The 55,623-nt window shown below is 64.7% G+C and carries 57 protein-coding genes and 1 tRNA gene (2 of these 58 cut by a window edge); 22 read left to right on the top strand and 36 right to left on the bottom strand.

The window, feature by feature from the left end:
• Positions 1–1,662: the 5' portion of an NAD+ synthase gene (locus GL284_RS03075; RefSeq protein WP_341870313.1), read on the bottom strand. 9 nt of this gene lie to the left of the window's left edge; the window shows 1,662 of its 1,671 coding nt (coding positions 1–1,662); it begins with the start codon at positions 1,660–1,662; its stop codon lies beyond the left edge, outside the window.
• 129 nt (positions 1,663–1,791) lie between these two features.
• Here GL284_RS03075 and GL284_RS03080 point away from each other — a divergent pair, with 129 nt between their 5' ends.
• Entirely contained in the window at positions 1,792–3,246 is a 1,455-nt protein-coding gene (locus GL284_RS03080; protein ID WP_155043176.1) for a 2-isopropylmalate synthase, read from the top strand.
• 68 nt (positions 3,247–3,314) lie between these two features.
• Positions 3,315–3,761, top strand: coding sequence for a hypothetical protein (locus GL284_RS03085; protein WP_155043177.1), 447 nt, complete (start codon positions 3,315–3,317; stop codon positions 3,759–3,761).
• 192 nt (positions 3,762–3,953) lie between these two features.
• On the opposite strand, the gene GL284_RS03090 is transcribed toward GL284_RS03085, so the two are convergent.
• The 5 genes from GL284_RS03090 to GL284_RS03110 form a co-directional block, all read right to left on the bottom strand.
• Entirely contained in the window at positions 3,954–4,256 is a 303-nt protein-coding gene (locus GL284_RS03090; protein ID WP_230382954.1) for a DnaJ family domain-containing protein, read from the bottom strand.
• 11 nt (positions 4,257–4,267) lie between these two features.
• Entirely contained in the window at positions 4,268–4,882 is a 615-nt protein-coding gene (locus GL284_RS03095; protein ID WP_155043179.1) for a TetR/AcrR family transcriptional regulator, read from the bottom strand.
• Positions 4,883–5,006: 124 nt separating this feature from the next.
• Positions 5,007–5,864 carry a carbon-nitrogen hydrolase family protein gene (locus tag GL284_RS03100; protein WP_341870320.1) on the bottom strand — a complete coding sequence of 286 codons (858 nt, stop codon included), beginning with the start codon at positions 5,862–5,864 and terminating at the stop codon, positions 5,007–5,009.
• Positions 5,865–5,872: 8 nt separating this feature from the next.
• On the bottom strand, positions 5,873–6,454 hold the full coding sequence (locus GL284_RS03105; RefSeq protein ID WP_341870314.1) for a GNAT family N-acetyltransferase: 582 nt from the start codon (positions 6,452–6,454) through the stop codon (positions 5,873–5,875).
• Positions 6,451–6,852: a ketosteroid isomerase-related protein gene (locus GL284_RS03110; RefSeq protein ID WP_155043182.1), complete on the bottom strand. Its 402-nt coding sequence runs from the start codon at positions 6,850–6,852 to the stop codon at positions 6,451–6,453. The genes GL284_RS03105 and GL284_RS03110 overlap by 4 nt, the downstream gene beginning before the upstream one ends.
• Positions 6,853–6,999: 147 nt before the next feature.
• Between GL284_RS03110 and GL284_RS03115 the strand changes: the two genes are divergently transcribed.
• Positions 7,000–8,388, top strand: a complete 1,389-nt coding sequence (locus GL284_RS03115; RefSeq protein ID WP_155043183.1) for a phosphohexomutase domain-containing protein — start codon at positions 7,000–7,002, stop codon at positions 8,386–8,388.
• On the opposite strand, the gene GL284_RS03120 is transcribed toward GL284_RS03115, so the two are convergent.
• Positions 8,385–9,062: an ABC transporter ATP-binding protein gene (locus tag GL284_RS03120; RefSeq protein WP_155043184.1), complete on the bottom strand. Its 678-nt coding sequence runs from the start codon at positions 9,060–9,062 to the stop codon at positions 8,385–8,387. The two genes, GL284_RS03115 and GL284_RS03120, sit on opposite strands and share 4 nt — an antisense overlap.
• A gap of 3 nt (positions 9,063–9,065) precedes the next feature.
• Entirely contained in the window at positions 9,066–10,553 is a 1,488-nt protein-coding gene (locus GL284_RS03125) for a KpsE/RkpR family capsule polysaccharide export protein (protein WP_230382955.1), read from the bottom strand.
• 147 nt (positions 10,554–10,700) lie between these two features.
• On the opposite strand from GL284_RS03125, the gene GL284_RS03130 reads away from it, so the two are divergent.
• On the top strand, positions 10,701–11,453 hold the full coding sequence (locus GL284_RS03130; protein ID WP_155043185.1) for an ABC transporter permease: 753 nt from the start codon (positions 10,701–10,703) through the stop codon (positions 11,451–11,453).
• On the opposite strand, the gene GL284_RS03135 is transcribed toward GL284_RS03130, so the two are convergent.
• Positions 11,450–14,653 (bottom strand): calcium-binding protein, encoded by a 3,204-nt coding sequence (locus GL284_RS03135; RefSeq protein ID WP_341870315.1) that lies wholly within the window; start codon positions 14,651–14,653, stop codon positions 11,450–11,452. The genes GL284_RS03130 and GL284_RS03135 overlap by 4 nt on opposite strands.
• Positions 14,654–14,915: 262 nt before the next feature.
• Between GL284_RS03135 and rfbC the strand changes: the two genes are divergently transcribed.
• From rfbC to rfbA, 4 genes are read left to right on the top strand one after another with little or no spacing between them, the layout of a single operon-like run.
• Positions 14,916–15,497, top strand: coding sequence for a dTDP-4-dehydrorhamnose 3,5-epimerase (rfbC, locus tag GL284_RS03140; protein ID WP_155043186.1), 582 nt, complete (start codon positions 14,916–14,918; stop codon positions 15,495–15,497).
• Positions 15,494–16,531 (top strand): dTDP-glucose 4,6-dehydratase, encoded by a 1,038-nt coding sequence (gene rfbB, locus GL284_RS03145; protein WP_155043187.1) that lies wholly within the window; start codon positions 15,494–15,496, stop codon positions 16,529–16,531. The genes rfbC and rfbB overlap by 4 nt, the downstream gene beginning before the upstream one ends.
• The gene (gene rfbD, locus GL284_RS03150) at positions 16,528–17,379 is read left to right on the top strand and encodes a dTDP-4-dehydrorhamnose reductase (protein ID WP_155043188.1); all 852 of its coding nucleotides are present in this window, start codon (positions 16,528–16,530) and stop codon (positions 17,377–17,379) included. The genes rfbB and rfbD overlap by 4 nt, the downstream gene beginning before the upstream one ends.
• Positions 17,376–18,269, top strand: coding sequence for a glucose-1-phosphate thymidylyltransferase RfbA (gene rfbA / locus GL284_RS03155; RefSeq protein ID WP_155043189.1), 894 nt, complete (start codon positions 17,376–17,378; stop codon positions 18,267–18,269). The genes rfbD and rfbA overlap by 4 nt, the downstream gene beginning before the upstream one ends.
• 416 nt (positions 18,270–18,685) lie before the next feature.
• Here the strand turns inward: rfbA and GL284_RS03160 are convergent, their stop codons facing one another.
• The 11 genes from GL284_RS03160 to GL284_RS03210 form a co-directional block, all read right to left on the bottom strand.
• Complete coding sequence (locus tag GL284_RS03160) at positions 18,686–18,877, bottom strand: hypothetical protein (protein WP_155043190.1); 192 nt, start codon at positions 18,875–18,877, stop codon at positions 18,686–18,688.
• A 322-nt stretch (positions 18,878–19,199) separates the two neighbouring features.
• Positions 19,200–20,135, bottom strand: coding sequence for a glycosyltransferase family 2 protein (locus GL284_RS03165; RefSeq protein ID WP_155043191.1), 936 nt, complete (start codon positions 20,133–20,135; stop codon positions 19,200–19,202).
• A 61-nt stretch (positions 20,136–20,196) separates the two neighbouring features.
• Positions 20,197–20,739, bottom strand: coding sequence for a hypothetical protein (locus tag GL284_RS03170; protein WP_155043192.1), 543 nt, complete (start codon positions 20,737–20,739; stop codon positions 20,197–20,199).
• 15 nt (positions 20,740–20,754) lie between these two features.
• The gene (gene flgH, locus GL284_RS03175) at positions 20,755–21,489 is read right to left on the bottom strand and encodes a flagellar basal body L-ring protein FlgH (RefSeq protein ID WP_155043193.1); all 735 of its coding nucleotides are present in this window, start codon (positions 21,487–21,489) and stop codon (positions 20,755–20,757) included.
• Positions 21,490–21,498: 9 nt separating this feature from the next.
• A complete protein-coding gene (gene flgA / locus GL284_RS03180; protein WP_155043194.1) occupies positions 21,499–21,915 on the bottom strand; it encodes a flagellar basal body P-ring formation chaperone FlgA in 417 nt (138 codons plus the stop codon).
• Entirely contained in the window at positions 21,915–22,700 is a 786-nt protein-coding gene (flgG, locus tag GL284_RS03185; RefSeq protein ID WP_155043195.1) for a flagellar basal-body rod protein FlgG, read from the bottom strand. The genes flgA and flgG overlap by 1 nt, the downstream gene beginning before the upstream one ends.
• Before the next feature lie 10 nt (positions 22,701–22,710).
• Entirely contained in the window at positions 22,711–23,427 is a 717-nt protein-coding gene (locus GL284_RS03190; RefSeq protein ID WP_155043196.1) for a flagellar hook-basal body complex protein, read from the bottom strand.
• Positions 23,428–23,694 carry a flagellar biosynthetic protein FliQ gene (locus GL284_RS03195; protein ID WP_155043197.1) on the bottom strand — a complete coding sequence of 89 codons (267 nt, stop codon included), beginning with the start codon at positions 23,692–23,694 and terminating at the stop codon, positions 23,428–23,430.
• Positions 23,694–23,972, bottom strand: coding sequence for a flagellar hook-basal body complex protein FliE (gene fliE / locus GL284_RS03200; protein ID WP_155043198.1), 279 nt, complete (start codon positions 23,970–23,972; stop codon positions 23,694–23,696). Before fliE ends, GL284_RS03195 begins: the two co-directional genes overlap by 1 nt.
• Positions 23,973–23,988: 16 nt before the next feature.
• On the bottom strand, positions 23,989–24,381 hold the full coding sequence (gene flgC, locus GL284_RS03205) for a flagellar basal body rod protein FlgC (protein ID WP_155043199.1): 393 nt from the start codon (positions 24,379–24,381) through the stop codon (positions 23,989–23,991).
• Positions 24,382–24,393: 12 nt separating this feature from the next.
• Complete coding sequence (locus tag GL284_RS03210; RefSeq protein WP_155043200.1) at positions 24,394–24,780, bottom strand: FlgB family protein; 387 nt, start codon at positions 24,778–24,780, stop codon at positions 24,394–24,396.
• A gap of 106 nt (positions 24,781–24,886) precedes the next feature.
• Here GL284_RS03210 and GL284_RS03215 point away from each other — a divergent pair, with 106 nt between their 5' ends.
• Both GL284_RS03215 and GL284_RS03220 read left to right on the top strand, forming a co-directional pair.
• The gene (locus GL284_RS03215; RefSeq protein ID WP_155043284.1) at positions 24,887–26,197 is read left to right on the top strand and encodes a FliI/YscN family ATPase; all 1,311 of its coding nucleotides are present in this window, start codon (positions 24,887–24,889) and stop codon (positions 26,195–26,197) included.
• Positions 26,198–26,322: 125 nt separating this feature from the next.
• The gene (locus GL284_RS03220) at positions 26,323–27,054 is read left to right on the top strand and encodes a Crp/Fnr family transcriptional regulator (RefSeq protein WP_155043201.1); all 732 of its coding nucleotides are present in this window, start codon (positions 26,323–26,325) and stop codon (positions 27,052–27,054) included.
• Here GL284_RS03220 and GL284_RS03225 read toward each other — a convergent pair whose 3' ends face one another.
• The 3 genes from GL284_RS03225 to GL284_RS03235 all read right to left on the bottom strand — a co-directional run bounded on the left by GL284_RS03225 (position 27,055) and on the right by GL284_RS03235 (position 30,306).
• A complete protein-coding gene (locus tag GL284_RS03225; protein WP_155043202.1) occupies positions 27,055–27,894 on the bottom strand; it encodes an extensin-like domain-containing protein in 840 nt (279 codons plus the stop codon).
• Between the two features lies 1 nt (position 27,895).
• Positions 27,896–29,527, bottom strand: a complete 1,632-nt coding sequence (locus GL284_RS03230) for a L,D-transpeptidase family protein (RefSeq protein ID WP_230382956.1) — start codon at positions 29,525–29,527, stop codon at positions 27,896–27,898.
• 98 nt (positions 29,528–29,625) lie between these two features.
• Positions 29,626–30,306 (bottom strand): GntR family transcriptional regulator, encoded by a 681-nt coding sequence (locus GL284_RS03235; RefSeq protein ID WP_230382957.1) that lies wholly within the window; start codon positions 30,304–30,306, stop codon positions 29,626–29,628.
• A 288-nt stretch (positions 30,307–30,594) separates the two neighbouring features.
• Here GL284_RS03235 and GL284_RS03240 point away from each other — a divergent pair, with 288 nt between their 5' ends.
• The 6 genes from GL284_RS03240 to GL284_RS03265 all read left to right on the top strand — a co-directional run bounded on the left by GL284_RS03240 (position 30,595) and on the right by GL284_RS03265 (position 36,102).
• A complete protein-coding gene (locus GL284_RS03240; RefSeq protein WP_155043204.1) occupies positions 30,595–31,818 on the top strand; it encodes an MFS transporter in 1,224 nt (407 codons plus the stop codon).
• Positions 31,819–31,824: 6 nt separating this feature from the next.
• Positions 31,825–32,304, top strand: a complete 480-nt coding sequence (locus GL284_RS03245) for an ureidoglycolate lyase (RefSeq protein ID WP_155043205.1) — start codon at positions 31,825–31,827, stop codon at positions 32,302–32,304.
• Positions 32,301–32,933 (top strand): ribonuclease HII, encoded by a 633-nt coding sequence (locus GL284_RS03250; protein WP_155043206.1) that lies wholly within the window; start codon positions 32,301–32,303, stop codon positions 32,931–32,933. The genes GL284_RS03245 and GL284_RS03250 overlap by 4 nt, the downstream gene beginning before the upstream one ends.
• Positions 32,934–33,024: 91 nt before the next feature.
• A complete protein-coding gene (locus GL284_RS03255; RefSeq protein ID WP_196216731.1) occupies positions 33,025–34,155 on the top strand; it encodes a site-specific DNA-methyltransferase in 1,131 nt (376 codons plus the stop codon).
• A 124-nt stretch (positions 34,156–34,279) separates the two neighbouring features.
• Complete coding sequence (locus GL284_RS03260) at positions 34,280–35,329, top strand: GSCFA domain-containing protein (protein ID WP_155043207.1); 1,050 nt, start codon at positions 34,280–34,282, stop codon at positions 35,327–35,329.
• Positions 35,326–36,102: a hypothetical protein gene (locus GL284_RS03265; RefSeq protein WP_155043208.1), complete on the top strand. Its 777-nt coding sequence runs from the start codon at positions 35,326–35,328 to the stop codon at positions 36,100–36,102. Before GL284_RS03260 ends, GL284_RS03265 begins: the two co-directional genes overlap by 4 nt.
• Here GL284_RS03265 and GL284_RS03270 read toward each other — a convergent pair.
• Entirely contained in the window at positions 36,097–37,233 is a 1,137-nt protein-coding gene (locus tag GL284_RS03270; protein WP_155043209.1) for an alkane 1-monooxygenase, read from the bottom strand. The genes GL284_RS03265 and GL284_RS03270 overlap by 6 nt on opposite strands.
• Positions 37,234–37,240: 7 nt before the next feature.
• The gene (locus tag GL284_RS03275; protein WP_155043210.1) at positions 37,241–38,323 is read right to left on the bottom strand and encodes an A/G-specific adenine glycosylase; all 1,083 of its coding nucleotides are present in this window, start codon (positions 38,321–38,323) and stop codon (positions 37,241–37,243) included.
• 75 nt (positions 38,324–38,398) lie between these two features.
• Between GL284_RS03275 and GL284_RS03280 the strand changes: the two genes are divergently transcribed.
• Positions 38,399–38,971: a DUF721 domain-containing protein gene (locus GL284_RS03280; RefSeq protein WP_230382959.1), complete on the top strand. Its 573-nt coding sequence runs from the start codon at positions 38,399–38,401 to the stop codon at positions 38,969–38,971.
• A complete protein-coding gene (locus GL284_RS03285) occupies positions 38,968–39,642 on the top strand; it encodes a DsbA family protein (RefSeq protein WP_155043211.1) in 675 nt (224 codons plus the stop codon). Before GL284_RS03280 ends, GL284_RS03285 begins: the two co-directional genes overlap by 4 nt.
• Positions 39,643–39,675: 33 nt before the next feature.
• Here the strand turns inward: GL284_RS03285 and lpxK are convergent, their stop codons facing one another.
• The 10 genes from lpxK to GL284_RS03335 form a co-directional block, all read right to left on the bottom strand.
• The gene (gene lpxK, locus GL284_RS03290) at positions 39,676–40,662 is read right to left on the bottom strand and encodes a tetraacyldisaccharide 4'-kinase (RefSeq protein ID WP_155043212.1); all 987 of its coding nucleotides are present in this window, start codon (positions 40,660–40,662) and stop codon (positions 39,676–39,678) included.
• Positions 40,659–41,897, bottom strand: a complete 1,239-nt coding sequence (locus tag GL284_RS03295) for a glycosyltransferase N-terminal domain-containing protein (RefSeq protein WP_155043213.1) — start codon at positions 41,895–41,897, stop codon at positions 40,659–40,661. Before GL284_RS03295 ends, lpxK begins: the two co-directional genes overlap by 4 nt.
• A gap of 26 nt (positions 41,898–41,923) precedes the next feature.
• Positions 41,924–42,169: a DUF4170 domain-containing protein gene (locus GL284_RS03300; protein WP_155043214.1), complete on the bottom strand. Its 246-nt coding sequence runs from the start codon at positions 42,167–42,169 to the stop codon at positions 41,924–41,926.
• A gap of 419 nt (positions 42,170–42,588) precedes the next feature.
• Complete coding sequence (locus GL284_RS03305; protein ID WP_155043215.1) at positions 42,589–45,375, bottom strand: bifunctional aconitate hydratase 2/2-methylisocitrate dehydratase; 2,787 nt, start codon at positions 45,373–45,375, stop codon at positions 42,589–42,591.
• A gap of 201 nt (positions 45,376–45,576) precedes the next feature.
• Positions 45,577–45,661: transfer RNA gene (locus GL284_RS03310), tRNA-Leu, on the bottom strand.
• Positions 45,662–45,705: 44 nt separating this feature from the next.
• Complete coding sequence (rocF, locus tag GL284_RS03315) at positions 45,706–46,629, bottom strand: arginase (RefSeq protein ID WP_196216732.1); 924 nt, start codon at positions 46,627–46,629, stop codon at positions 45,706–45,708.
• Positions 46,630–46,662: 33 nt separating this feature from the next.
• Entirely contained in the window at positions 46,663–48,381 is a 1,719-nt protein-coding gene (gene metG, locus GL284_RS03320) for a methionine--tRNA ligase (protein ID WP_155043217.1), read from the bottom strand.
• Between the two features lie 104 nt (positions 48,382–48,485).
• Positions 48,486–49,034 (bottom strand): CHAP domain-containing protein, encoded by a 549-nt coding sequence (locus GL284_RS03325; RefSeq protein WP_155043218.1) that lies wholly within the window; start codon positions 49,032–49,034, stop codon positions 48,486–48,488.
• A gap of 841 nt (positions 49,035–49,875) precedes the next feature.
• Positions 49,876–50,295, bottom strand: coding sequence for an NUDIX hydrolase (locus tag GL284_RS03330; protein WP_155043219.1), 420 nt, complete (start codon positions 50,293–50,295; stop codon positions 49,876–49,878).
• Positions 50,296–50,307: 12 nt separating this feature from the next.
• Positions 50,308–50,928 carry a GcrA family cell cycle regulator gene (locus GL284_RS03335; protein WP_155043220.1) on the bottom strand — a complete coding sequence of 207 codons (621 nt, stop codon included), beginning with the start codon at positions 50,926–50,928 and terminating at the stop codon, positions 50,308–50,310.
• Between the two features lie 130 nt (positions 50,929–51,058).
• Between GL284_RS03335 and GL284_RS03340 the strand changes: the two genes are divergently transcribed.
• From GL284_RS03340 to argF, 4 genes are all read left to right on the top strand, one after another.
• Positions 51,059–51,874: an ABC transporter permease gene (locus tag GL284_RS03340; RefSeq protein WP_230382960.1), complete on the top strand. Its 816-nt coding sequence runs from the start codon at positions 51,059–51,061 to the stop codon at positions 51,872–51,874.
• 173 nt (positions 51,875–52,047) lie between these two features.
• Positions 52,048–53,217, top strand: a complete 1,170-nt coding sequence (locus tag GL284_RS03345) for an aspartate aminotransferase family protein (protein ID WP_155043221.1) — start codon at positions 52,048–52,050, stop codon at positions 53,215–53,217.
• Positions 53,210–53,686 (top strand): GNAT family N-acetyltransferase, encoded by a 477-nt coding sequence (locus GL284_RS03350; RefSeq protein WP_196216733.1) that lies wholly within the window; start codon positions 53,210–53,212, stop codon positions 53,684–53,686. Before GL284_RS03345 ends, GL284_RS03350 begins: the two co-directional genes overlap by 8 nt.
• A 99-nt stretch (positions 53,687–53,785) precedes the next feature.
• Positions 53,786–54,712 (top strand): ornithine carbamoyltransferase, encoded by a 927-nt coding sequence (gene argF, locus GL284_RS03355; RefSeq protein WP_155043223.1) that lies wholly within the window; start codon positions 53,786–53,788, stop codon positions 54,710–54,712.
• 399 nt (positions 54,713–55,111) lie between these two features.
• On the opposite strand, the gene GL284_RS03360 is transcribed toward argF, so the two are convergent.
• Positions 55,112–55,623, bottom strand: the 3' end of a protein-coding gene (locus GL284_RS03360) for an HlyD family type I secretion periplasmic adaptor subunit (protein ID WP_155043224.1). Its footprint extends 868 nt past the window's final position; the window shows 512 of its 1,380 coding nt (coding positions 869–1,380); the start codon falls outside the window, past its right edge — the gene reads right to left on this strand; its stop codon occupies positions 55,112–55,114.

Here is a 55,623-nt window from a genome sequence, read left to right on the forward strand (position 1 = left end):
GTCGCGCCAGCGGTTGACCAAAGGATAGCGCCGATCCAGCCAGAAGGCCTTCGTGGAAATACGCGGTCCGGGCGCGGCCTGATAGCGTTTCCATTCGCTGCCATACAGCAGCGTCTCGACCCGTTTGACGGTCTCGGCGTCAAAGCCCTGCGCGACCAGATCCTTCAGCGCCAGATCTTTTTCGACCAGGCCTTCAAGAATGGCGTCCAGCACCTCATAGGGGGGCAGGCTGTCTTCGTCCTTCTGGTCCGGACGCAACTCGGCCGAGGGCGGTTTCGAGATGATGCGCGGCGGGATCACCTCGCCGGGACGGCCCTGCATCCAGTCGCGGTGATGGGCGTTGCGCCAGCGGCAGGTCTGGAACACGCGGGTCTTGTACAGATCCTTGATCGGATTATAGCCGCCCGCCATGTCGCCATAGATCGTGGCATAGCCGACCGCGACCTCGGACTTGTTGCCGGTGGTCAGCAGCAACTCTCCGAACTTGTTGGAAATCGCCATCAGCATGACGCCGCGCAGGCGGGACTGGATGTTTTCTTCGGTCGTGTCGGGTTTGGTGCCGGCCATTAGATGCGCCAGCGCATCGCCCACCGCATCCCGCGCGCCCTCGATCTGCACGGTATCCAGCCGGGCGCCCAGCCGGGTGGCGCAATCGGCGGCGTCATCCAGACTGGTCTGCGAGGTGTATTCGCTAGGCAGCATGACGCAGCGCACGTTTTCCGGTCCGATGGCGTCGCTGGCGATGGTGGCGACCAGCGCGCTGTCGATGCCGCCCGACATGCCCAGCACCACCTTCTTAAAGCCGGATTTGCGCATATAGTCGCGCAGCCCCTCGGTCATCGCGCGGTAATCCTGTTCCCATTCGTCGGGCTGCGGGTCCATGCGGCCCGGCACTGCGCGCCAGCCATCCGCGGTGCGGATGAAATCCAGATGCTCGATGATCTCGTCGAACGGCGCCAGTTGCAGCACCTTGTCCGCGCCGCCCGTCGCGCCGGGGTTCAGAACGAAGGTCGCGCCGTCATATAGCTGGTCGTCCTGCCCGCCGACCGAGTTCAGATAGACCGCAGGCAACCCGGTCTCGACCACCCGTGCGACCAGATGGCCCATCCGCAGGTCCAGCTTGTTGCGGTGATAGGGGCTGCCATTCGGGATCAGCAGGATTTCCGCCCCGGTCTCGGCCAGCGTTTCGGACACTTCCGGCCACCATGCGTCTTCGCAGATCGGGCTGCCGATGCGGATGCCGTTGATCGAATAGGGGCCGCTGAGCGGGCCTTGATCGAACAGGCGCAATTCGTCGAAAAGCTGCTTGTGCGGCAGATCGTGTTTCAGCACGCGCGTGACGACCTTGCCGCCCTGCAGGATCCACCACGCATTGTAAAGCTTGCCTTGGGTGGCATAGGGCCCGCCGATGCCGATGGCGGGGCCGTCGGCGCATTCGGCGGCCAGCGTCTCGATCTGGGCCATGGCGTCTTCGGTGAAGGCGGCTTTCAGCACCAGATCCTGCGTCTGATAGCCGGTGATGAACATTTCGGGCAGCGCCAGCATATCGGCGCCAGCCTGCCGCGCCTGTTCCCAGGCCGCGCGGGCTTTCGCCGCATTGCCGGGCAGATCGCCGACCGTGGGGTTCAACTGTCCAAGGGTGATGCGGAATGTGTCAGCCACGTCATGCTCCTTCACGGTGTCGCCCCGTTGATAGGCGAGGCGGGCGGAAAGGGAAAGTCGGGCTTTGCGTGGCGCAGAGGCATCAGGTAAACCTCGGGCAAAACAGGCAGGTGACGAAGGGGCAGGGCGATGAAGGCAGCAGTGATGGCTTGCGCGATGGTTCTGGCCGGGGCCGGCATGGCCGGGGCCCAGGGCGTCGTCACCAAGCAATATGACGATGGCGGCGTCTATGAAGGCACGTTCCGCAACGGCAAGCAGCATGGGCGCGGCACCTATCGGCTGCCTTCGGGCTATGAATATACCGGCGATTGGGTCGAGGGGCAGATTCTGGGTCAGGGCATCGCCACCTTTCCCAACGGCTCGGTCTATGAAGGCGCGTTCACCGCAGGCAAGCCGCATGGCAAAGGCAAGATCACCTATGCCGATGGCGGCACCTATGAGGGCGACTGGAAAGACGGCCAGATCACCGGGCAGGGCGTGGCGCATTACGCCAATGGCTCGGCCTATACCGGCGGTTTTCTGAATGCGCTGCATGATGGGCAGGGCGTGCTGACGCAGGAAAATGGCTATCGCTACGAAGGCGCGTGGGTGCAGGGCGTCAAGGAAGGCCGGGGCAAGATCACCTATCCCGACGGCTCGGTCTATGATGGCGAGATGCAGGCCAATCAGCGCGCAGGCACCGGCAAGCTGACCATGGCGGACGGGCTGACCTATGAGGGCGGCTGGGCGGCCGGGCAGATGGCGGGGCAGGGCAAGCTGGTCCAGCCCTCGGGCGACAGCTATGAGGGGCGCTTTGCCAATGGCCGCCGCGAAGGCCGTGGGTTGGCGATCTATGCCAATGGCGACCGCTATGACGGCGATTTCCGCGCCGACCGCCGCGCCGGGCAAGGCACGTTCACCGGCACGGATGGCTATGTCTATGCGGGCGATTGGGTCGATGGCCGCATGGAGGGGCTGGGCCGCATCACCTATCCCGATGGCTCGGTCTATGAAGGCGCGCTGAAAAACGACATGCCCGAGGGCAAGGGCCTGATCACCTATCCCGATGGCTCGCGCTATGACGGTGATTGGCTGGCGGGCGTGATCGAAGGGCAGGGCGTGGCGAAATACGCCAATGGCATGACCTATGAGGGGGCCTTTCGCCGTGGCCGCAACGAAGGGCAGGGCCGCATGACCTATCCCGATGGCTATGTCTATAACGGCGCATGGCGCGACGGGCAGCGCCACGGGCAGGGGCAGGCGACCTATGCCGATGGCACGACCTATGACGGATCCTTCGTGGACGGCCTGCGCCATGGCCGGGGCCGCCTGATCGCGCCGGATGGTTTTCGCTATGAAGGCGGCTGGTCGGGCGGAGAGATCGACGGCGAGGGCGTCGCGACCTATGCCAATGGCGATGTCTATACCGGGCATTTCGTCGCCGGAAAGCGGCAGGGTGCGGGCGTCATGCGCTATGCGACCGGGCAGGCGGCCGAGGGCGAGTGGAACGACAACAGCCTGGCCTCGGACGCGACAAGCGCTGCCCCGCCCGAAGGCGCGATGCCCGCAGAGCCCGAGGATACGCCGCAGGCTCCGGCACCCTGACGATGGCGGGGGGCGTTGCCATTGGCGCAACATGGTCAGGACAGAGCCTTGGTCAGACGGGAAAGACCATGATGGTGTTCAGATACGCGCTGCTTTTCGTGCTGCCGGTCCTGCTTGCCGTGCTGCTGGAATACCTGACATTCCCGATGCAAGAGCATGTCCGGGCGCAAGCAAGCGACTGGATCAACCGTGCCGCGTCCCCCAATCCGGATGTTGCCGCCACCGCACGCGCCGAACTGCCCGGGCATGACATGCTTGGCGCAATATCCCGACTGGACTGGCTGTTTCTTGGCAGTGTCTTCTTAGGCGTCATTGCGGTGTCGTTCCTGATCCCGACGCGGCTTATCGCCAGCAAGGGCATCAACCTTTTGACCGCGATCGTCCTTGGGTTCGCCGCGGCCCGGTTCTTCGTCGGTTTTTACCGTTTGGCGTGGGCCGAGTTCGGCGGGGCGGTTCTTCTTGGCGCAATAGCAGCCGTGGGGTTGATGCTGCTCAGGCTCCGCAGATCAGGGTAACTGGCCTTGCCGCGAGGGAATTGCTCACACCTACATTGTGGGGGCGGTTGAGGGTCCTGCACGGCGACGAAACAGCCCGGTCCTTTAAGCCAACAACCCGGAATGCGGGGATTGTCTTGCGGGTCGTTCCGGCTTTCGGTCAGATTTCTGACCCAAACCAGCCTTTCAGCCGAGGGTGCGCCACCGGCAGCTCTAGCTGCCGTAGAAGCGGCGCCGGGCTTCCTGCTCGATATCCAGCCGCAACTGCAGGTCAATCAGCTTCTTCATCGCAGATTTCCGCGAGGCATCGTCGGGCGCGGCCTGCACAAGTCTTGTCTGCTCTTCCACCGCCTTGCGTAGCTGGATCTCTCGCGGCAGGGCGCCTGCCTCTGCCATGATCCGAAAACCGATCGCATCGGCGCTGCCGTCAGAATCCACGTCCAAGGGCTTGCCCGCACCTTTCAGATTGTCGAACTGCCCCTCGGCCTGAGCCTTCAATATCTGCCGCTCGGCCATGTCCGAGAATTTCATTGCGCACGCTCCTTGTCCGGTGAGATGAGAAAACCGCGTTCCAATTCGTCGAAGACCGGCCAGAACATCGCCAGCCCCGTGGGGCCACGCGATGCAAAGGCTGTCAGCGCCCCGGTCATTGCCAGCGCCGCCGCCAGCGGCTGCAGATCGGCGCGGAATACGCCCTGCGAACGGCCGATGGCCAGGATCTCGGCATAGCGCTGACACCAGCCCTGCGCGAAACCGTCGAGATGTGTTGCGATCTCGGGCTGGGAACCGGCCAGTTGCATCAGCTGAGCAAAGCAGGCGGCAAGCTCGGGGCGGTCCCGCAGGCTAAGAAAATAGGCCTCTGCCTCGGCCCGCAACTGCGCCCGCGCGGGCCGGGCCGGGTCTGCGGCGGGGGGCAGCAGCGCCAGAAAGGCGTCGCGCGTGGTGTCCGCCACCAGCACCACCAGCGCCGCCTTGTTCTGGACGTGGTAATGCAGGGTCGAGATATTGATCCCGACACGCGCGGCCACGTCACGCGTGCGCAACGCGGCATAACCGTTTTCAACGATCAGGGCGCGCGCGGCGTCCGCGATCATCGTGCGGCGGTCGTTCGTGCCAAGATAGGTTTTTTCTGGCTGATCCATGAATCAATCATATGATTGATTCGTCGAATTTGCAAGCGACAGCCTGGTTCTAGCCCAGCGGAACCCTGCCAACCAAGCCGACCCTCGGCCCCAGATCGGGGCAGTCTCGCCGCCCCCGGAACGCTTAAATCACCGCGCTGGCCGCGCTTTCGGGCCAATGGGCGAAGGGCAGGACGCGGCCGTCTTCACGGCTTTGGCGGATCTTGTCCAGATCGACCTTGGCCTTGACCCAGCCGCATTGGTCCATCTCGCCCTCGGCCAGAATGCCGCTGTCGGGCCAATGGCCGTCTGAGGGCGCATAGATCGCCGCGCGGCCGCGGTTTTCGTCGACGGCGGGGCTCCAGTCGCACAGGCCGACCGTGGGCGACTGCACGACGATGCACTGGCTTTCCAGCGCGCGCGCCATCGAGCCGATGCGCACGCGGTTGAAGCCCGCCACGGTGTCGGTGCAGGACGGCACAAGAATGATCTCGACCCCGGCCTCGGCCAGTTGGCGGCCCAGCAGGGGGAATTCGCTGTCATAGCATACCAGGATCCCCAGCCGACCGACGGGCGTGTCAAAGACGCGCAGGCCGGGCGCGCCGCGCACGTCCCATTCCTCACGCTCGAACCGGGTCATGATCTGCTTGTCCTGATGACCGATGCGGCCGTCGGGTCCGAACAGCACGGCGCGGTTCACCGGACGCTCGGAATCGCCGAAATGCGGCCCCGAGGCGGCAAGGATATGCACGCCATGCGCCGCCGCCAGATCGGCATGCAGAGTGTCGCGGGCGATTTCATGGCGCGCGACCTCGTGCAGAGAGGCTTCAAGGCTGCCGGCGATGTCGCGGCCGCCAAGCGAGGCAAGCTCCATCGCGCCATATTCGGGAAAGACCAGCAGGTCGCAATCCGCGGCCTTTTCGACCCAGCGGGTCAGCTTGGCGCGGTAGGCTTCAAAATCCTCGAACCAATTGAACTTGTAAGCGGCGGTGGCGATCTTGATTTCGCGTGTCACAGCGTTTTCATCCAGAATTGCAACGGTTTCTTCGTCGATTCCGGCGCGCCCACATCCTTCCAGTCGAAGGCCGCGATCACACCGGAAAGCGGCTCATAGCCTCTTTTGCGCCAGAAGTCATCCAATGGGCGGTAATCCGCCGGACGCATCGGATGATCCTTGGGACGCTGCACGCTGCAAAAGGCGCTGAACCGGCGGCCAAGGGCGCGGGCCTGCGCCTCGCGACCGTCAAAGAAGGCGTGCCCCAGACCCCGCCTGCGATATTCGGGCAGCAGGACCGATTCCGCGCAATAAAAGATTTCATCCAGCCTTTCCGGGCGGTTGGCGAAGGCTGCGGCAAAATCCGCGGCGTGATGCTCCATCGGGGCGCCGGTCGCGGCGCCGATCATGCGGTTGCCGTCAAAAGCCGCGACGACGACCGCGCCGGGCGACTGATAGGCGGTCAGGTAGTCGCGCTCATATCCCAGATCGCCATCGTAGAGATACGGCCAGTCGCGAAACACCGCGATGCGCAGCCGGGCCAGATCGTCCAGCACGGCCCCGACTGATTCGCCCGTCAGAACCCGCGTCCGGATCACGCCGAGACCTGACGCGTCCAATCCGCCAGATTGTAATAGGTCGTCACGCGGGCGATCTTGCCGTCGCGCAGGGTGAAGAACGTGCCTGCGGGCAGCACATAGGTCTGGCCCCGCGCTTCGGGCAGGCCCTCATCCGTGTTCAGATAAGTGCCGTTCACCACGAATTCCGCCGCCGCCCGGTCGCCCGCATCATTGGCGAAAACCACGATATCGCTCAGGAATTCCTTGTAATTCCGGGTCATCCCGGCATTGAATTCGCGAAACATCTCTTTGCCGCGACGGATCTGGCCTTCGTTGACATGGTGTTCAAAGTCGTCATGCAGATAGGTCAGCATCTCATCGGTGCGGCCCGCATTGAAAGCGGCGTAATAGGCTGAGATCAGGTCTTTGGTGTCCATCGCGATCCTCATGTGCTGTCGGGACGGGTTTAGCCTGCATGGCGGCGCGCGTCACCTGCACCCTTGGTTGCAGCCGCGATGCGGCATTCCCAAAGCGCGTGCGGTGCTGTAGCCAAGAAACACAGATTATCAAAGGAATCGAACCGGATGCTTCCTGCGACCCCCCCTCGTCAGATCGACTGCTTCAAGGCCTATGACGTGCGCGGCCGCCTTGGGATCGAACTGGATGTCGATGTCGCATGGCGCATCGGCCATGCCTTTGCGCAGACACGCGCGGCCCGGATGGTCGTTGTCGGACGCGACAGCCGCGAAAGCTCTCCGGCGCTGGCCGCGGCGCTGATCCGGGGCCTGACCGAAGGCGGCGCGGATGTGCGCGATCTGGGGCTGGCCGGCACCGAAGAGATGTATTTCGCCACTGCCCATTTCGGCGCGGATGGCGGGATCGAGGTGACGGCCTCGCACAATCCCATCGACTATAACGGCATGAAGCTTGTCGGCGCAGGGGCAGCACCTCTGGACCCTGACACGGAATTCGCCGAACTGGCCGCGCTGGCCCGCGTGGGTGGCTTCCAGCCGGTCGAGCGCATCGGCGGCGTCACGCCCTTTCCCGAAGCGCGCGGCGTCTATGCCAGCGCGCTGGCCGATTTTGTCGATGTTGGTGCATTGAAGCCGCTGACGGTGCTGGTCAATGCGGGCAATGGCACGGCGGGCCCGACCTTCGACGCCATCGCGGCCGAGCTGGAACGCCGTGGCGCGCCCCTGCGCTTCATCCGCATCAACCACGACCCGGATGCCAGCTTCCCGAACGGCATCCCGAACCCGCTGCTGCCGGAAAACCAGCCGATGACCTCGGAGGCGGTGCGTCAGCACGGCGCGGATCTGGGCGTCGCCTGGGATGGCGATTTCGACCGCTGCTTCTTTTTCGACGAAACCGGGCGCTTCATTCCGGGCGAATACATCGTCGGATTGCTGGCGACGGCCTTTCTGGAAAAATCGCCGGGCGAAAAGATCGTCCATGATCCGCGCGTGGTGATGAATACCCGCGCCATGATCGCCGAGGCGGGCGGGCAGGCCGTGCAGGCGCGCACCGGGCATGCCTTCCTGAAACGCGCCATGCGCGAAACGGGCGCGATCTATGGCGGTGAGATGTCGGCGCATCACTATTTCCGCGATTTCCATTATGCCGACAGCGGTATGATCCCGTGGCTGCTGGTGGTCGAGCTGATCTCGCGCAGCGGTCAGACGCTGGGCCAACTGCTGTCGGAACGCATCGCCGCCTATCCCTCCTCGGGCGAGATCAACTTCCGGCTGGAGGATCCCGATGCCTCGATCGCGCGGGTGCTGAACCTGTTCGGCCCGCAGGCGGTGTCACGCGACGACACCGACGGCATCAGCCTTGAATTCGACAATTGGCGCTTCAATCTGCGCCGGTCGAACACCGAACCCGTGGTGCGGCTGAATGTCGAATCGGTGGGGAATGCGGCGATGGTGCAGGCGCGCGCGGAACAGATCGGCAATCTGCTGACCGCGCCCTAATCGCCCACCACGTCCGGCGGCACGCGCAGGATCGCCTCGTGCAGGGCGATGGCTTCGTCCAGATTGTCAAAGACCGTCAGCTTGCCGCGATCCAGCACCGCGCCCATGTCGCACATCTGCCGGATCATCGGCATCGAGTGGCTGACGACGACCGCGCCCGAATTGCTCATGCGTTCGGAAAAGACGCGCTGGGATTTCTGCCGGAAATCGGCATCGCCGACGCTGGTCACCTCATCGACCAGATAGGTGTCGAAATGGATGCCCATGCTGGTGCCCATGGCCAGGCGCGACTTCATGCCCGACGAATAGCTGGATACCGGCTGATGATAATGCGCGCCAAGTTCGGCGAATTCGGCAACGTAATCAATCAACTCGTCGGTATCGACGCCATAGATGCGGGCGACGAAACGGACGTTCTGCGCCCCGGTCAGTTCGCCGTGAAAGCTGCCGGCAAAGCCCACGGGCCAAGAGATCGTGCCATCCGACACCACCCGCCCCGATGACGGCGAGACGGTGCCCGCGATCATCTTCAACAGCGTGGACTTGCCCGCGCCGTTGCGGCCCAGCAGCGCCACCGACGATCCGGTGGGAAAGACCGCGTTCACCCGGTCGGCCACCAGCATCGGCCGCCCCTTCAGGCGATAGATCTTGGTCAGGTTATCAAGCCGGATCATGGCTCAGGCGCGGTCACGGATGCTGTAATAGACCAGCACAAGGATCGACCAGCCGGTCAGCAGCAGGCCCGCCACCACGAACAGAAGCCAGGGCCGGTTCGGGGCCTGAGAGCTTTGCGCCACCTTGGGTTCGATATGCGCCGCCAGATAGCGCGACTTGCGCCGCGCCTCGGCCATCGCCGCCTCATAGGCGATCCGGGCCGAGCGATAGGCGCCTTCGGCGAATTCGCGGTCGACCATCAGCTTTTCATATTCGGCCATCAGCGCGGAATAGCTTTGGCCGGTCGGGCCTTCACCATCGGCGCTGAATTTCTGCCGCTCGCTGTCGATCAGGCGGCGCAGGGCGTCGATTTTCTGCTGCGACTGCGTGACGCGATGGTCGGTGGGCCGGGCGTTGTCCATCAGCAGGTCATGGGCCACCAGCGCCTCGGCCAGTTGGGCCTGAAGCCCGCTCATCACGCCCATCTGGCTGGTCAGATCGGCCTGCGGATCGACGATCTGCGTGCGCATCCGGAATTCGGTCATCTGCTGGCGCACCTGCGTCAGGTCGCTGCGGGTCTGTTCCAGCTCATCCCGCGCCAGACGTGTCGAATCGTCCCGCGCGATCGAGGACAGCTCATTGATCTTGTCCGAGCTTTGCTTGAACACCGCCGCCGCGATCTCTTGCGCGTCGGTTGCGGTAAAGGCGTTGACTTTCAGCGTGATAAGCCCGCTGGAGGTGTCATACAACACCTTGACCTGACGGTCCCAGTAATCGGTCATATCCTCGATATGGCTGTCGGGATCGAAGGCGAAGACGAAATCATGCGGCCAGTCGCGCGAAAAGCGCTGCCGCAGATCCAGCTGGGCGTCGATCTTTTCGACCATGTCCTGACTGCGGATATATTCATAAAGCACATCGGTATCCGAGGCGCCCGAACTGCCGCCCGCCAAGGGCGCAAGGCCGCCCAGCAGGTCGATGGCGGGGCTCATATCCTCGCGATGCACCGAAAAGCCGACGGTCGAGATGTATTGGTCGGCCGCGCGGTTCCACAGATACCATGCCCACAGGATGCTGGGCAGCACGACCAGCAGCAGGAAACTGGCCAGCAGCAGCCAATGGCGGCCGCGCGGATTGGCCACGGCGACGGTCGGGCGCACGGCCGCGCCGGGGCCGGGCGGCTGGGGCGGTGCAGGCAGGGGCGCATTCGGGCGCGTGGCAGGCGGCTGCGCGGGCTGGGCTGCCGGACGCGGCATGGGCTTGACCGGGATCGGCTGCGACTGCACGGGCTGCGTGACCTGCGATGCGGGCTGCGCCTGAAACGGCCGGACCACGGGTCGCGGCGTGCTTTGCATCGGCTGAATGCGCGGCTGCGACGGGAAGGGCCGGGTGTTCGCAGCCTTCGCCGCGCCGTCGCCCGATGACGGGGTTTCGGCAGGCGCCGGTTGCGCTGCGCCGGTCGGGCCGGATCGCCCGGTCGCCTGACCCGTCGGATCGATGGATTTGCTCAAAGCCGTGGCGCTTTCGCTGGTTTACCTTTTCGGCGCATTTGTTACATATTGCCGCTCGTCAAGACCAGCCTTTGCTTTCACATGTCCGAGATAACGCCCCAATCCCCGTTGCCGCAGCGGCCCCATACCAAGGGGCCACGCTTCCGCATGCCCCGCATTCTGGTGGCGCTGATGCTGCGCGAGATGGCCACGACCTATGGCCGTTCCGCAGGGGGCTATATCTGGGCGATTCTTGAGCCGGTGCTGGGCGTCGTGCTGTTGTCGGTGGTGTTCAGCATGGCGCTGACACGGCCCGGCCTGGGCAGCAACTTCCCGCTGTTCTATGCCACGGGATTTCTGCCCTTCACGATGTTTCTGGACCTGTCGTCCAAGGTGGCGCAATCCATCCGCTATTCCCGGCCATTTCTGGCCTATCCCAGCGTGACATATCTGGATGCGATGCTGGCGCGGGTGCTGCTTAACGCATTGACACATATCGTGGTCATGACCGTCGTCATCGGCGGGATCTTCTTTCTGTATCAACTGCCTCCGGTGGTTAATCTGGCCGAGATCTTCGAGGCGATCCTGATGATTATCGCCTTTGCCGTCGGGGTGGGGACGCTGAACTGTTACCTGTTCACGGCCTTTCCGGTCTGGGAACGGGCATGGGGCATCCTGACGCGGCCGCTGTTTCTGATGTCGGGGATCTTCTTTCTGTATGACATGATGCCGCCGATGGCGCAGAACGTGCTTTGGTATAACCCGGTGCTGCACTGCATTTCGCAGCTTCGGCGCGGGGTTTACCCGACCTATCAGGCCAATTTCATCGAACCGGCCTTCGTCTTTGGCACGGCGGTGGTCGTGCTGCTGTTCGGGCTGCTGTTGCTGTCGCGCAACGCCCGCGATCTGTTAGAGCGTTAAAGCAGCAGATCGCCTGCGGTGATCGCCAGAATCGACCCCAGCGAAACGGCCAGATCGGTCACACCGTCGCCATTCAGGTCGATTTCCAGCATCCGCCCGGTTTCTGCCGTCCAATAGCTGCGGAGCTGCGGCGCGCCCGAGAATGCGTCCTGTCCGATGAAGCTTAAGCCCAATCCCCGGAAGTCCATCAGATCCTGCCCGCCCTGAAAATCGACGATGGTATCGGTGCTGCGGTCGAAATCGTCGGGGTTGGTAAAGACGAACACATCCCAGCCCGCGCCGCCCTGCAGCCGGTCGCTGCCGCTGCCGCCCTGCAGCGTGTCATTGCCGCCACCGCCGATCAGCGTGTCATTGCCCGCACCGCCCGACAGGATGTTATTGCCGTAAAGATCGGTCAGCAGATCGTTGCCAGCGTCTCCGAACAGGGTGTCGCTGCCGGTGCCGCCATCCAGTGTATCGCCGCCGTCGCCGCCATAGATCAGGTCGTCACCCTCGCCGCCGACCAGCAGATCGAAGCCGCCGCCGCCCCATAGCGTGTCCTTGCCCGCCCCGCCCTCCAGCGTGTCGTTGCCACCATTGCCCGACAGCAGGTCATCGCCTTCACTGCCCCGCAGCAGATCGTCGCCGTCGCCGCCCATCAGCGTGTCATTGCCCAGGCCGCCGATCATGAAATCGTTGCCCGCCTCGCCCATCAGAACATCGTCGCCATCATGGCCTTCCATCCGGTCGTTGCCCGCGCCGCCCCAGATCGTGTCGTTGCCCGCCTGACCGACCAGAGTGTCGTTGCCGTCGCCCCCGGACAGCAGATCGTCGCCATCCTGCCCATACAGCGCGTCATTGCCCGCCTGACCCCAAAGCGTGTCATTGCCCGCGCCACCCGACAATTGATCGTGGCCCGCGCCGCCATCCAGCATGTCATTGCCATCTTCGCCCATCAGCACGTCGTCGCCATCGCCGCCGGACAGCGTGTCATGTCCGTCGCCGCCCAGCAGGCGGTCATTGCCCGCCTCTCCGTTCAGCACGTCATTGCCCGCGCCGCCGATCAGCGTGTCATGGCCCGGCCCGCCGATCAGCAGGTCATTGCCCGCGCCGCCGCCCAGCCAGTCATTGCCGCCATGGCCCGCCAGCGTGTCGTTGCCGTCATCGCCCGACAGGTGGTCATTGCCGTCGCCGCCATAGATCAGGTCATCGCCCGCGTCGCCATAAACCAGATCGTCGCCCGCGCCCGCGTTGATCGTGTCATTGCCGGGCCCGCCCCAGATGCGGTCATTGCCCCCGGCCGAGTTGATGTTGTCATCGCCATCCTGCCCGAAGATCGTGTCATGCCCCGGCCCGGTGATGATGCGGTCATTGCCGAAGCCCGCCCAGATCGCGTTGTTGCCCAACTGATCGACGATGAAGTCATCGCCGCGTTCGCCATAGATGCGGTCGTCCCCGGCCTCGCCCTGAATCGTGTCGGTGCCGTCGCCGCCATACAGCGTGTCATTGCCGTTGCCGCCGCGGATCACGTCATTTCCCGCGCCGCCCCGGATCACGTCGTCGCCGTTATTGCCCGACAACTGGTCGTCGCCCGCATAGCCGTTCAGCCAGTCATTGCCGTCGCCGCCCTGCATCATGTCATTGCCGTCACCGCCCTGCATCAGGTCGTTGCCCGCCAGCCCATACATGTTCGAGCCATAGCGCCCGGCGGTCAGCGTGTCGTTGCGCGGCGTGCCCATGATATTGCTGCGCATGTCGGGCGGGTCGTAATGCGCGATCGGAAACAACGAGTTGTCAAAGAAATTCGCCTGCAGCCCCGATCCGTCGCGGGTCCGGATCCAGACCACTGAATTGCCGAAAAAGATCTTGATGCCGTCGCTTTGCGGGCTGAAGACCAGTTGCGACATGCTGCGGATCATGCCCAGCCCGGACAGGTCCAACCGGTCCTTGCCCGGCTCGAAATCGGTGATGACGATGCGGCCATTCACCTCGGCCGCGACGAACAGGTCGCTGCCCTCACCGCCCGTCATCGTGACCTGCGTGCTGCCCGCGATCAGGATGTCGTCGCCGTCGCCGCCGATCAGCGTGGTCGTCTGGCTGCCCGCACGCAGCATGTCCGCGCCAGATGTGCCGGTCACGCGACCGCTGCCCGTCACCGTCGTCTGCCCGATCTGTCCCGGTTCAAAGACGAATTGCGTCACGCCGCGTTCCGTGCGCGAGGCGACGAAGACCGCGATGCGCCCGTCGATCACCACCGCCGAGATCGACGACACATCCGCCATCGCGCGGTCATCTGCGTCGATCAGCGTGGCAAGGTGCAGAAGGTGGCCGTCGGGCATGATGGTAAAGACCGAGATCCCGTCATCCGCGCCGCCCGCAAAGATGAAGGCGCGCCCGTCCAGCATCACGGCATCCAGCGCCGAGGCGCCGCGGAACCTTGTGCCAAGCTCGTCGATGATGTGGTCCGCAGGCTCCAGCGTGCCACCATAGGTCACGCGCAGCGTCGTCAGCGACGAACTTTGGGCCGAGGCGACGACCAGATAGGTCACGCCCATCACCGTCACGGTGGCGATATGGCTGGGCGCGTTCAGCCCCAGCCCGCGATCGGCCCACAGCAGCCGCGCCGCGCCCAGGGTGCCGTCGCCATTCACCCCCTGAATCGCCAGATAATTCCCCTGCGCCGACGTGCTGAGCATGAAGGTCCGGTCGCCGATGGCCACGGTCTTCATGTCGTCGATCTGCGTTCCGGGGATCCCCAACCCCCAGGGCAGATCGGATTTCGCCACCGCGCTGATGCTGCCATCGGCATTGACGCGCCACGTCTCGAACGTGGGGCGGTTGTCGCGGGCGGAAAAGATGAACTCGCCCTGCGGGGTGGTGAAACTGCCCATCAGCTTCACGTCGCGTCCCAGCCCGCCCATGCCGCCAAAGGCCGCGGCGCTGTCCAGCCCGCCCGAGGCATCCAGCATCGCGCCGCTGCCGATCGAGTTCGACAGCCCCGTGCCAAAGATCGCCGTGCCGCCGCCCGCATTGACCAACGCCACCGCAGGCCGGTCCAGATAGCCCACCTGCGGCCCCCATGCGCGGGCCGATGTCATCTCGATGGGCTGATCGGCCGCAGCAATGCGGTAGCTGGCCATACCGCCGCCGATATGGGTCACGCTGTAAAGCGTATATCCGCCCGAGGTCTGCGTGGCGCGCAGGTCCGTGATATTGGTCACGAACGTCGCCTCGCTCCCCAGATATGTTGCGACGTGCCGATAGGTGACCATGGCTCCATTGCCCGAAGGGATCAGAATATGCCCGAAAGCTAGCCCTCGGCGGTTTAACAAAGCCTTTAATCCGGCCTGCTGTCCAAGCCGTTTCGCCAAGCATTTTAGTATCTTCTTTCACAGAATTTCGGGGCGTTCCGGCTGGTGACTTGTGCGAGGCTGGAACATCGTCCATACCCGAGCGGCATGTGGCGACAGGCGGAAAATACCGATGCAGATTGAAAAAACGACGCTTCCCGGAGTGTTGGTTCTGGTGCCCAAACGGCATGGCGATGCGCGCGGGTTCTTCTCGGAAAGCTGGAACCGCAAGACCCTGCTGGACGCGGGTCTGGATCTGCCTGAATTCGTTCAGGATAACCATTCCGTCTCGGCCAGCGTCGGCACCTTGCGCGGGCTGCATTTCCAGTCCCCGCCCCATGCGCAGGGCAAGCTGGTGCGCTGCGGTCGCGGCAGGCTTTTCGATGTCGCCGTCGATATCCGCAAGGGCAGCCCGACCTATGGCCAATGGGTCGGCGAAGAACTGTCCTTTGAAAACGGTCGTCAGCTGTGGATCCCGGCCGGTTTTCTGCATGGCTTCGTCACGCGCGAAGCGGATACGGAAATTTGCTACAAATGCACCGATCATTACGCGCCCGATTGCGATGGCGCGGTCGCATGGAACAGCATCGGCATCGACTGGGGCATGACGGATCAGCCGCTTCTGTCCGCCAAGGACAGCATCGCTCCGGCGCTGGCGGATTTTGACAGCCCGTTTGTTTACGAAGGCCCTTTTGCATATGAGGCGCGCGCATGAAGATTCTTGTGACCGGAGGGGCGGGGTTCATCGGATCCGCCGTGGTTCGGCTGGCGGTGCGCCGCGGACATGAGGTGGTCAGCCTTGACGCGCTGACCTATGCCGCCAATCTGGAAAACGTGGCGTCGGTGTCGAACAGCCCGCTTTACGCCTTTGAGCAGGCCGATCTGCGCGACCGTGCCGCGCTGGACCGGGTGCTGGCCACGCACAAGCCCGATGCGATCATGCATCTGGCCGCCGAAAGCCATGTCGACAGATCCATCGACGGGCCGGGCGATTTCATCGAGACGAACATCACCGGCACCTATAACCTGCTGGAGGCCGCGCGCGCCTATTGGACCGCTGAGGGCCGCCCCGAAGGCTTCCGCCTTCACCACATCTCGACCGATGAGGTCTTCGGCTCGCTCGGGGAAACCGGGCAGTTCACCGAAGACACCCCCTATGATCCCCGCAGCCCCTATTCCGCCTCGAAGGCGGCATCGGACCATCTGGTGCGCGCCTGGCACGAAACCTATGGCCTGCCGGTGGTGCTGACCAATTGTTCCAACAATTACGGGCCGTTCCACTTCCCCGAAAAGCTGGTGCCGGTCGTCATCCTGAACGCGCTGCATGGCCGTCCCATCCCAGTCTATGGCGATGGCGGCAATGTCCGCGACTGGCTGTATGTCGAAGATCATGCCGATGCCCTGCTGCTGGTGCTGGAAAAGGGCGAACTGGGCCGCAGCTACAATATCGGCGGCGAGAATGAGGCGAAAAACATCGATCTGGTGCGCACGATCTGCGCGCATATGGACCGCCTGCGCCCCGAAAACGCGCCGCATGACAAGCTGATCACCTTCGTCACCGACCGGCCCGGCCATGACCGCCGTTACGCCATCGACCCGACCCGTATCCGCGAGGAACTGGGCTGGCGTCCCTCGGTCACGGTCGAGGAGGGGCTGGCGCGCACCGTCGAATGGTATCTGGACAATCAGGACTGGTGGCAGCCGCTGCTGGCCCGGCAGGGCGTGGGTCAGCGGCTGGGCACGGCATGAGCGGACTTCTGGTCTTTGGGCGCACGGGGCAGGTGGCGACCGAACTGGCGCGGCAGGCCCCCGATGCGGTGTTTCTGGGCCGCGATCAGGCCGATCTGTCCGACCCTGCCGCCTGTGCCGCAGCCATCCGTGACGCCGCCCCCGATGCGGTCATCAACGCCGCCGCCTATACCGCCGTCGACCGCGCGGAATCCGAGCCGGATCTGGCCCGCGCCGTCAATACCGATGCGCCCGTTGCCATGGCGCGGGCCTGCGCCGAGCTGGGGATCCCGTTTGTGCAGATCTCGACCGATTATGTCTTTGACGGCTCGGGCGACCGGCCTTGGGTCGAAAGCGACGCCACCGGCCCGCTGGGGGTCTATGGCGCGACGAAACTGGCAGCCGAGCAGGGGATCGCAGCAGCAGGCGGCACATGGGCGGTCCTGCGCACCTCATGGGTGTTTTCGGCGCATGGTGCGAATTTCGTCAAGACCATGATGCGGCTGGGTGGCCAGCGCGACACGCTGAACGTGGTCGCCGATCAGCATGGCGGACCGACCCCGGCTGCCGACATCGCCGCCGCTTGCCTGACCATGACCGCCGCGTTGCGCGATGGGTCGGCCAAGGGCGGCGTCTATCATTTCGCGGGCGCGCCCGACACGACATGGGCGGGCTTTGCGCGGCAGATCATGGCGCAGGCGGACCTTGCCTGTCAGGTCGGCGACATCGCCACCAGCGACTATCCCACTCCGGCGAAACGGCCGGGCAATTCGCGGCTTGATTGCACGGCCATCGCCCGCGATTTTGGTATCAGCCGCCCGGATTGGCGCGCGGCCCTGACGGATGTAGTGACGGAGCTTCAGACATGACCGAAGGCAAGACCACGGCAAGCGGGCGCAAGGGCATCATTCTGGCGGGCGGCTCCGGCACGCGGCTTTATCCGATCACCATGGGCGTGTCGAAGCAGCTTCTGCCGATCTATGACAAGCCGATGATCTATTACCCGATTTCGGTGCTGATGCTGGCCGGGATCCGCGAGATCGCGATCATCACCACGCCCGAGGATCAGGAACAGTTCCGCCGCCTGCTGGACGATGGCAGCCAGTGGGGCCTGCGCTTTGAATATATCGTGCAGCCGTCGCCTGACGGGCTGGCGCAGGCCTATATTCTGGCTGAGGAGTTTCTGGCCGGCGCGCCCTCGGCCATGGTGCTGGGCGACAACATCTTTTTCGGCCACGGCCTGCCCCTGCTGCTTGGGGCGGCGGATGCCAAGGCGCAAGGCGGCACGGTCTTTGGCTACCGCGTTGCCGACCCCGAACGCTATGGCGTCGTGGCCTTCGATGCCGAGGGGCAGGTCAGTTCGATCATCGAAAAGCCGCCGGTGCCGCCGTCGGATTACGCGGTGACGGGGCTGTATTTCCTTGATGGCACGGCCCCCCAGCGGGCGCGCAGCGTCCAGCCCTCGGACCGGGGCGAGCTTGAGATCACCACGCTGCTGGAAACCTATCTGCATGACGGCAGCCTGTCGGTCGAGCGCATGGGCCGCGGCTTTGCGTGGCTGGATACCGGCACCCATGCCAGCCTGCTGGACGCGGGCAATTTCGTGCGCACGCTTGAGCAGCGGCAGGGCCTGCAGACCGGCTGCCCCGATGAGATCGCGTTCGATCAAGGCTGGATCGACGCGGCGCAACTGGCCGAGCGCGCGAAGAAATTCGCCAAGAACGACTATGGCCGCTATCTGATGCGCCTGCTGGGCTGACGCGTCCGGGGCGGTCCGTGGCGTTGGCGCGCTAAGTTTTCTGTGCTGGCGGCGCGGGTGGAAGCGGCGGCTACGCGGTTTCTAAGAAAGGCGCGCGCTGGTCGGGTTGCGGCATTTGTGTGGCTGCCATGGGGTGCGTTGTCCGGCAGTGAGTTGCTTGACGGAGCTTCGCTTGGCGATCGACAGGACGCGTCGGTTTTGCACAGATCGTTAAGGATCGGCGCGACCCCGCAGGCTGTTGGTGGATCTGGCGCTGTGGCTCGCTTGGCCCGTCGTGCCGCTGAAACGCCCGGACGCGATGCGTTTTTTTAATCTTGCGCCGCCATGGGCGACGGATTTGTCGTGCCTGTCGTGCCTGTCGTGCCTGTCGTGCCTGTCGTGCCTGTCGTGCCTGTCGTGCCTAGCTAACACGCCCGTCAGGTCGACCGCCGCAACCGCCCAGCCAGCGCCGCCGCGCCGACCGCAAGCGTGCCACTGCGCGTCTGTCGGTAAAGCCCCATCCGCAGCATCAGCATCGCGGCGCGCAGGCCCGCCGCATCAAGCAAACCGCCGAACTGCCGCAAAAGCGGCTGATTTTCTGCGGTGAACAGATGCGAGACAGGCTCCAACGCCGCTTGGTTCTGCGCCAGCCAGCCCGCAACCTGCCCGTCGCAACGCCTGCTGAACAGCCGCGCGTCAGTTCGACCGCCGCAATCGCCCCGTCAGCGCCGCCGCGTTGACCGCAAGTGTGCGACTGCGCGTCTGTCGGTAAAGCCCCATCCGCAGCATCAGCATCGCGACGGGTGGACCCGAGGCATCCAGAAAACCGTCGAACTGCCGTAAAGGCAGATGAAATTCTGCGGCGAACAAATGCGAGATCGGCTTCTGCGCCGTTTGGTTCTGGGCCAGCCCGCAACCTGCCCGTCGCAACGCCTGCTGAACAGCCGCGCGTCAGTTCGACCGCCGCAATCGCCCGGCCAGCGCCGCCGCGTTGACCGCAAGTGTGCCGCTGCGCGTCTGTCGGTAAAGCCCCATCCGCAGCATCAGCATCGCGGCGCGTGGACCCGAGGCATCCAGAAAACAGCCGAACTGCCGCAAAAGCCGTTGATTTTCTGCGGTAAACAGATGCGAGACAGGCTCCAGCGCCGCTTGGTTCTGCGCCAGCCACCCCGCGAATTGCCCGTCGAACAGCATCCCGAACCGCGCGGCGCGCGCGCGCGTGGTATCGTTGCGCCCCATGACATTGGCAGAGTGCTGCCGATACAGCACGACCTGAGCCTTGTCGCGAAAGATGTCCGCACCTGCTCCGGCAAGCAGCTGATAGGTCCACCAGTCATGCGAAACGATCTTTGCCTGCGTCGCGGCAACGATTCCGCGCTGCAACAGCCGCAAGGCTGCGGCGTTCGCGACCGTGGTATTGCCTGGCAGGCAGGCCTGTATCAGCGCATTGCGCAAGCCGAACGGTCCCGGAAAATGCGGCGCAGGCGCAAGCGGATGCAAGTCATGGTCGCAGATCGTGGTGCGCGCGGCATAGACCGCGGGTCCCGTCCGTTGCGACAGATGTGCGACCGCGCGGGCCAGCTTGTCGGGCTGCCACAGATCGTCCTGATCGCAATAGGCAAACCAGCTGTCGCCCTCGACCTTTTCCAGCAGTTGCAGAAAATTCGCTGTCGCCCCCTGACAAGGACCGTCGGTCAGCCGGATGCGCCCATCGCCCAGCTGGTCCGCATAGCGCGCCACGATCTGCCGGGTCGCGTCGGTCGAGCCGTCATCGGATACGATCAACTGCCAGTCCGGGAAGCTTTGCCCCAGAATGCTGTCCAGTTGTGTCGGCAGGTAATCCGCACCATTGCGGGTCGCCATGATGATGGTGATCAGGGGGCGCAAGGCACGTCCTTTATGCAGCAGGTCGATCCTGACCTATCGCAATCCGGTGCCCCTGCGCCAGTTATTGCTCTTGCCGGGCGATATCCTCGATCAGAACACGGTTGATATCCGGGCCGCTGGCGGTCCGGGCTGCGGCCAGCAAGGCCTTGCGCAGCCGGTCCTGACTGGGTTCTGCGGTGAAATTGCCGTCGAACGCGCCGGTATTGGCCTCGATCATCAGCCCGTTCAGCAGGGCATCACGCAGGCGATGCTCTTGCGCCTCGATGCGAGGGCGGGCGTCGCCCGGGATTTCCAGCGTCAGGGACAGCACCATGACCGCGTCCGTCCTGCCATTGCGCATCACCGGCACGAAGAACTGGTTTGGGAACTTGAACCAGTCCTGGGCCGCGGCCTCGCCCTCGGGCTTGGCTGGCTCATGCGCGGGGGCTTCGTCTTCGGCTTTCGCGTCATGCGCGGCCTCGGGCTTTTCGGCCTCGGCATGGCCGTCGGCCTTTTCGTGGCCATCGGTCTTGGCGTCGGCCTTGCCGCTGCCCAGCATATCGCCGCCGACAGCGCCGCCCAGAAAGGCCAGCAGGGGCAGCACAAGCATCAGGATCTTCTTCATCTTGGGCGTCCCCTGTCAGTAGGGCAAAAGAATATCGGCCACCTGCTGGCCATAGCGCGGCTGCTGCACATCGCTGATCTGGCCCCGCCCGCCATAGGCGATCCGGGCACCCGCGATGCGGTCATAGGCGATTTCGTTGCGTCGCCCGATATCCGAGGGGCGGACAAAGCCGCTGACGGTCAGCACGCGGATCTCATAGTTCACGCGCACCTCTTGCGAGCCTTCGATGCGCAGGACGCCGTTCGGTAGCCGCTCGATCACGGTCGCCGCGACCCTCAGGGTGATCTTGTCCTTGCGACTGATATTGCCGCTGCCCTTGAAGGTCGACGATCCCTTGGCTTCGGCCAGTTCGTCCATGCTGGCGCCTTCGGGCAGGATCTCATCGATACGCTGCGACAGACCTGCCATCGCCGGGATGCTGACCTTGTCCGAAGAACTGCGGCTGCGCCCCGAGCTGTTCTGGATCGAGGCCTGATCGTTGATCTCGATCACCACGGTCAGGATGTCGCCCCGGTTCGAGGCGCGGCGATCCGCAACCAGCGAATTCTGCGACACCGACCACAGCGATGCGGCGCTGTCCGGCCGCGCCGGCAGTTCGGGAATGACCGGCGCGGTCATTGCCTCATATTCGGCGCTAGTGGCGGCCTCGGTCATCTGAGGCGTGCGTCCGACCTGACTGACGCGCCCGCAGGCCGAGACGCCGATTGCCAGAAGCCCGCAGGCCAGAAGAAGCTGCGCATTCTGTCGCATGTGATTTTCCTAGTTCTGCGCCACGATCACCGAGCCGTCGGGCGCAACGCGCCCCACGACCGTGACCCGTGAGCTGTTGTTGAGCACGCGCACCATCTCTCCGACACTGCCCGCCGCCATGGCGCGGCCCTCGGCTTCGATGCGCAGGGCGCCGCGTTCAAAGATGATGGTGACGATCTGGTTGCGATCGACCAGCTTGGGCGATGCGACATGGCGCGGCTGCACCGGGCGGCCTTCGGCGACCATGACCTGCAATTGCTGGCCCACAACCTGATCCAGATCGCCGATGCCGCCTTGCTGACCGGGGTCCATGCGGACATCTTGCGGCAGGATCACCATGCCGGCGCTGAGCGTTCGGGTGGCCACGACGGAATCGGCCTGCGCAGGCGGGGCAGACAGGGCAAGAAGCGCCAGAACGACCCGCATCAGCGCACCTGCACCGTGGCACCCAGCATCTGGTCGGCGGCGGTGATGACCTTCGAATTCAGCTCATAACCGCGCTGCGCCTTGATAAGCTCGGTGATCTCGCGCACGGGGTCGACGGCGCTTTCCTCCAGATAGCCTGCGCGCAAGGTGCCCAGGCCCTCCTCGCCGGGGGCGGCGACAAGCGGCAGACCCGAGGCGGTGGTTTCCAGAAACAGATTGCCGCCGGTCGCCTCAAGGCCCTTTTCGTTGACGAAATTCGCCAGCGTGATCTGGCCAAGGTTTTCGGGTTCGACCTGATCGGCGAAAAACGCCATCACCTCGCCCGCGGGGCTGATCGCGATGCTGCGGGCCTCTTGCGGGATGGTGATGTCGGGAACCAGCGGATAGCCCTCGGAGGTAACGATCTGCCCCTCGGCCGAGCGTTTCAGGCTGCCGTCGCGCGTGTAAGCCGAGTTTCCGGCGGGCATCTGGACCTCCAGATAGCCGTTTCCTTCGATCGCGATGTCCAGATCGCCTCCGGTCTGCACCGGGCTGCCCTGGCCCAGCATGACGGTAACGGCGGCGGGGCGTACCCCAAGGCCAAGCTGCACACCCGCCGGCACCATCGCGCCGTTGGTGGCGGTCAGCGTGCCGGGGCGTGTGGCCTGCTGATATTGCAGGTCGGCAAATTCGGCGCGGCGCGGGTTGTATCCCGTGGTCGACATGTTCGCGAGGTTGTTCGAGATGACCTCGACGCGCATCTGCTGTGCGCTCATGCCGGTGGCGGCGATCTGAAGGGCTTTCATGCGTGATCCTTTATCGCGTGAGCGAGGTTATGGCCTGCCGGATGCGCTGGTCTTCCTGATCCAGAAAGGACTGGCCCAGTTCATAGGCGCGCTGGACCTCGATCATGCGGGCGATCTCGGTCACGGGATTGACGTTGGATTCCTCGACGAAGCCCTGGCGGACGCGGGCATCTTCCAAGGGCTCGATGCCGTCGCCGGCTTCAAAAAGCGTGCCAGCGACATGGCGCAGATCCGACGGGTCGGGATTGGCGAACACCCCGACGCGGCCCAGCGGCTGACCGTCTGCCGAGACCGTGCCGTCGGGGCCGATGCCGATGCTGCCGCTGCCGGGGGGCACCACGATCGGAGCCTGCCCGTCGTCCAGCACCTGATAGCCGTCCGGGTTGATCAGTTCGCCCTCGGCATTGGTCATGAAGGCCCCGGCGCGGGTCAGGCGGTTGCCCTGCGGGGTCTGCACCATGAAGAAGCCGTCGCCCTCGATCGCCAGATCATAGGTGCCGTTGGTCTGGGTGATGCCGCCCGGTTCCAGATCGACCATGCGCCCGCGGATATTGGCCATGGCCAGCGTGTCGCCGTGATTGCCCAAGGGCACCATGTATTCGGAAAAGATCACGCCTTCCCGGCGAAACCCGGTGGTGTTCGCGTTCGCCATATTGTTGGCGATGGCACGCATTTCGTTCATCAGACCGGATTGCCGCGTCAGCGAGGCATAGATCGCGTTATCCATCTATTGCCCCACGATCTGCGGAATGATCTGGTCGGTGAAGAAGCCGGCCAGCGTCGCGGTCATGAAGCTCATGCTGACCCAGAACACGACCAGCATCACCCCGATCTTCGGCACGAAGGTCAGCGTCATCTCTTGAACCGAGGTCAGCGCCTGAAACAGGCCGATGACCACGCCGATGACCAGCGCCACGGCCAGCAGCGGGGCCGACATGCGTACGGCGATCCACAGCGCCTGTCGCGTCAGGTCAAAGATCAGGTTCTGATCCATCAGACCGGCATCCGCAGGATTTCCTGATACGCCTCGACCACCTTGTCGCGAATGGCGACGGCGGTTTCCAGCGCGACCTCGGCCTGAGCGATGCTTTGCACAAGCTGATGCGTGTCGGTGGCGCCGGTCATGGCGCCGGTGGCCTGAATGTCCACCTGCTCCATTACGCGGGCAAAATCGGTCGCGGCGCGGCTGGCGCCTGCGGGCAGGCCCTCGGCGGGTGCGACCGCAGGGCGGGCGCGGTCATAGGCGGTGGCGGCAAGGGTCGGGCTAATCATCGGGGTTCTCCCTGTTTTAGCGGCGGATCAGGTCAAGCAGCGCGCTGCCCATCTGCCGGGATTGTTCAAAGACGCGCAGGTTGGCCTCATAGCTGCGGCCTGCCTCGCGGGCATCGGCGACCTCGACCACCAGGTCGACGTTCGAGCCGTCGTAATAGCCACTGTCATCGGCCATCGGGTTAGACGGCTCATAGATGCGGGGCAGTTCACGGCGGTCCAGCCGGGTCGGACTGGCCTCGACCCCGCCATTGGCGCGGCCGAAATCCACCTGCTCCTCGAACGAGACAAGCTTGCGGCGATAGCCGGGCGTGTCGACATTGGCGATGTTTTCGGACACATGTCGCAGCCTGTTGGCCTGCGCCCGCATCCCCGAGGCGGAGATTTCAACGGCTGAAAGCTGATCGGTCATGGTGCTGCCCCCTTATGCCCGACGGCCAAGACTGGTGCGGATCATCGACAGCGATGAGCGTGTGACCGCCAGCGACAGATCGAATTCGCGCTTGGCCTGCGCGATCCGGATCATCTCATCCTCAAGCGAAACGGTGTTGCCATTGGGCGCGGGTTCGCTGGCCAGATCCTTGGGACGGCCTGCGCCGCCCCAGCTGACGCCCGTGACATGGCTGGGCCGCGTCGCGCGCATCTCGACCGCGACGCCCGAGCGGTAGGTTTCGGAAAATCGTGCAAGATCGCGGGCCCGGAAGCCGGGCGTGTCGGCGTTCGCCACATTCTGCGCGATCAGCTTTTGCCGTTCAGTGGCATGGGCAGTCATCGAACTGGCCATGCGCAGCGTTTCGATCCGGTCAAACATCCAGGCTTCTCCTGACTTCGATAAACCCGGTCTTAACTCCAATAGGTTTAGAAACCCTTCACAGCGCCCGTTTGCGGCGAAAAAATCGGAGAGGCAGATGGACAGGATGCAGGCCACCGCCCAAAGGATCAGGCATATGGGCATGTCGCGATATTTCGGCAGCGTGCAGGCGATTCAGGCGGGGACGATCCGGCTGGCCGGGTTGGGACACCATGCCTCGGTCGGGGATCGCGTCTCATTTTCAATGCCTTATGGCGCGTCTTTGGCGGGTGAAGTCGTCTCGCTGGAGGCGGGCTTTGTGCATGTCTTGCCCGAAGGTCCGCCCGAAGGCATGTCGCAGGGCACCGAGGCCGAGCTGCTTTTCGCGCCCCGTCTGGCGCCCGCCGATTCGTGGATCGGCCGAATCATCGACCCGCTGGGGCAGCCGCTGGATGGCCGCCCCTTGGCCGCCGGTCCGCGCGCGCGTGCCTTTCGCAGCCCGCCACCGCCCGCCGCAAGCCGCAACCGGCTGGGCGCGCGGCTGGATACCGGGCTTGCCGTCTTCGACACGCTGCTGCCTTTGGTGCGCGGTCAGCGGATGGGGCTGTTCGCGGGCTCGGGCGTGGGCAAATCCACGCTGCTGTCGATGCTGGCAAAAGGCGTTTCGGCAGATGTCGTCGTGATCGGCCTGATCGGCGAACGTGGCCGCGAATTGCGCGAATTCGTCGAAGAAACCCTGGGTGACGAAGGGCTTGCGCGCGCCGTCGTGATCGCCGCCACCTCGGATCAGTCGCCTCTGATGCGGCGTCGCTGCGCGTGGGCTGCCATGACCGTGGCCGAGCATTTCCGCGATCAGGGCAAGCATGTGCTGTTTTTGGCCGATTCGATCACCCGCTTTGCCGAAGCCCATCGCGAAATCGCGCTGTCCGCAGGTGAGGCCGCAAGCTATCGCGGGTTTCCGCCCTCGACCTCGCAATTGATCATGTCGCTGGCGGAAAGGTCGGGGCCGGGTCCGCAGGGCTCGGGCGATATCACCGCGATTTTCAGCGTGCTGGTCGCCGGGTCCGATATGGAGGAGCCGGTCGCCGACATCCTCCGCGGCACGCTGGACGGCCATGTCGTGCTGGACCGCGCCATTGCCGAACGCGGTCGCTTCCCGGCTGTCGATGTGCTGCGGTCGGTGTCGCGGTCGCTGCCACATGCCGCAAGCCTGTCGGAAAACGCGCTGATCGCCCGCGCCCGCGCCATGCTGGGCATCTATGCCGAATCGGAACTGATGGTGCGGGCGGGCCTTTATGCGGCGGGGACCGATCCCAAGCTGGATGAGGCGGTGCGGATCAATCCGGCGCTGGATGCGTTCTTTTCACGAAAAAGCGATGATGCCCGCCAGTCATTTCAGTTCCTTGCCGAGGCGCTGGCCGGGCAGGGGGGCAGGTGAGTTTTCAGAAAGGTCTTTTCATTTCAGGGAAATATGCCAGATTGATGAATGTTAAAACGGCATCGTGGGACATTGCACACGGCAAGACGAGTTGACAATCTCCTGCGGTCGAGCCGGGGAGCAATATGGCCATAACCGAGTATTTTGTCCGCTATTTGCAGCGCCGGGATCAACTCAGCGAACGCGACATCTCGCGGCTGCGGGCGATTCCGACCACGCATGTCGCGTTCCAACCCGGCGAGGTCATCGTCCCCGAAGGCCGGATGGCGTCGCGCAGCTGCATGATGCTGCGGGGCATGGCGGCGCGGCAGCATCATCTGGCCGACCGTCCGGGCGACCGGGTGATCACCGCGCTGCATGTGCCGGGCGATTTCGTCGATCTGCACGGTTTCGTGCTGGCCGGGCTGGAACATGAAGTCGTCTCGATGGGCGCCTCCGAGGTCGAGTTTGTCGAGCATGACGAACTGCGCGAGATTACCGAGAATTTTCCGCATCTGACCCGCCTGCTGTGGATGTCCACCGTGATCGACGCGGCGATCCACCGGCAATGGCTGGTCGCGGCGGCCTCATTGCGGTCCAGCGGGCATTTGGCGCATCTGCTGTGCGAGGTGTATACGCGGCTGATGACCGTGGGGGCGGCGCAGGACTATACCTTCACCATGCCGCTGCTGCAAAAAGAGCTGGCCGATATTCTGGGCTATACCCCCATCCACATCAACCGCGCGGTCCGCGATCTGCGCGACGGGCGGCTGATCCGCTGGACCGGGCAAGAGGTCAGGATTCTGGATTGGGCCGGGCTGGTGCGGATCGCGCGATTCGATCCGCATTATCTGGAGCTGGACAAGGTGCGGCGCTGATCACTGGCACAGCCGCCAGCCGCTGTCGCGCGCCTTGATGTCCAGATGCAGGTGGTCGTCATGCGCGGCATTCGCGCCGGGGCCCAGCACCGTGGTGAAATGCAGACAGGCCGCGCCGCGGATCGCGGCCTGAACCGCCTCGGCCATATCGCCCTTGCCGTCGCGCGGTTCGATGACAAACTGGCTGCCATCGCTGAAGGTCAGGGCCGAGACATCGAACGCATTGCCAAAGGCGTGTTCCGACAGGTTTTCGCCCTTGTCGCCCACCGTCACGCGGCATTGATAGGTGGACCCCGGCTGGATGCCCGAAAGCCGCGGCTGGCCCGGCAGCATCGAAAGCGCGGGCCGCACGGAATCGCGCAGCCAATGCGCCAGATGCCACGCCGTTTCGCACCGCATCAAGGCACCGCCGTTGATCTGCACTCCGGGCAGCGGGGCGCGCAGCATGATCGGACGGTCGATGCCGCAATCGCGGTGCTCGGGATCGGTCAGCGGCGCTTCGACGATGTAATCGGCACCCATGAGGCTGAGATCCAGCAGGCAGGCGGAAAAGGTGAAGTCATCCTCGCGCAGGGCCTGATGGATCGGGGGCGCCAGCGGCTGCTGCGGCGCGGGTTCGGCCGGATCGGTCGGCGAATAGCCCAGCGGAGGCGTCGTCGACAGGCCGGGCGGTGGCGCGGGCAAAGCCGCTGCGGCAGGCGGTTCCTGCGGCGCGGCTGCCTGTTCGGGCCGCAGATCCGGGCGTTCGGGCTGCATCGGGCGGGGGGCGGGTGGACCCGCGTCCTGCGCAGAGGCTGCGCCTGCACATGCCATCAGAAACAGAAACCCGATCAGCCGCATCCTATTGTCCTGACGCAGTTGGGGCGGGTGGCAGCGGTTGCGATGTCACCGGCATGTCCGAGGGATATTCAGGCTCATCCGCCGCCGGTGCTGCGGTTGCCGCCTGCGGTTCCTGCGCCTGTTGCGCGATCATCTCATCGGCAAGCGCCTCGGCCCGGGCCAGTGCCTCGCTCAGCGTTTCACCTTCCGGCGCCGGGCCGGGGGTAGGCAGGGTTTCGGCGGTCGGTGCGGGGGCCGCATCCGGCATCGGAGCCTGTGCCGCTGCCGCATCGGTCGCCGGAACCGCAGCAAGATCGGGGGTGACGGCGATTGCGGCGGCGCTGGTGGCCGCGCCGGCCTCGGCGGGCAGGGTTTCGACCGCCGCGCGGGCCAGCACCCCGGCCGAGCGGATCGGCGGGCGGCCCGAGGATATCACGTCCTGTGCCAGCACCTGCGCCGCCACGGGGGCGGCCTGATGCTGCGTGACATCCGCGATGCTGACGCCGGGGTCCAGAAACTCGACCGTGGTGACCTTGGCCTTGACCATATGCGCCAGTTCATAGGCGTCCCAATTCGTCAGGCGCACGCAGCCATGCGACTGGTTCACGAACAGGCGCGACGGGGTGGCCGTTCCGTGGATGCCGTAGGTCGGTTCGGACAGGTCGATCCAGACATTGCCGACAGGGCCGTTCGGGCCGGGGGGAACCACCAGAACGCGGTCGTTTTCGCCCTGCTTGAAATTCCGCTTGGGGTTATAGGTATAGGTCGGGTTCAGCGCCACCGCATTGACCACATGCGTCCCATGCGGCGAGGGCGTATCCGATGAGCCCACGGTCGCCGGGTAATCCGCGACCATATTGCCCCTTGCGTCATAGGCGGCGACGCGGCGGGTCTCTTTGTCCACGATGATGCGGGTGACGGTGGCGCGGATGGGTTTGGCGGGCTTCGTCACCACGATCGTCGTCCCCGGCGTGAACTCCAGTCCGGGGTTCAGCTTGGCCAGAAACTTGTCATCCATATGAAAGCGTTCGGCCAGCTTCTCCAGAATGCTGGTGTAACCCTGCGAGGTCATCGCTGCTTTCAGCGCGTAATCGGCGGGGATATTGTCCACCAGCCCCTGCGCGTCCTCCTCGGTGATGGTATAGGACATGGTCAGCGCCTCGGCCTCATAGCCATGCAGCAGATCCCAGACCACGAAATCCATCTGGCCGGTCATCGGCAGGCCCGCGCGGCGTTGGAACGCCTTGATGGCGCTTTCGCTCATGCCGCCGCGCCAGCCATCGACCACGCCCGGCGAGATGCCCGAGCGGTCCAGCAGGATCTGCACCTTGGCCGTCAGCGCCGACTGACCGGGCGGCAGATCGCCGCCCTGATAGGTCGCGGTCTCGATCTCGGCCGGAGAGATCGAGCCGGGCGCGCGGTTGGCCACGGGCTGATGCGGCAGGGTCGAAGGCGTGGTCCCTACAGCCGTCACCGCCGCTGCCGGATCGGCCGCCGCCTGCACGGGCAATGTCGCCGTCACCGCCGCCGCGCGGGCGGGCGGACGCGGTTGCGGGGCTGTCTGGGCCAGTGCCATGCCTGCAGGCAGGCCAAGCGCAGCCGATATCAACAGAAGGCGCGGAATCGCGCCGTCGAAAAATCTGCTCTGGGACATGCTCGTGGTCTTGCGTTGCTTATTATAAGTTTGTTCCAATTTTGCCCCGCGCGGGGCAGCAACGCAAGCGCAGGCAGAACAAATCGGCTTGAGAACGCCTACATCTCGCCTTCAAAGCGGTGGCTTGACGGGAAGTAACGGCGCGACAGCGACACCGGCATGTTGTTCAGCCATTCCAGCCGTTCAAGCTGCAGCACGGGTTCATCCGCCGCAATGCCCAAGGCCGCACCGATGAATTCCGCCTCGGCGCTGCACACGCCGATCGAGATGGTCGCGCGGTTCAGCGGCACATGACCCAGAAGCCATTCGCAGGCGCTGGTCTTGGCCAGCGTCTCGGCGTTCAGGCCGGGGGCGGCATAGGTGTTGGTCCAGCGTTCCTCGCAGCAATAGGGCGCGCCATCCGACAAGAACACACCGCGGTTGAACAGCAGCGTTTCCGAATTGCGCACCAGCATGTTGCGCGCCACATCCGCCGGCGGCGTGACCTCGGCGGATGACAGATAGCGGTAGCCATAGACGTGACCCGCCGCCTCCAGCTCGCGCCGCAGAAGCGAACGGACAAGCTGCACGCGCGGGTGATCGGCAACCCGCGTGCCGACCTTGCGGCGGCGTTCGATCACCCCGGTTTCGGCCAGCGCCTGCATGGCACGGTTGACGGTCGCGCGGGCGCAGCCCAGTTCGACTGCCAGATCGCATTCGGTGGGGATCAGTTCACCCTCGGGCCATGTGCCGTCCTGAATGCGGGACAGAACGATGTCCTGAACGGACTGCCACGTCATGCCCTTTCGCTTGGGCGCGATGCCGGACACATTGCTTGATGGCACGGAGGTCGGAGAAATAAGGGACATGAAACCTGAAATGGTCTGAAAAGAATGCTGAAAATCTGCTCGGGCGGGGAATGCAAGCGGACCGGGCACCAAAGGGCGCAAGCTCCGCAGCCGAACAGGCCATGGACATATTAAACCACTAAGTTCATTTTCTGCGACCTTCTGACGATGAAGGCAAGGACATTCCTGCGTTTATGCAGCAATCCGCCTGCCGAGTTGACAATCTGCCCGGTGGGGCAGATGGTCGCGGCCATTCTGCCAAGAGGTGTGCAAGTGTCGGATGCAACCGCATTCCGGGGGGGCAACCCTTCGACAACGGCATGGACTGTCCTGATCGCGATCAGCCTGTGCCACATGATCAATGATGTGATGCAATCCATGCTTGCGGCGATTTATCCGCTGCTGCAGCAGGAATTCTCGTTGTCATATTGGCAGATCGGTCTGATGACCTTCGCCTTTCAGGTGACGGCCTCGTTGCTGCAGCCGGTCGTCGGGGCGGTCACGGACAAAAACCCGATGCCGAAATCGCTGGCCTTTGGCATGGGGACGACGGTGGTGGGCGTCCTGATGCTGGCCTTGGCGCATGAATACTGGGTGCTGCTGATCGGAGCGATGCTGATCGGAATCGGCTCGGCGGTGTTTCACCCTGAAAGCTCGCGCGTGGCGCGGGTGGCATCGGGCGGGCGCTTCGGCACGGCGCAGTCGATCTTTCAGATGGGCGGGAATTTCGGCACCTCGCTTGGGCCGCTGCTGGCCGCCTTTATCGTCGTGCCGCTGGGGCGGCCCTCGATCGCGCTGTTTTCGGTGATGGCGATGGTCGGGTCGTGGATGCTGTGGCGCATCGGCGCATGGGCCGAGGGGCGGCGCAAATCGGGCGGTCCCAGCGCCAGCACCGCGCTGAAGCTGCCGCGCAACCGCGTCATCGCGGCCATCGTCATTCTGGCGCTGCTGACCTTCACCAAGAACATCTACACCGCCAGCATCTCAAGCTATTTCACCTTCTTCCTGATCGAGAAATTCGCCCTGACGACGCAGCAGGCGCAGCTGATGCTGTTTTTGTTCCTTGGCGGCATGGCGGGGGGCGTCATGCTGGGCGGGCTGCTTGGCGACAAGGTGGGGCCGCTGAAAGTGATCTGGTTCTCGATCCTTGGGATCCTGCCCTTTACGCTGGCGCTGCCCTATGCGGGGCTTGCGACGACGGGCGTGCTGGTGGTGGTGATCGGGCTGATCCTGGCCTCGGCCTTCCCGGCCATCGTGGTCTTTGCGCAAGAGCTGGTGCCGGGCCGGACCGGGCTGATCGCCGGCATCTTCTTCGGCTTTGCCTTCGGCATGGGCGGCATCGCCGCCGCCGTGCTGGGGGTCGTCGCCGATGCGAAGGGGATCGAATTCGTCTATCAGATCTGTTCCTATCTGCCGTTGATGGGGCTTTTGACGATTTTCCTGCCCCGCATGAACCGGGTCTGAGGGGACATGATGACGATCAAGGCAAGGCCGATCTCGGCCACGGAATTCGCGCCCTTTGGCGAGGTCCTGCAGCCGCGCGACGCGCCGACGAAGATGATCAATGCGGGCCGCTGCGAACGGCATCACGCGCTGGCCACCGTGCAGCGGTTCGACGGCGAGGCGATCATTTCGATCTTTCGGTCGCAACCGGTCAGCCTGCCCTATGACTGCGCGCTGCTTGAGCGGCATCCGCTGGGCTCGCAGGCCTTTGTGCCGCTGGGGCCGGATCCGTGGCTCTCGGTCGTGGCGCCTGATGCGGGCGGCAAGCCCGGCGCGCCGCTGGCCTTCATCGTGCCGGCGGGTGTCGGGGTGAACCTGCACGCGGGCGTCTGGCACGGCGTTCTGACGCCTCTGGACCGTGCCGCCGATTTCCTTGTCGTCGACCGCGAAGGTGGCGGCGTGAACCTTGAGGAAGTCACCATCGCCCCGGTGACGATCACCGCATGACCGGCCCCGATTACAGCTTCGAGGAGGCCGCGATCCTGTCCGGCGCCCGCTTTGTCGCAGGTGTGGATGAGGTGGGGCGCGGCCCGCTGGCCGGTCCCGTGACGGCGGCGGCGGTGATTATCGACCTGTCCTGTGTCCCGCAGGGGCTGAACGATTCAAAGAAGCTGACCGCCCTGCGCCGCACTGCGCTGGCCGATCAGATCATGGCCAGTTGCGACTGGGCCATAGGTCACGCCAGCGTCGAAGAGATCGACAGCCTGAACATCCTGCGCGCCTCGCATCTGGCGATGTGCCGCGCCATTGCCGGGCTGCGCCAGCGGCCCTGCCATGTGCTGATCGACGGCAATATGCTGCCGCGCGATCTGGACCTGCCGGGGCAGGCGGTCGTCAAGGGCGATGCGCGCAGCCTGTCCATCGCCGCGGCCTCGATCATCGCCAAGATGGTGCGCGACCGGATCATGGTGGATTTGGCGCAACAGCATCCCGGATATGGCTGGGACGTTAACGCAGGTTACCCGACGCCCGCGCATAAGCGCGCGCTTCTAGATCTGGGGATAACCCCATATCATAGGCGCAGCTTTGCGCCGGTCCACAATATCTTGTGTAAACCCCAAACAGCAAGCTGTTGATTCAATAAAGAAATTGACGGCGATTCGGCTCTGAATCATCATTGGGGCAATCAAATCGGCGACCAAACAGCCGAAAATCCCCGAGGCAGTGATGACCAGATCCGACATGAAATCCCGCGCGGCTGCGCGACCGCTTCCGCTTAACCAGATCCTGGCCGGTGACTGCATCGAGGTCATGAACGCGCTGCCCGAAAACAGCGTCGATCTGATTTTTGCCGACCCGCCCTATAATCTGCAGCTGAAGGGCGAATTGCACCGCCCCGATAACAGCCGTGTCGATGCGGTGGACGATCATTGGGACCAGTTTTCCGGCTTTGCGGCCTATGACAAATTCACCCGCGAATGGATGGCTGCGGCGCGCCGGATCCTGAAACCCGATGGCGCGATCTGGGTGATCGGCTCGTATCACAACATTTTCCGCGTGGGTGCCGAGCTGCAAAATCAGGGCTTCTGGATCCTGAACGATGTGGTGTGGCGCAAGTCGAATCCGATGCCGAACTTTCGCGGCAAGCGCCTGACGAATGCCCATGAAACCATGATCTGGGCCAGCAAATCCGAGGCGGCGAAATACACCTTCAACTATGAGGCGCTGAAATCGCTGAACGAAGGCGTGCAGATGCGCTCGGACTGGGTGCTGCCGATCTGCACCGGCGGCGAGCGGCTGAAGGATGCCGAGGGTGCAAAGGCGCATCCGACGCAAAAGCCGGAATCGCTGCTGCACCGGATCATCGTCGGCTCGACCAATCCCGGCGACGTGGTGCTGGACCCGTTCTTCGGCACCGGCACCACCGGCGCGGTCGCCAAGATGCTGGGCCGCGACTTCATCGGTATCGAACGCGAGGCCGCCTATCGCGAGGTCGCCGAGAAACGGCTGAGCCGCGTGCGCAAATTCGACAGCGAAGCCATCGCGACGATCAAGCCCAAGCGCGCCGAACCCCGCGTGCCCTTTGGTCAGGTCATCGAACGCGGCATGTTGCGCCCCGGCGAAGAGCTGTATTCCATGAACAACCGCCACAAGGCCAAGGTGCGCGCCGATGGCAGCCTGATCGGCAATGACGTGAAGGGCTCGATCCATCAGGTCGGGGCGGCGCTGGAAGGCGCGCCCAGCTGCAACGGCTGGACCTACTGGCATTTCCGGCGCGAGGGGCGGATGGTCCCCATCGACATTCTGCGCCAGCAGATCCGCGCCGAGATGGAGGCCGACGAAGGCCGCCCCAACTGAGTTTTTCCGGTTCGCCAAGTCCCGAAGTTCCGCAAGCTCTGGTGCGGCCGGGACCGCCTTGCCCCGCCCGGTTCTGCCGGTCGGGGCCTTTTCATATGAAATTCAATGTGAAATCATCCGGGTCATGACACATCCCTATGTTGATCTGCCAAAGACCGCCTTTTGGCGCAGCGGCGTGGCCGAGGCGGGCCATGACGGGCTGGTCGACATCTTCCGCCCCGCCTTCGATCTGCCCCGCGATGCCGCCATTGCAACCGCAGGCAGTTGTTTCGCCCAGCATGTCGGGCGGGCGCTGCGCGAGGCGGGCATGACGGTGCTGGATGCCGAGCCGCCGCCGCCGGGCTGCATGGCCGCCACTGCCCGGCGCTTCGGCTATCGCATCTATTCCGCGCGTTACGGCAATATCTACACCACGCGGCAATTGCTGCAATTGGTGCAGGACGCGCTGGCGGATCATGTGGACGCGCAGGACATCTGGGAAAAGGACGGTCGCTTTTACGACGCGCTGCGCCCCACGGTTGAACCCGAGGGCCTGTCATCGCTGGCCGAGGCCATCGCGCTGCGCCATGCCCATCTGGCGGCGGTGCGGTCGCTGTTTTCGCGCTGTTCGCATTTCATCTTTACGCTGGGTCTGACCGAGACATGGGCGCATCGCCAGACGGGCCGGGTCTGGCCGACCTGTCCCGGCACGGTCGCGGGCCGGTTCGATGACAGCCAGCACGGCTTTCTGAACCTTGGCGTTTCCGACGTGCTGGCCGATCTGGCGGCGATCCGCACCCTGCTGCAGCAGATCCGCCCGCAGATGCGCATCATCCTGACCGTCTCGCCGGTGCCGCTGACCGCGACCGCCTCGGGCGGGCATGTGCTGGCGGCGACGACACGATCGAAATCCGTGCTGCGCGCCGCGGCCGATGAATTCGCCGCGGCCCATGCGGATGTGGATTATTTTCCGTCCTATGAGATCGTGACCAATCCCGCCGCGCGCGGCGCGTTCTTTCAGCCCAATCTGCGCGAGGTGACGGCACAGGGGGTGAATGTGGTGATGCGCACATTTCTGGCCGCCTATGGTCTGGCCGCGATGCCCGCGCCCAGAACGCAGACCGTGGCACCTTCGACCGACCCCGCCGAGGATGTGGTCTGCGAAGAAATCCTGCTGGACGCATTCCGCAAATGACCGCGCCCAAGCTGCTGATTCTGGGAAATTCGCACACGGCGGCCAGCCGCGTTGCGCTGCGTGACGATCCCGAGCGCTGGCCGGGCTTTTGCCCCGATGTCTTTGCCATGCCCGGCGAAACGCTGGCCGATCTTGACCTGCAAGACGGCGCGCTGCACCCGCCCAATGCCGAGATCGCGCAAAAGATGCGGTTCTACAACCAGACCGACCGCTTTTCGCTGACGGGCTATGACGCGTTCGTGCTGATCGGCGGGCTGTCGGTCAACGCGGTGTCGGCCTTGCAGGATCGCCATCGCAGCGTCGATTTTCCATCGGTCGCGGCGGGGCAGGACTGCTGCCTTGTCTCCTCGGGGCTGATCGACGCGCTGATCGCCGACCGGATCGAGGCTTCGCCTGCGCTGCGCATCTTGCGCAAGCTGGCCGGGTTGTCGGCGCGGCCGGTCCTGTTCATCGATCAGGTTCTGCCCTCGTCCGATTGCCGGGACGATCCGCAAAGGTTCGCGGGCTATGTCGCGATGGTGGCGCGCGGCGATGGCATGGCGTTTCGCGACCGCTATCTGCGGGTGCTTCACAGGGTTCTGGGAGGCGATGCCATCCATCTGCCGCAGCCAGCCCAGACCATTGCGGATGGGGTCTTTTCCGCGCCGGAATGGATGCGCGGCTCGGTGCGGATGAACCCGCGCCGCGATGTCTTGCATGAGGTCGCCGAACACGGCCACGCCAATGCCGCATATGGGGCCTTGCAGGTCGATCAGATCCTGCGGGCGCTATAGCGCGTTGCGCGGCATCGGCAGATCGCCGCGATTATAAGGCTTCCAATCCTCGATCTCGGGATAGAATTGCCGCCGCCATGCCCGCACACGCGGGTTCATGCGCCGCCGCCACAGGGGCGGCACCATGGCCAGAAAGGTCATCGCCGGATAGCCCATCGGCAATTGCGGCGCTTCCTCGGCGGAATAGGTCTGCAGCAGCGGAAAGCGCCGGTCGGGCTTGTAATGATGGTCGGAATGGCGCTGCAGATTGATCAGCAGCCAGTTCGTCGCGGTATGCGAACTGTTCCAGCTGTGGCGCGGCAGCACATGTTCATAGCGGCCATCGCCCAGATGCTTGCGGGTCAGCCCGTAATGTTCGACATAATTCGTCAGCTCAAGCTGCCAGATGGCCACGAAAGCCTGCCACAGAAACAGCCCCAGCCCCCACCAGCCGCCCAAAGCCAAAGCCAGCGCCAGCATTCCCAGTTGCAGCGCGGCGTAGCGCCAGAACGGGTTGCGCCGGTCGAAGACCGACCGCTTGGCGCGGGCCAGCCGCTTGGCCTCGGCCTGCCAGGCGCTGGTCGGGCAATCGACCAGAACGCGCAGGAAGAAGCGGAAAAACCCTTCGTTATAGCGCGCCGAGACCGCATCGCGGGGCGTTGCCACCCATGAATGATGCACCAGCAGATGTTCGGTGCGAAAGTGCGAATACAGCGTCGAGGCCAGCAGCAGATCGCCCAGCCAGCGCTCGACCGGGTTTTTCTGGTGCAAAAGCTCATGGGCATAGACGATGCCGATGGTCCCCGAGGCGACGCCGATGCCGAAGAACAGACCGAGGCTTTCCCAGCCGGTCATCCCGCCGCGTGTCGCCCACCAGATACCGCCAAAGATCATCGCGGCCTGCATGGGAAACCACAGGATGGTGATGGCGCGATACCAGAAAAGCTGCGCCTCGGGCGTTTCGGTATCTGGGTTTTCTTCGTTCAGGCCCAGGACGCTGTCCAGCACCGTCATCAGATACCACGCATAGACCGGCATCAGCACGAACCACCAGCCGCCAAAGCGGGCGGCGATCAGGGCCAGCGGCACCATCCCAAGCGAAAGCCAGAAGGGCAGCGCGTCGATCATACGGGGACGAGAGGAAGCGGTCATGTCTCAACTATGGCGGGTTTTTACCGGGCTTGCCAGCGCGGCGCATGGTCGCGGCAGGGCGGGCGGTTTCGGGCTGTGCAAGGTCGGGTTTGGCAAGCGACCATGCCTTGCGCATCAGGCCGGGCAGGGCGCTGGGGCTGAACTCGCGCAGCGCCAGCAGATTGCCGCGTTCCGGGTTCGCGGTCAACTGCCCGGACAGCACCGTCAGATCCAGCGTGAAATGCGTGAAGACATGGCGCACGACGCCCATGTCCCGCCAGTCCCCGCCCGCAGGCGCCTCCATGTCCGAGCCGTCCCAGCCGGTCGAGGGAAATGCCAGCGTGCCGCCCAGCAGGCCCTTGTCCGGGCGGGTCTCGACCAGAACGCGATCACCGGCAAAGCCGATCCAGACCGTGCCGAAGCGCTGCGGCTTGGCCTTCTTGGGCAGTTTGCGGGGCAGGTCGGCTGCGATGCCCTGCGCACGGGCGGCGCATTCGTCAAGGATCGGGCAGATGCCACAGGCCGGGCTGCGCGGTGTGCAGATCGTCGCGCCCAGATCCATCATCGCCTGCGCGAAATCTCCGGGCCGCTGATCGGGGGTCAGCAGCGTGGCCAGCCGCACCAGTTCGGGCTTGGCGGCAGGCAGCGGCGTTTCCACAGCAAACAGGCGCGACACCACGCGTTCGACATTGCCATCGACCACGGTTTCCGCCCGCCCAAAGGCAATCGCTGCAATCGCGGCCGAGGTATAGGGCCCGATCCCCGGCAATGCCCCCAGCCCCTCGCGCGTGTCGGGAAACCCGCCCATGGCCGACACGGCGCGCGCGCAGGCCAGCAGGTTGCGGGCGCGGGCATAGTAACCAAGCCCGGCCCATTCCCCCATCACCTGCGCATCGGGCGCGGCGGCAAGGTCATGGACCGTGGGCCAGAGCGAGGTGAAGCGCTGGAAATAGGACTTGACCGCCGCAACCGTGGTCTGCTGCAGCATCACCTCGGACAGCCAGACGCGATAGGGATCGGCCTGACCCTGCGGCACCCGCCATGGCAGGCTGCGGGCATGGCGGTCATACCAATGCAGCAGCCGGGCGCCTATCACCCCGAAGTCACGCAATTTTCAGTCTCTCCGCTCTGGCATCCGGGCGTGGCAGGGTCCACACTGCACGCCAGACAACCATATGGTCACTTCATGGCCCCAAGGAAACCCGATACCCCGCCGCGCCGCCGGATGCGCGGATTCGAGGCAGCCTCGTCGCTGGTCGCGCATCGGATCCGTTCGGTGGGCGAAACGCGAGGCTTTGCCGTGGCGCGGCTGCTGACCAACTGGGCCGAGGTGGTGGGCGCCGACATCGCCGCCCATGCCCGCCCGGTCAAGATCAGCCATGGCAAGGGCTTCGGGGCCACGCTGACCCTGCTGGTCGATGGCGCGCGCGCGCCCTTGCTGAACATGCAGCGCGACAAGATCCGCGACCGGGTGAATGCCTGCTATGGCTTCAACGCCGTTTCGCGGGTGACGCTGACCCAGACCGCGCCCACCGGCTTTGCCGAAGGCGGCGGCTTCGTGCAGACGGGCTTTGCCGAAGAGCAGGCGGGTTTCGCCACAGCCCCCCGCCGCCCGCGCAACCCAGATCCGCAAACTCATGCCGCAGCCGATGCCGTGGCGCAGGGCTTTGACGATCCGCAACTGTCTGCCGCCATGCGCCAGATGGCTTTGAACATCCTGTCCCGCCGGGACACCAACGACCGAAAGGCCAATCCATGACCATTTCCCGCCGCCTTCTGATCGCCGCCGCCACGGCTGCGGTCTCAGTCGCCGCATTCCAGCCCGCGCTGGCGCAAGAGGCCGCCCCGACCGAGCAGGCCCAGACGCAGGAACAGATGCCCGAAGGCAAGATCCTGCCCGATATCGTGCTGGGTCAGGACAGCGCGCCGGTGACGATGGTGGAATATGCCAGCTTCACCTGTCCGCATTGCGCGGCTTTCCACAACGAAAACCTGCCCAAGCTGAAGGCCGAATATATCGACACCGGCAAGATCAAGTTCATCCAGCGCGATGTCTATTTCGACGCCGTGGGCCTGTGGGCCGGGATCCTTGCGCGCTGCGGCGGGGATGAGAAATATTACCCCGTCTCGGACATGCTGTTCGAGGAGCAGAAGACCTGGCTGGACGCCAAATCCGGCGATGATATCGCGGCCAACCTGCGCAAGATCGGCGCGAAGGCCGGCATGACGACCGAGCAGATGGATGCCTGCTGGGCCGACAAGCAGAAGGTGGCCGATCTGGTCGCGACCTTCCAGAAGAACGCGACCGCCGACAATGTCGAGGGCACGCCCAGCTTCGTGATCGGTGGCGAAAAGGTGCAGAACCAGCCATGGGATGCGATGAAAAAGATCATCGACGCCAAGATCGCCGAGGCTGAAAAGCAGGGCTGAGGCCTTTCGCGCCGTCCCCGCCATGGGGCGGCGCTACAATCCCAGCGCGGTCAGACGATCATCCAGCGCCGCGCTGTCATGCAGCTCCAGCCGCACCGGCAGCGTCAGCACCTTGGCGCGAAAGCTGCGGGGCAGGCGGGCGGCATCCTTTTCGGTCGTGACCAGTTGCGCACCCGCAAGGCGCGCCTCGGTCTCCAGCCGGGTCAGCAGGGCGGGGGTGAAGGGCTGGTGGTCCTCCAGCGCCTCGGCCCGGGCGATCTGAGCGTCCAGACCACGCAGCGTGTCAAAGAATTTCTCGGGATGGCCGATGCCGGCAAAGGCCAGAACGCGCAGGTCGTGCCAGTCCATGCCGGTTTGCAGCGGGCGCAGTTCCGCCGTCAGATGCGGCAGCGACAGCGCGGGATGTGCGGCCGCAAAACTGGCCTGCGCCTGAGCCGGGCCGATGGACAGCAGCATGTCGGCCCGCGCCAACCCCACCGCGACGGGTTCGCGCAAGGGGCCTGCGGGCAGGCACAGCCCGTTGCCGAAGCCCTTGGCCGCATCCACCACGACCAGCGCCAGATCATGCGCCAGCGCGGGATCCTGAAAGCCGTCATCCAGCAGGATCGCCTGTGCGCCCGACGCCATCGCCGCCTGCGCCCCCGCCACCCGGTCATCCGCGACCCAGACCGGCGCAAAGGCCGCCATCAGCAGCGGCTCATCCCCGACCTCAGCGGCGGTATGCGTCGCGTCAAGCACGCGCAGCGGCCCCTTTTCGGATCCGCCATACCCGCGCGAGACGATATGCACCGCCACGCCGCGCGCCAGCAGGCGCTGCGCCAGCATGATCGTGCTGGGCGTCTTGCCCGTGCCGCCGGCATTGATATTGCCGACACAGATCACCGGAACGCCAAGCCTGATGCGACGGCCATGTGCCAGCCGCCGCGCGGTTCCTGCGGCGTAAAGCGCGCCCAAGGGCGACAGCATCCGGGCCTGCAAGCCGGGCGGGCGGAACCAGAAATCGGGGGCGCGGCGGCTCATGCGGCGGCGGCCTCCATCGTGTCGATCACCGTGTCGGCGATCCTGCGCAGGACAGCCGCGCCGCCGGTGCTGACGGCCCATGCGCTTTCGGCCAGCAGCGCGGCCTGATCGGGCGCAGATAGATCGGCCACAGCCGCCGTCAGCGCCTCGGGGCCGGTGACCAGCCGCGCGGCGGTCGCGCCGTCAAGCTGCACCCATTCGGCGCCAAACGATCCGGGAAGCGGGCCGTGGATGATCGCAGATCCCAGCGCCGCAGGCTCGAACGGATGGCGCGGCTCAAGGCCGGGGCCGGGGATCAGCGTGCCGCCCATGAAACAGACCGGAGCCAGCCGATACCACAGCCCCATCTCATAGGGATCCTCGGCAATCAGCACATGGTCGTCCGCCTCGGGGTCGTAATCTTCTGATCGCGAGATGCCCGCAAGGCCAAGCGCCTCGATCTCGGCATTGATCTCGGGCAGCATGTCTTCGGGCAGCCCGGCAAGGATCAGCAGCGCGCGGTGATTGTGGTGCAGGGCGGATTGATGCGCGGCCAGCGCCGCCTTCGCCTCGGGCAGGGTGGGGGCGGCGGCCAGCCAGACATGACGGCCACGCAGGATCTGGGCCAGCGCCGCGCGCTCGGCCTCATTGGCGGAAAGCGGGGGGCGGGTATCGGCGACAGGCCCGGTCAGTTCGATCCGGTCGGCGCGGGCCCCCAGCTGGCGGGCCGCCGCCGCGGCGGTCAGGTCGGGGGCCAGAATGCGGTCGATGCGCGACATCAGCCCGCGATTGATCGCCCCGCGCCACGCGCCCGCGCGGCTATAGGCGGTCAGCCGCGCTTCGCTGAGGATGATGGGCCGATGCTGATCTGCCATCGTCATCATCAGGGCTGCGGGCAGTTGATCGCCCATCAGCAGCAGGCCGCGCGGTGCGAGCGTCGCGACCATCTGCTGGGCGGTCGCAAGATCGCGCGGCGTTTCGACCTGAACCGAGCGGAAGGTGGCCGACAGCAGTTCCTCGGGTGCGGGGGCGCCCATAAAGGCGAAACGCAGCAGCGGCCGGCGCGACAGCATCGCCTTGATCAGCGCCGCGACCGGCGGCGGATCGTCCGAGCGTTCGGACAGATGCACAAGCACCAGAGGTCCATCGCCCGGCGGTGGCACCAGTTCGGCACCGGGCGGCTGCGTCAGCGCCGCCCGCCTGCGCAGGTGCAGCCAAAGCGCCAGCGATGATGTGGCCTGTCCTGCCGGTGGCATGGGCGTCGGGTTCCTTCGGACCCCGGTCAGGCGCCCAGTTCTTCGGTCGGACCTGCCGCCATTTCCTCATCCCGCAGGCGGTGCAGGTGGGCGATGAAATAGCGGGTATGGGCGCTGTCCACGGTGCGCTGCGCTTCGGCCTTCCATGCGGAAAAGGCGCTGGCATAGTCGGGGAAAATGCCCACGATGTGGATCTGGTCGGTGTCGCGGAATTCGGTCCGGCTTGGGTTCACAAGCTCACCACCAAAGACAAGGTGAAGGCGCTGCGCCATCGTATTCTCCTGCTTCGCTATCCGGCGCGACCCTAGCCGACGCCCCGATCCGAACCAAGCCGATTCCGGTGGGCTTTGCATCAAATTCTTGGCGCTTGTCGTTTGATCGGGCAGGCGGAATCGCTTACGCCGAAAGGGCGGATGAAGGGCGCGTTCCGGATGTGATGACGTGGTGGTCGGTCGCATCTCGGGATGACGACAGGGATGGAGCACCGCAAGTCCCCAGGTTGCGGACGGTCTGTGGGGTGACCGTCCGCAACTTTCCGGCGTTACCGTTTCAGACATTCATCGCGTGCCACGGCATGTCGCGGGCCAGCCTTGGCCCGCGCGATATGCCCGCCGGTCCTGTCCCATGACACCGATGCAGAAAGGGGCGGCATTGCTGCCGCCCCTTCGATCTGATCCGCTGATACAGGCGCTTAGAACTGGATCGAGCGCGCCATGCCCGGATTTTCCAGCGGCGGAGCGAATTTGGTCAGTTCGATGCCTTCCACGGCGGCCTTGTATTCGTCGGCGCTGGGGGTGCGGCCCAGAATGGCCGACAGCACCACAACCGGGGTCGAGGCCAGAAGCGACTCGCCCTTCTTCTCGGCGGCATCTTCGACCACGCGGCCCTGGAACAGCCGGGTCGAGGTCGCCAGCACCGTGTCGCCCTTTTCGGCCTTTTCCTGATTGCCCATGCACAGGTTGCAGCCGGGACGCTCCAGATACAGGATGTTTTCGTATTCGGTGCGTGCCTTGGCCTTGGGCATCAGATCGTCGAATTCAAAGCCGGAATAGCGTTGCAGGATTTCCCAGTCGCCCTCGGCCTTCAGCTCGTCGATGATGTTGTAGGTGGGCGCGGCGACGACCAGAGGCGCCTTGAATTCGACCTTGCCATTGGCCTTTTCGACGTTCTTCAGCATCTGCGCGACGATCTTGATGTCGCCCTTGTGGACCATGCAGGATCCGACAAAGCCCAGATCGACCTTTTTCGTCGCGCCGTAATAGGACACAGGGCGAATGGTGTCGTGGGTGTAACGCTTGGACACGTCGGCATTGTTCACGTCGGGATCGGCGATCATCGGCTCGTCGATCAGGTCCAGATCGACCTCGACCTCGGCGAAGTATTTCGCATTGGCATTGGGGGCCAGCGCGGGCTTTTCACCCGACCGGATTTCCGCGATGCGCTTGTCGGCCAGGGCAATCAGACCCTGCAGCGTGCCTGCCGCGTTTTCCATGCCCTTGTCGATCATGATCTGGATGCGCGACTTGGCGATCTCCAGCGACTCGATCAGCGTCTCGTCCTGCGAAATGCAGATCGAGGCCTTGGCCTTCATCTCGGCCGTCCAGTCGGTGAAGGTGAAGGCCTGATCGGCCAGCAGCGTGCCAAGATGCACCTCGATGATGCGGCCCTGGAACACGTTGTCGCCGCATTGCTTCAGCATCTGGGCCTGCGTCGCGTGCACCACGTCGCGGAAATCCATATGCGGCTGCATCTTGCCCTTGAACGTCACCTTGACCGATTGCGGGATCGGCATCGTCGCCTCACCCGTGGCCAGCGCCAATGCGACGGTGCCGCTGTCCGCGCCGAAGGCCACGCCTTTCGACATGCGCGTGTGGCTGTCGCCGCCGATGATGATCGCCCAGTCGTCCACGGTGATGTCGTTCAGGACCTTGTGGATCACGTCCGTCATCGCGTGATAGACGCCCTTGGGGTCGCGCGCGGTGATCAGGCCGAAGTTGTTCATGAACTTCATCAGCTTCGGAATGTTCGCCTGCGCCTTCTTGTCCCAGACCGAGGCCGTGTGGCAGCCCGACTGATAGGCTCCGTCGACCAGAGGCGAGATGACGGTGGCCGCCATCGCCTCAAGCTCTTGCGCGGTCATCAGGCCGGTGGTGTCCTGGGAGCCGACGATGTTGACCTTGACGCGCACGTCAGATCCGGCGTGCAGCACCTTGCCCGGCGTCACGCCCACGGCGTTGCGGTTGAAGATCTTTTCCACCGCGGTCAGGCCCTGACCCTCGATCGAGATTTCCTTGTTCGGGGCAAAGACCGGCGTGGCCTCGACGCCCAGCGTTTCGGCGGCAAAGGTCTGCAGCTTCTTGCCGAAGACGATGGCATAGGACGACCCGGCCTTCATGAATTCGACCTTTTGCGGCGTGAAGGCGCTGGCCACATCGACGAGTTCCTTGCCGGATTCGTCGCACAGCTTCTTGCTGTCGGTGTCGATCTTCAGGACGGTGCCGGTCTCGACCGAATAGGTCTGTTCCAGGATCGGGTTGCCGTCATTGTTCAGGATCGGCTTGCCGTCCGCGTCGGTCTTTTTCACCCAGTTCTTCAGGTTGATGCCGATGCCGCCGGTCACGTCCACCGTGGTGGCGAAAATCGGCGAGATGCCATTCGTGCCGGCGACCACCGGAGCCACGTTGACGAAGGGGACATAGGGGCTGGCTTTCTTGCCGGTCCACAGCGCCACGTTGTTCACGCCCGACATCCGCGACGAGCCGACGCCCATCGTGCCCTTTTCGGCGATCATCATGACGCGTTTGTCGGGGTGCTGGGCCTGCAGCGCGACGATTTCCTGCTGCGCTTCCGGCGTGATCATGCACTGGCCATGCAATTCGCGGTCCGAGCGCGAATGCGCCTGATTGCCCGGCGACAGCAGGTCGGTCGAGATATCGCCTTCGGCGGCGATATAGGTCACGACCTTGATTTCCTTGTCGATATCGGGAAGCTTGGTGAAGAATTCGGCCTTGGCATAGCTTTCCAGAATGCCCTTGGCGATGGCGTTGCCCGCCTTGTATGCGTCGCGCAGACGGAACATGTCGGCATCATACAGGAACACCTGCGTCTTCAGCACGTCGCCCGCCTTTGCGGCGATGTCGCCTTCGCCAAGCGCGATGTCCAGAAGCACCTCGACCGAGGGGCCGCCCTTCATATGCGACAGCAGTTCCAGCGCGAAATCGGGGGTGATTTCGGGGACGGTGGTTTCGCCCAGCACGATCTTTTTCAGGAACTTGGCCTTGACGCCTGCGGCGCTGGTCGTGCCGGGCAAGGTGTTGTAGATGAAGAATTTCAGGGAATCTTCGCGGTGTTCGCTGTCGGGCGTCTCGATCTGCGCGATCAGTTCCTCGACCAGCGCGCCGTCGTCGATGGGCTTGGGGTGCAGCCCGGTGGTCTTGCGCGTTTCGATTTCGGTTAGGTAGTCTGTGTACAAGCTCATGACGATCCCTACGAGTCAGTCCCGGAAGCAGCTATAGCACCGTCTCGTGACAATCTGGCGAGCGGCGGCAAGCTATTGTATGCGGATGTATACTGATCGGGGTCGCGTATCAAGAGGCCAAGGCGGGATACAGCCATGCCGCCAGCGCCGGACCGGAGCCGCGATGCTAGCAGGAAAACCATATTTGCCAAGGGGATCGGCTGGTGCGGGCGGCGGGACTTGAACCCGCACGGCCTAGGGCCCAGGGAGTTTAAGTCCCATGCGTCTACCATTCCGCCACGCCCGCGCCATGCAGCGTGGCTAGCGGGCGCGGGGGCGGTTGGCAAGCGCTTAGAAGGCGCGGGTCGGGCGGTCGAAGACCTTGCGGCCCATCAGCGAGCCGACCAGATCGACCATGGCCCGCGCGGTCTTGCCGCGTTCGTCCAGAAACGGGTTCAGCTCGACCAGATCCAGCGAGGTCATCAGCCCGGATTCGTGCAAAAGCTCGCAGACCAGATGCGCCTCGCGGAAGGTGGTGCCGCCGGGAACGGTGGTGCCGACAGCGGGTGCAAAGGACGGATCAAGGAAATCCACGTCAAGGCTGACATGCAGCATGCCGTTTGCGGCGCGCACGCGGTCAAGAAAGGCACGCAGCGGCGCGACGATGCCCTGTTCGTCCAGCACGCGCATGTCGTTCACGGTGATCTCGGTTTCGGCAAGTGCTGCATGTTCCGCCGGATCGACCGAGCGGATGCCGAACATGCAGATGTTTTCGCCCGGCACCGGCGCGGGAAAGGGCGGGAAGGGATCAAAGCCCGCGCGTCCCGCCGCATAGGCCATGGGCGTGCCGTGCAGATTGCCCGAGGTCGTCGTCTCGACCGTGTGAAAATCGCTATGCGCGTCCAGCCAGATCACGAAAAGCGGGCGACCCGCCGCATCGGCATGGCTTGCCACGCCCGCGACCGTGCCCAGGGACAGCGAATGATCGCCGCCCATGAAGATCGGCAGGCCATCGGGCATGGCAGTGCTGGCCGCGGCGGCCAGCGCCTCGGTCCAGGCGATGGTTTCGGGCAGGTGATGCACGGCGGCATTGGCGCAGGTCTGGCCGCGACCGGGGGCGGGCACGACATCGCCGCGATCCTCGACCGTGTGGCCCAGATCGGTCAGCGTCCGGGGCAGCCCCGCCACGCGATAGGCGGCGGGCCCCATCAGACAGCCGGGGCGGCGCTGGCCTTCATCGACCGGCGCGCCGATCAGGATGCAATGGGTCATCATGTCTCCTTTGCGGGATGCTGACCCCTGCCGGGATCAGGTGCGGATTCCCTTGAACCGCTCTTGCCAATCGTCGCGCTGATCGTCGCTGATCTTGGCAAACAGCACATCAGGGGTGGTAAACGCATGACCGGCGGGCAGCGTTTCCAGCGCGGCGCGGGCGTCAGCGGGCCAGTCGCGATCCGTGGTCTGCATCGCGGCCAGCATCGCATCCGCGGCAAAGGGGATGAAGGGCGCAGACAGCACCGCGTAAAGCCGGATCAGGTTCAGCCCAAGACGCACCTGCATGGCGGCGCGGGTCTCATCGGTCTTGATCGTGGTCCACGGTGCGGCGGATTGCAGATATTCGTTGCCCAAGACCCAGATCGCCCGAAGCTCGGCGGCGGACTTGCGCACCTCCATATTGTTCATGAAGCCTTCATAGGCGCGGATGCGGGCGTCGATGGCGTCGATCAGCGCCAACTCCTCGGGGCCGTATGCGCCGCCCTCGGGCACCACCTCGCCGAATTTCGAGCGGCAGAACTTGGTGATGCGGCTGACGAAATTGCCCAGAACATCGGCCAGATCCTTGTTCACCGATTGCTGGAAATTGTCCCATGTGAATTCTGCATCGCCGGATTCGGGCGCGTGCGACAACAGCCACCAGCGCCAGTAATCGGCGGGCAGGATCGACAGCGCCTGATCCATGAACACCCCGCGCCCTTGGCTGGTCGAGAACTGGCCGCCATCATAAGTCAGGTAGTTGAAGGACTTGATGTAATCGACCAGCTTCCAGGGCTCGGCCGAGCCCAGAATGGTGGCCGGGAAGCTGAGCGTATGGAACGGCACGTTATCCTTGCCCATGAACTGGGTATAGGTCACGTCCTGGGCGCCTTCGTCCAGACGCCACCAGCGGCGCCACGCGGCATCGGGTTCGCCGCGCGCATCGGTGCATTCGGCGGTTCCGGCGATATATTCGATCGGGGCGTCGAACCAGACATAGAAGACCTTGCCCTCCATCCCCGGCCACGGCTGATCGCCCTTCTTGACCGGGATGCCCCAGTCCAGATCGCGGGTGATGCCCCGGTCCTGCAGCCCTTCGCCATCGTTCAGCCATTTCTTGGCGATCGAGGTGGTCAGGATCGGCCAGTCGGTCTTGCTGTCGATCCACGCCGCAAGCTGGTCGCGCATCCCGCGCTGGCGCAGATACAGATGCTTGGTCGAGCGCACTTCCAGATTGGTCGAGCCGCTGACCGCGCTGCGCGGATTGATCAGATCGGTCGGATCAAGCTGCTTGGTGCAGTTTTCGCATTGATCGCCGCGCGCCTTGTCATAGCCGCAATTCGGGCAGGTGCCCTCGATATAGCGGTCGGGCAGGAAGCGGGCATCGTCGATGGAATAGATCTGGCTTTCCTCGACCTCGCGGATCCAGCCGTTTTCGTCCAGCTTTCCGGCGAAATGCTGGGTCAGGACGTGGTTGCGCTCGGACGAGGACCGCCCGAAATGGTCAAAGGACAGGCCGAAATCCGAGGCGATCTGTGCCTGCGTGGCGTGCATTTCCGCGCAATATTCCGCGACGGGCTTTCCGGCCTTCTTGGCGGCCAGTTCGGCGGGCGTTCCGTGTTCGTCGGTGGCGCAGATGAACATCACCTCGTGTCCGCGCTGGCGCTGATAGCGCGCGAACAGATCGGCGGGCAGCTGCGAGCCGACCAGATTGCCGAGATGCTTGATCCCGTTGATATAGGGAATCGCCGAGGTGATGAGATGCCGGGCCATGTTCGCGTCCTTCGTGGTCGGCGCCATGTCTAGCCGCGATGGGGCGCGATGGAAAGTGGCGCGAAATCGACGGTCGCGGGGACGCAAGCGCCCCGACATGGGGATCAGTTGGGCAGAATGAAGCCCTGCACCGGGTATTGCGACCCAAGCTGACCCGGCACGCTTTCCAGCCGCACCATCGACCAGTCGTTATCCTTGGACACATCGACCGCCAGCATGTCGCGCGACACCTTGTTGCGCTGCCAGTTGGTGTGATCCAGCCGCACCTGACGATCCGACAGCATCTTGGACACGACGGCGACATGGCCGTTCGGGTTCTTGCGCGTGGCCGCAAAGCTCATGACCGAGCCGATCTGCGGCTGGTTGCTGCGGGTATAGCGGCCCTTGGCCTGCGCCCACCACGTCTTGGCATTACCGTAAAGGTCGATGCCCGACAGATCGCGGGCAAAGGGCACGCACCAGACGCGCTGGCCGCGGGTCTGCTTGCGCTCAACCTCAAGCAGAGCGTTGGTCAGGCGGTCTTCGGAAATGCGTCCGATGCTGATGTCGGATTTGGTCGAGATGCTGGCATGTTCGGTGGCGCAACCCGCCAGCGTCAGAACACACAAAGCCGAGATCGCACCAACGGCGCGAAGTTTTTTGATCGCGAACATGAAGGGGCTTCTCGCCTTGACTATCCCGTCCGCATCCCTAGCAGTTGTGTCTTTTTTATCGCAACCACACAATCTGTGACGGATCCGTCATCGGCGGGAACCTGCCGGAAAGCTTGATTTCCACACGACCGTTCGGTAATTCTGCGCGTCTTGACGTTTTTACGACAGCCGCCCAGCCGTCGAAAGCGCCGCCCAAGCAGGAGCCCGCCATGATCCGCCAGCAAAAGCTGACCCCCTCATTCACCTTCGCTTTGGTGGCCGGCACGACGCTGACCTTTCTGGCCGTCGATCTGACCCTGCATGACAACGTGCGCGAGATCTTCAAGGAAGGGCATACGATCGAGCTGATGTCGGCGGTGCTGCCCATCGCCACGGCGCTGCTGTGGTTCGCCGCAGGGGCCGATGACCGGCAGGGCAGGCAGTGGCATCTGCCGGTGATCCTGCTGCTGATGGCCCTGCGCGAGATGGACATGGACAAGCGCCTGACCAGCGAAGGCATCCTGCAATTGCGGCTTTACAGCGGGCCCTCGCCACTGGTCGAAAAGCTGGCCGGGCTGGCCATCGTCGCGCTGATCCTGATCTGCGGCTGGCGTCTGCTGCGCATCACCGTGCCGCGGATGCTGGCGGGGCTGCGCGCGGGCAGGGCGGCAAGCTGGCTGTCGCTGCTGGCCGGTATCAGCATCGTCGTCGCCAAAACGCTGGACGGGGCCGACCGCAAGCTGGCGGGCTTTGGCATCACGCTGGACCCGGCGCTTGGCGTGGCATTCGGCCGGGTCGAGGAGGCGCTGGAACTGGCCGCCATGGTCATGCTGTTGCAGGCGCTGGTCTATTTCCTGCGCGATCAGGCGCGGCGGCAGGCTAGCGCCTTGCGCAGCACATCGGCCACGCGGTCGCTGCAGGGGCGCGCGCCGTCGAAAACCTCGGACAGCGGCACCCATGCCGCGTCCAGCGCATCGTCCGCCGCCGCAGGCTGACCCGACACAAAGGCGCACAGCACCGCCGCCAGCAGGAAATGAAACCGAAGGGCGCCATCCGCCCCGCGTTCGATCACGTCGATATTGTCCAGATAGGCCAGCGGGCGGGCGATGACGCCGGTTTCCTCGGCCAGTTCGCGGGCGGCGGCCTCCAGCGCGGTTTCCCCCGGCTCGACATGGCCGCCGGGAAAGCCCCACAGCCCGGCATCGGGCGGATTGCGGCGCTGGACCAGCAACACGCGGTCACCGTCCAGCACGACCGCCAGCGCGGCAAGGCGCGGCAGCATCAGCGCGCGCGCTCAGCGACGGCGGTCGCGGCGCGAGCTCATGGGCTGGAAGGCGACGCCGACATGCGCCTCGCAATAGGGTTTGCCCGCGACCGAGGGCAGGCCGCAGAACCAGAACTTGTCCGTCGCGGGATCGCCGATCGGCCATTTGCAGGTGCGTTCGGTCAGATCCATCAGCGTCAGCTTGCGGGCGCGCTTTTCAACCTCGCGGACCGAGGCCAGCGCCTCGGGGCTGATCTCGTTGGCCGAGGGCTGCGGCGGCAGCGGCTGGCCTGCGGGCACGATGGGGCGGCGGTTGAAGTTCACCGCCTGTGGTGCGGGCGCGGGCGCAGGTTCGGGCTGCGGCGCGGCGGCTGCGGCGGGCTTCGGCGCCGGTTCGGGCTTCGGGGCCGGCTCCGGCTTCGGTTCGGGCGCGGCGGCCGCAGCGGGGGCGGGCGCGGGCTTCACCTCGGGCGCGGCGGGGGCCGCCGCTTCGCTGCCGTCTTCGGCGCGGTTCGACAGGCCAAGGCGGTGCACCTTGCCGATCACGGCATTGCGGGTGACGCCGCCCAGTTCCTTGGCGATCTGGCTGGCCGACTGGCCGTCGGCCCACATGCGTTTCAGCGTCTCGACGCGCTCATCGGTCCAGGACATGGCTTGCCTTTCCTGCATCCGGGCCTACCCGGTGCTTCTTCGTTCAGTGGCTTCAATTCCGCAGAGCCCGGCCTTAGAACCGGGGATAGCCAGATTTACCTGCCCGAACCCGTAATTTCAAGGAGCGCAGATGCAAACCAGTCAGCCCGGCTTTCGTCAGATGGGCGTGCGTCGCTTTGGCCGTGTCAACTGGCTGGGCCTGTATACCCTGACCCGGCGCGAGATCATGCGCTTCATGAATGTCTGGCAGCAGACGATCTTTGCGCCGCTGATGACCTCGGCGCTGTTCGTGGTGATCTTTGCCTTGGCGCTGGGGCAGAATCGCGGTGCGGTGATGGGGCTGCCTTATCTGGCGTTTCTGGGTCCGGGCATCCTGATGATGACGGTGATCCAGAATGCCTTCGCCAACACCTCGTCCAGCATGATCTCGGCCAAGATGCAGGGCAATATCGTCGACACGCTGATGCCGCCGCTATCTGCCGCCGAGATCCTGACCGGCTATCTGCTGGGCGCGCTGGTCCGGGCGCTGATCATCGCGATGGCGATTGCGGCGGGCATGGCGCTGGTGATCGGGCAGGGCATCGCGCATCCGCTATGGGCGCTGGCCTTCGTGGTGCTGGGCGCGGCCTTGATGGGCGGGCTTGGGCTCTTGGGCGGCATCGTGGCGCAGAAATTCGACCAGATGGCGGCCATCACCAATTTCATCGTGACGCCGCTGTCCTTTCTGTCGGGCACCTTCTATTCGGTCGAGGCGCTGCCCCCCGCCTTCCGTGTGCTGGCGCATTGGAACCCGATCTTCTATCTGATCGACGGCGCGCGCTATGGCATCGCGGGCGTGTCGGACGCGCCGCCCCTGCGCGGGCTGCTGGTCTGCCTGCTGGCCGTGGCGGTTGTGCTTTATGTCGCGTGGCGCTGGCTGAAGACCGGCTATCGGATGAAGCCCTGACGCCCGCTCGGAAAGCCGTTGCGCGGGCCTTTCATCCGCGCTACCTAGGCGGCATGATCGTTCGGATTGCTCATATCGCCCGTCCCCGACGTTGATCCGTTCAACGTCCGATCCCGCCTGCCTTCATCGTTGGTGCCGCGTCACGCGGCCGTTTCCAGCCATAGGACCATTCCATGATTTCGCACGTCCTGCCGACCTATAGCCGCGCCGATCTTGCCTTTGAAAAGGGCGAGGGCGCATGGGCCATCGCGACGGATGGAACCCGATATCTGGATCTTGGCGCGGGCATTGCCGTGAACGCGCTGGGTCATGCCAATCCCGATCTGGTCGCGGCGCTGACCGAACAGGCGGGCCGGATCTGGCATGTCTCGAACCTGTATCACATTCCGCAACAGGAACAGCTTGCGGATCTGCTGGTCGAACACACCTTTGCCGACACCGCCTTCATCACCAATTCCGGCACCGAAGCCGCCGAACTGGCGATCAAGATGGCCCGGAAATACTGGTATGAAAAAGCCGAGGACCGCATCGAGATCCTGACCTTCGAGGGCGCGTTCCATGGCCGCTCGACCGGGGCGATCGCGGCGGCGGGTTCGGAAAAGATGGTCAAGGGCTTCGGTCCGCTGATGCCGGGCTTTCGCCAGTTGCCATGGGCCGACATGGCGGCGCTGAAAGCCGCGATCAGCGACAAGACCGCCGCCGTCATGCTGGAACCCGTGCAGGGCGAAGGCGGCATCCGTCCGCTGGCCGACGAGGATCTGCGCCTGATCCGCGAGCTGTGCGACCAGACCGGCGCGCTGCTGATCCTTGACGAAGTGCAATGCGGTATGGGCCGGACGGGCAAGCTGTTCGCGCATGAATATGCGGGCATCACGCCGGATATCATGATGGTCGCCAAGGGCATCGGCGGCGGCTTCCCGCTGGGCGCGGTGCTGGCCACGGAAAAGGCCGCGGCAGGCATGGTTGTGGGCTCGCACGGGTCGACCTATGGTGGCAATCCGCTGGCCTGTGCGGTCGGCGTCCGCGTCATGCAGATCATCGCCGATCCCGCCTTTCTGGCCGAGGTGAACCGCAAGGGCGCGCTGCTGCGCCAGAAGCTGGAAGGGCTGGTGGCAAGCCATCCCGACATCTTCGAGAGCGTGCGCGGGCAGGGGCTGATGCTGGGGCTGAAATGCCGGATCGCGCCGGGTGATCTGGTCAAGGCGGGCTATGCCGAACACATCCTGACGGTTCCGGCGGCGGACAATACCCTGCGCCTGCTGCCGCCGCTGAACATCACCGACGATGAGATCGGCGAGGCGGTGGCCCGGCTGGACCGGGCTGCCGGCAGGCTTGATGGATAGGATCGGCTTCCGGCCCGTCGCGCGCGCCGATCTTCCCATGCTGGAAGGCTGGCTGCACGATCCCCGCGTCACCCCATGGTGGCGCGGGCCCGAGGCGCAACTGGCCGGGATCGAGGACGATCTGGACGAACCCGTCATGCGGCAATGGCTGGCGATGCTGAACGACCAGCCCGCCGCCTATGCGCAATTCTATCCCGCACATCACTGGAAAGCCCCCGAATTTCTGGGCCTTCCGGCAAATGCGCTGGCCATCGACTGCTTTTCCGGCCCCGACGGCTTTGGGCATGGCGCGGCATGGATCGCCGCTTTGGCCGAACGGCTGCTGGTCGAAACCCCGGTGCTGGTCATCGACCCCGAACCTGCGAACCTGCGCGCGATCCGCGCCTATGCCAAGGCGGGCTTTGCGGGCGAGGCGCTGCGCCCTGCCGAAGACGGCACCATGGTGCGCATCATGACGCGCCACCGATGACGGCAAAACGCGCAAATGCCCCATGAAATGCCGGGCCGGGCCTTGACCTTCCGCAGGCAAACCGGCTTCCTTGCCCGATCAATCCGAAAGACGTGAAGAATGAACAGTTTCCTCGACATCCACACCACCGACAAGGCAGCCTTGCGCGGCATGATCGACAATGCCCGCCGCATGAAGGATGCCCGCGCCGGACAGCCCAAGGGGGCGCTGGATGGCGAATTGCCGCTGAAGAACCGCATGGTGGCGCTGATCTTTGAAAAGCCCTCGACCCGCACGCGCGTCAGCTTCGATCTGGGCGTGCGTCAGATGGGCGGGCAGACAATGGTGCTGTCGGGCAAGGAAATGCAGCTGGGCCACGGCGAAACCATCGCCGACACGGCCCGCGTGCTGTCGCGCTATGTCGATCTGATCATGATCCGCACCTTCGAGGAAGCGACGCTCTTGGAAATGGCGGAACATGCCACCGTGCCCGTCATCAACGGGCTGACGAACCGCACGCATCCCTGTCAGATCATGGCCGATGTCATGACCTTCGAGGAACATCGCGGCCCCATCGCCGGGCGCAAGGTGGTCTGGTCGGGCGACGGCAACAATGTCTGCGCCTCGATGATCCATGCGGCGGGTCAGTTCGGTTATGATTTCACCTTCACCGGCCCCTCGACGCTGGACCCCGAGGCCGAGGCTCTGGCCTTTGCCCGCGCGCAAGGCGTGAATGCCGTGATCGAGCGTGATCCGGCGCTGGCGGTGCAGGGTGCCGATCTGGTGGTGACGGATACTTGGGTCTCGATGCATGATCCGCAATCCGCGCGCGAGCGGCGCCACAACCAGTTGCGCGGCTATCAGGTGAATGCCGCGCTGATGGCGCAGGCCAAGCCCGAGGCGTTGTTCATGCATTGCCTGCCCGCGCATCGCGATGATGAGGTCACCAGCGAGGTGATGGACGGCCCGAACTCGGTCATCTTCGACGAGGCGGAAAACCGGCTGCACGCGCAAAAGGCCATCATGCGCTGGTGTCTGAACACCTGAGCCGCCGGGCAGCCACGCAGCCTTGGCAGCCGTTCGGGGCCAAGGCGGTCTGCCGGTGCGCGATCACGCCGGCTCTGGCTGTGACGTGGTGGGCGAAAGGTGCGGCGTTTTATCGCGACGATCACCGCGCGAGGCGGGATTGCGCAATATCTGGCCGCAGCGGATAAGTCTGCATCCGGTCACGCCGTATCCAGTAGCCAGATGAGCCCGCCTTTGGTCGGGCCTGCTGATGAAACCAAAGCCGTCTGCCCCGTTCCCAATGCGCAAGCCTCTGGTCAGTCCGCGACCGACCAGTCTGCGGGGGCCACGGCGGTGCCGCCGTGACGCCCCGGACAAAACCGCGCCGGTGCGACCATGCGGGAAGGCCCGCCCCGGATCTGGGGCGGGCCTTTGCTTGGCTCAGTTCTCGCGGAAGGCGCGGGTGAAGTAATCGCTGAGCGGCTTGATCAGATAGGCAAACGGGCTGCGTTCGCCGGTCTGGATATAGATCTCGACCGGCATCCCCGGCACCAGCGCCAGATTGCCCAGCTTGGCCAGCTGTTCGGGCGGGATCGTCACCTCGGCCCGGTAATAGCTGGCATGGGTCGTCTGGTCGATCAGCGTATCGGGCGACACGCGGCTGAGCACGCCGTCGATCTCGGGCGTCGTGCGCGATGAGAAGGCCGAGAAGCGCAGCACGACCTCCTGGCCCGGCTGGATTTCGTCGATATTGATCGGCGAGACGCGCGCGGCGATCACCAGCGGGCGGTCCTGCGGTATGATATAGACGATGGGATCGGCGGGGCGGATGACCGAGCGCGGGGTGGTGACCTGCAATTCCTGCACGATCCCCGATACCGGCGAGCGGATCTCCAGCCGCGAGACCTGTTCGATCAGCCCGCGCCGACGCTCGGCCAGCTCCAGCTCGCGAT

This window comes from Paracoccus shanxieyensis, assembly GCF_009711265.1.
In the GTDB taxonomy this organism is placed as follows: Bacteria; Pseudomonadota; Alphaproteobacteria; order Rhodobacterales; family Rhodobacteraceae; genus Paracoccus; species Paracoccus shanxieyensis.

What these genes read in the sequence shown, in the direction of transcription:
- GL284_RS03080 (WP_155043176.1), top strand. Translation starts at nt 1,792, where the DNA reads ATGAAGGCAGCAGTGATGGCTTGCGCGATGGTTCTGGCCGGGGCCGGC.
- GL284_RS03085 (WP_155043177.1), top strand. Translation starts at nt 3,315, where the DNA reads ATGATGGTGTTCAGATACGCGCTGCTTTTCGTGCTGCCGGTCCTGCTT.
- GL284_RS03090 (WP_230382954.1), bottom strand. Translation starts at nt 4,256, where the DNA reads ATGGCCGAGCGGCAGATATTGAAGGCTCAGGCCGAGGGGCAGTTCGAC.
- GL284_RS03095 (WP_155043179.1), bottom strand. Translation starts at nt 4,882, where the DNA reads ATGGATCAGCCAGAAAAAACCTATCTTGGCACGAACGACCGCCGCACG.
- GL284_RS03110 (WP_155043182.1), bottom strand. Translation starts at nt 6,852, where the DNA reads ATGGACACCAAAGACCTGATCTCAGCCTATTACGCCGCTTTCAATGCG.
- GL284_RS03115 (WP_155043183.1), top strand. Translation starts at nt 7,000, where the DNA reads ATGCTTCCTGCGACCCCCCCTCGTCAGATCGACTGCTTCAAGGCCTAT.
- GL284_RS03120 (WP_155043184.1), bottom strand. Translation starts at nt 9,062, where the DNA reads ATGATCCGGCTTGATAACCTGACCAAGATCTATCGCCTGAAGGGGCGG.
- GL284_RS03130 (WP_155043185.1), top strand. Translation starts at nt 10,701, where the DNA reads ATGCCCCGCATTCTGGTGGCGCTGATGCTGCGCGAGATGGCCACGACC.
- rfbC (WP_155043186.1), top strand. Translation starts at nt 14,916, where the DNA reads ATGCAGATTGAAAAAACGACGCTTCCCGGAGTGTTGGTTCTGGTGCCC.
- rfbB (WP_155043187.1), top strand. Translation starts at nt 15,494, where the DNA reads ATGAAGATTCTTGTGACCGGAGGGGCGGGGTTCATCGGATCCGCCGTG.
- rfbD (WP_155043188.1), top strand. Translation starts at nt 16,528, where the DNA reads ATGAGCGGACTTCTGGTCTTTGGGCGCACGGGGCAGGTGGCGACCGAA.
- rfbA (WP_155043189.1), top strand. Translation starts at nt 17,376, where the DNA reads ATGACCGAAGGCAAGACCACGGCAAGCGGGCGCAAGGGCATCATTCTG.
- GL284_RS03170 (WP_155043192.1), bottom strand. Translation starts at nt 20,739, where the DNA reads ATGAAGAAGATCCTGATGCTTGTGCTGCCCCTGCTGGCCTTTCTGGGC.
- flgH (WP_155043193.1), bottom strand. Translation starts at nt 21,489, where the DNA reads ATGCGACAGAATGCGCAGCTTCTTCTGGCCTGCGGGCTTCTGGCAATC.
- flgA (WP_155043194.1), bottom strand. Translation starts at nt 21,915, where the DNA reads ATGCGGGTCGTTCTGGCGCTTCTTGCCCTGTCTGCCCCGCCTGCGCAG.
- flgG (WP_155043195.1), bottom strand. Translation starts at nt 22,700, where the DNA reads ATGAAAGCCCTTCAGATCGCCGCCACCGGCATGAGCGCACAGCAGATG.
- GL284_RS03190 (WP_155043196.1), bottom strand. Translation starts at nt 23,427, where the DNA reads ATGGATAACGCGATCTATGCCTCGCTGACGCGGCAATCCGGTCTGATG.
- GL284_RS03195 (WP_155043197.1), bottom strand. Translation starts at nt 23,694, where the DNA reads ATGGATCAGAACCTGATCTTTGACCTGACGCGACAGGCGCTGTGGATC.
- fliE (WP_155043198.1), bottom strand. Translation starts at nt 23,972, where the DNA reads ATGATTAGCCCGACCCTTGCCGCCACCGCCTATGACCGCGCCCGCCCT.
- flgC (WP_155043199.1), bottom strand. Translation starts at nt 24,381, where the DNA reads ATGACCGATCAGCTTTCAGCCGTTGAAATCTCCGCCTCGGGGATGCGG.
- GL284_RS03210 (WP_155043200.1), bottom strand. Translation starts at nt 24,780, where the DNA reads ATGTTTGACCGGATCGAAACGCTGCGCATGGCCAGTTCGATGACTGCC.
- GL284_RS03215 (WP_155043284.1), top strand. Translation starts at nt 24,887, where the DNA reads ATGCAGGCCACCGCCCAAAGGATCAGGCATATGGGCATGTCGCGATAT.
- GL284_RS03220 (WP_155043201.1), top strand. Translation starts at nt 26,323, where the DNA reads ATGGCCATAACCGAGTATTTTGTCCGCTATTTGCAGCGCCGGGATCAA.
- GL284_RS03225 (WP_155043202.1), bottom strand. Translation starts at nt 27,894, where the DNA reads ATGCGGCTGATCGGGTTTCTGTTTCTGATGGCATGTGCAGGCGCAGCC.
- GL284_RS03230 (WP_230382956.1), bottom strand. Translation starts at nt 29,527, where the DNA reads ATGTCCCAGAGCAGATTTTTCGACGGCGCGATTCCGCGCCTTCTGTTG.
- GL284_RS03235 (WP_230382957.1), bottom strand. Translation starts at nt 30,306, where the DNA reads ATGACGTGGCAGTCCGTTCAGGACATCGTTCTGTCCCGCATTCAGGAC.
- GL284_RS03240 (WP_155043204.1), top strand. Translation starts at nt 30,595, where the DNA reads ATGGTCGCGGCCATTCTGCCAAGAGGTGTGCAAGTGTCGGATGCAACC.
- GL284_RS03245 (WP_155043205.1), top strand. Translation starts at nt 31,825, where the DNA reads ATGATGACGATCAAGGCAAGGCCGATCTCGGCCACGGAATTCGCGCCC.
- GL284_RS03250 (WP_155043206.1), top strand. Translation starts at nt 32,301, where the DNA reads ATGACCGGCCCCGATTACAGCTTCGAGGAGGCCGCGATCCTGTCCGGC.
- GL284_RS03255 (WP_196216731.1), top strand. Translation starts at nt 33,025, where the DNA reads ATGACCAGATCCGACATGAAATCCCGCGCGGCTGCGCGACCGCTTCCG.
- GL284_RS03260 (WP_155043207.1), top strand. Translation starts at nt 34,280, where the DNA reads ATGACACATCCCTATGTTGATCTGCCAAAGACCGCCTTTTGGCGCAGC.
- GL284_RS03265 (WP_155043208.1), top strand. Translation starts at nt 35,326, where the DNA reads ATGACCGCGCCCAAGCTGCTGATTCTGGGAAATTCGCACACGGCGGCC.
- GL284_RS03270 (WP_155043209.1), bottom strand. Translation starts at nt 37,233, where the DNA reads ATGACCGCTTCCTCTCGTCCCCGTATGATCGACGCGCTGCCCTTCTGG.
- GL284_RS03280 (WP_230382959.1), top strand. Translation starts at nt 38,399, where the DNA reads ATGGCCCCAAGGAAACCCGATACCCCGCCGCGCCGCCGGATGCGCGGA.
- GL284_RS03285 (WP_155043211.1), top strand. Translation starts at nt 38,968, where the DNA reads ATGACCATTTCCCGCCGCCTTCTGATCGCCGCCGCCACGGCTGCGGTC.
- lpxK (WP_155043212.1), bottom strand. Translation starts at nt 40,662, where the DNA reads ATGAGCCGCCGCGCCCCCGATTTCTGGTTCCGCCCGCCCGGCTTGCAG.
- GL284_RS03295 (WP_155043213.1), bottom strand. Translation starts at nt 41,897, where the DNA reads ATGCCACCGGCAGGACAGGCCACATCATCGCTGGCGCTTTGGCTGCAC.
- GL284_RS03300 (WP_155043214.1), bottom strand. Translation starts at nt 42,169, where the DNA reads ATGGCGCAGCGCCTTCACCTTGTCTTTGGTGGTGAGCTTGTGAACCCA.
- GL284_RS03305 (WP_155043215.1), bottom strand. Translation starts at nt 45,375, where the DNA reads ATGAGCTTGTACACAGACTACCTAACCGAAATCGAAACGCGCAAGACC.
- rocF (WP_196216732.1), bottom strand. Translation starts at nt 46,629, where the DNA reads ATGATGACCCATTGCATCCTGATCGGCGCGCCGGTCGATGAAGGCCAG.
- metG (WP_155043217.1), bottom strand. Translation starts at nt 48,381, where the DNA reads ATGGCCCGGCATCTCATCACCTCGGCGATTCCCTATATCAACGGGATC.
- GL284_RS03325 (WP_155043218.1), bottom strand. Translation starts at nt 49,034, where the DNA reads ATGTTCGCGATCAAAAAACTTCGCGCCGTTGGTGCGATCTCGGCTTTG.
- GL284_RS03330 (WP_155043219.1), bottom strand. Translation starts at nt 50,295, where the DNA reads ATGCTGCCGCGCCTTGCCGCGCTGGCGGTCGTGCTGGACGGTGACCGC.
- GL284_RS03335 (WP_155043220.1), bottom strand. Translation starts at nt 50,928, where the DNA reads ATGTCCTGGACCGATGAGCGCGTCGAGACGCTGAAACGCATGTGGGCC.
- GL284_RS03340 (WP_230382960.1), top strand. Translation starts at nt 51,059, where the DNA reads ATGCAAACCAGTCAGCCCGGCTTTCGTCAGATGGGCGTGCGTCGCTTT.
- GL284_RS03345 (WP_155043221.1), top strand. Translation starts at nt 52,048, where the DNA reads ATGATTTCGCACGTCCTGCCGACCTATAGCCGCGCCGATCTTGCCTTT.
- GL284_RS03350 (WP_196216733.1), top strand. Translation starts at nt 53,210, where the DNA reads ATGGATAGGATCGGCTTCCGGCCCGTCGCGCGCGCCGATCTTCCCATG.
- argF (WP_155043223.1), top strand. Translation starts at nt 53,786, where the DNA reads ATGAACAGTTTCCTCGACATCCACACCACCGACAAGGCAGCCTTGCGC.